This is a genomic window from Kitasatospora sp. NPDC001159, assembly GCF_053598235.1.
Window position 1 is genome coordinate 54,418 of the sequence record NZ_JBSFJV010000021.1, and the last position, 46,739, is coordinate 101,156.

Consider the following 46,739-nt stretch of genomic DNA (forward strand, 5'->3'; position numbering starts at 1 on the left):
CCCACCCCAAGGCCCGTGGCGTGTCGGCCCGTTCGATGGAGATCTTCCGGCGCTGCGGCCTGGAGGAGGAGATCCGGCGGGCCGGGCTCCCCGCCTCCCAGGTCTTCTTCTACCGCGGCCGCAGCCTGGTCGACCCGGCCTTCGTCCGTACCGGGGTGGTATCCGTCGCGGGTGAGGGTGTCGAGCGGACCCCCTCACCCGGACTGGTCTGCTCCCAGGACGCCCTGGAGGTGGTCCTGCTGCGCCGCGCCCGCGAACTCGCCCCGGACGGCGTCCGGTTCGCCACCCGGCTGGTCTCCTTCACCGAGGGTGACGCCGGCGTTCACGCCGTCCTGGAGGAGCGCGACAGTGGCGAACGGCACACCGTGCGCGCCGACTGGCTGATCGGCTGCGACGGCGCGTCGAGCACCGTCCGCGCCGCGGCCGGGATCGCCATGGACGGGCCGACCGGCCTGGGCCACTTCCTCAGCGTCCGCTTCGAGGCGCCGCTCGGCGAGGTGGTGGCCGACCGGGCCAGCGCCTCCTACTTCCTCATCGAACCGCCCCGGGGCGGCTTCCTGGCCGTCGACAACGACCGGCACTGGATCTACCAGTACCGGTACGACCCCAGGCGCGACGACGTCGAAAAACTCCGCTACGACCAAAGAGAGTTGACCCGGATGGTCCGGGCGGCGGCGGGCCTGCCGGAGCTGCCGGTCACCGTCCGCGACACCACCACCTGGCGGATGGACGCCCAACTCGCCAACACCTACCGCAGGTCCCGGGTGCTGATCGCGGGCGACGCGGCCCATGTGACGCCCCCGACCGGGGGGCACGGCATGAACACCGGCATCGGCGACGCGGACAACCTGACCTGGAAGCTCGCCGCCGTCACCGCCGGGACGGCGGGCGAGACGCTGCTGGACAGCTACGAGGCCGAACGCCGCCCGGTCGCCCGGCAGGTCATCGACCTCTCGCTGGCCAACTCCCAGGCTCGGAGCAGCTACCGGATCGACGACGAGCTGCTGCTCACCGCGGCCTACGCCTCGACCGCTGTCGTCCCCGACCCCGACGCGCCTGCGCGGCCCGCGCTCGACCTGCAGGGCGAACACCCCGAGGGCGCTCCCGGAACCCGCCTCCCGCACCTGCGGCTCGCCGACTCCTCGTCCACTCTGGACCTGGTCGGCCCCGGCTTCACCCTGCTCGCCCGCCCGTACGGTGCCGCCTGGCGGCGCCAGGCGGCGGCCGCCACGGCCGCCGGACTCCCTGTCACCCTACGAGAGCTGACCGATGATCCGGCCGGCTTGCTTGGCCTCCCGGCAGGCGGAGCCCTTCTGGTCCGCCCGGACGGCCACCTCGCCTGGCGGGCCCCGCAACCGCCGGCCGCCGACGCCGGGCTGCGCGACGTCCTGCGGACGCTCCTCTCCGCCTGATCGGCAGAGGAGCGTTGCACGGCTGTTGCGCTGGGAGTGGCGGGGCTCACAGCCGTCCGGGTTTGGTTCGTGATCGGATCCTCCGATGCATCAGTTCCAGAAGTCCCCGATGTCGACGGGCCGTCGGCCGATCGCGGCCGCCGCGCTCGTCGTGGTCGCCGCCGCGGTGCTCGCGGGCTGCGGGTCCCAAGCCGCCGAGGCCCCGGCGGCATCCGGCCCGGGCGGGCCCTGCGGGGCTCCGCCGGCCCCGGCGTCCGGCGGGGTGCCGGGCACATCCGGGCCGGCGCGGGACGGGGTGCGGATCACGGCGGTCAACTCGAAGTGTGCGGAGTACGAGGTGACCAACTCGGGCGGCGAACCTGCCGATGTCACCGTGCTGTTCAGCCGGCTCTCGGCATCCGGGGCCGCGCTGGACAGCGTGACCGGAACCGTCACCGGGCTCGCCCCAGGCACCACCGAGAAGAAGCGGATCGACCTGGACGGGCGCGGCCCGGAGCGGCCGGGCGCCGGACCGCAGCTGAAGATCGCCCAGGTCCGCAGCGTCCCCAGCGCCGAGGCCCCGCAGCCCGGCGGCCCCTGCCCGGCGTCGGGCCTGCGGGTGTACGCCGACCAGGGCGACGCCGCGATGGGCCTGCGGGTGGTCGGCCTGCTCCTGCGCAACTGCGGGACGTCCACGGTGACCGTCAACGGCTACCCGCAGCTGCAGTTGCTCGACCTGGGGCACCGGCCGGTCGACGGGGTGCGCATCCTGTCCGGCGGCGCCGAGATCGCCACCGGCACCGGCGCGGACACCCCGCCGCAGGAGATCGCCCTGCGGCCCGGGGAGGGCGCCCGCGCCACCCTGGTGTGGCGCAACACCACCGAGGCCGGCGAGCCGGTGAACGCCCCCTACGTCCGGGTCCGCGCCGTCCCGGGCGTGGAACCCGTGATGGTCACCCCGGAGCTCGACCTGGGCACCACCGGACGCCTCGGCGTCGGAGCGTGGGTCCGGGACGACAGCAGGGAGCCCGTGACCAGGCCGTCGTCGGGGTGATCGGGAGTCACAGCAGCTTGTAGGTGAACTCGTCCGCAGGCCCGGCCGGGGACGAGTAACCCTCGGACGGCACGGTGGCGTTGACGGTGGGCTTGCCGACGCCGACGGTCGGGGCGGCACACTGCGCTGACCACCGCGAAGTCGCCGAGTATCCGTCCGGGCAGCTGGCGCTGGACGGGCCGGCCTGGTCCTGGCGGCCGACCCTGCTGGCCGTCGCGGCCACCGCCCGGGCGCCGCCCGGCCGGTGGGCCGCGCTCCAGTTGTCGGCCGAGCGCTCGAAGTCGAACGGCGCCCAGTCCTGGCTGGCCAGCAGCGCCGCCAGGGCCGTGAACAGCAGCACCGCGGCGCCGGCGGTCACCGGCCACCGGCGCCGGGCGGCGCGGGTCACACCGCGGTCCGCCGGCGCCACGGGACGCAGCGGGTCCGGCCCGCCGACCGCCATCGCGTACCCGCCGGGATCGGCTCCGGCACGAGCGCGACCCCCAGGGGGAGTGATCCGGCGTCCGGCGGGTTGACGGCCGGAAGGCGCGACGGGAGGTTCATCGGGTGCTGCGCCCTTCCTCGGAGCCGGGCCCGCGCCGGCCCGACGGCTGATCGGAGGTCAGGCCAATGCTCGCGTCTCCCGCCGACTGGCCGCACTCAGCCACGCCACGGCCGCCACGATGATCACCGCGAGCACCAGGCTGACCGGCCCGGTGCCGAGGTCCAGACCGCCGCGCTCACGGCTGACGCCGGCCCAGTCGGCGAAGCAGGCGCCGAGCGGACGGGTGAGCACATAGGCCCACCAGAAGGTCAGGACCGGCGGCAGGCCGGAGAGCCGGTGGGCCAGCGCGGGTACCGCGATCAGGGCGGCGAACAGCAGCCCGGAGGGCAGGTAACCCCAGCCCAGGGTGGCCGCGGTCAGGTCGCCGACGGCCGTGCCGAGTGCGAAGGTGGCCATCACAGCGCACCAGTAGAAGACCTCCCGGCGGCCACCCGCGACGGTCTCCACCGCGAGCGTTCCCTCGGTCCGGCGCCACAGCGCGAACACCAGGGCGAGGGCCGCGGCGAACCCCACCGCCGAGGCGACGTACGGCACCCCGAGGGCGACATGCGCGACGTCGGCGGCCATGGTGCCGAACACGCTCACCATGATCACCGCCGCCCAGTACACCGCCGGGACGTAACGCCGGGCCCGAGCCTGGGCGAAGAGTGCGACGGCCAGCAGCAGCCCGGCCGAGCCGACGGCCGGCACCGGCCCGAGGACCCGGGCGAGGTAGTCGGAGGTGGTCTCGCCCATGCCGGTGGTGAGGATCTTGACGACCCAGAACACCGCCGTCACCTGCGGGACCTTGCCCAGGACGGGCCGCGCGGGCGCGCCCGGGCGGCGCTGGGCCGGCCGGGGAGTCGTCGTGGCGCCCACGTCAGCCGCCGAGGACGGTGTTGCCGGTGATCGTGCCGTTGGCACCGTCCAGGGTCACCGCGTGCCGCACGCCGTCGGGGCCGAGGACCACGGCTCGCCAGGCCCGGCCGCCGCCCTGCTCGCCGACCGGGGTCAGCGACTCCACCTTGCCGCCGGAGACCGCGGCCGAGGCCTTGGCCACGGCCTCGGCCGCGTCGGTGGCCGGCAGCGGCGCCGGTGCGCCCGCCTCGGTCCGGCTGTCCGCGCCGGTGCGGTCCTCGCGGCCCTGGTGGCCGTGTCGGCCGCCGCGCTGGTCCGGGCCGCCAGGCTGGTCCTGGCCGTCGTACCGCTCGTGCTCGCCCGCAGCCCACTTCCGGCCGTCGCCGTGGCCCTCGTGCTCGTGGTGCACCGCCACCGCGGCCGCCGCGCCGCCCAGGACGACCGCCGCCGCGCCGACCACGACCCAGCGCTTCGACCGGCCGCGCACCCAGCGCCCGGCCCGGCCCAGGCCCGTACGCGTCCTGCCCGCGCTCTTCTGCGGCTCCGCGCCTTCCATGGGCTCGCTCACAGCACCCACCCCGCTCCTCGACCAGGCCCGGGCCGTCCCCGGGCGAGACGGACAGGATGTCCGGGCCTTGCTGAAGATCAGCTGAAGACCTGAAGACCCCTTCAGCCTCCCGCCGAGGCGACCTGCGACCCTGGTGGGCATGCGCGTACTGGTGGTGGAGGACGAACGTCGGCTGGCCCTGGCCCTGCAGCACGGGTTGGCCGCCGAGGGGTTCACCGTCGACGTCGCCCACGACGGCCTGTCCGGCCTCGCCCAGGCCATGGACCACGCCTACGACGTGGTCGTGCTCGACATCATGCTGCCCGGCCTCAACGGCTACCGGGTGTGCTCGCGACTGCGCGCCTCCGGCAGCGACGTCGGCATCCTGATGCTCACCGCCAAGGACGGCGAGTGGGACGAGGCCGAGGCGCTGGACACCGGCGCCGACGACTACCTGTCCAAGCCGTTCTCCTTCGTCGTGCTGGTCGCCCGGCTGAAGGCGCTCGCCCGCCGGATCGGCAGCCGGGCGCCCCGGCGCACCGTCCTGGGTGACCTGGTGGTGGACTCCGCCGCCCGCACCTGCACCCGGGGCGGCGCGGCCATCGCCCTCACCCCGCGCGAGTTCGCCATCCTCGACCACCTCGCCCGGCGGGCCGGCGAGGCCGTCTCCAAGCGCGAGATCCTCGAAGCGGTCTGGGACAGCGGTCCGGACAGCGACCCCAACACCGTCGAGGTCCACGTCAGCGCACTGCGGCGCAAGATCGACACCCCGTACGGGCGGGCCGCCGTGCAGACCGTGCGCGGTGCCGGGTACCGACTGGCGGCCGACGGTGGCTGACCGCGCCCCGATCCGCCGGGTCCGTGCCGCCCTGCGCCGCCGCCTCGACGGACACTCCCGCCCCGACGGACATCCCCGCCTCGCGGCCCTGGTCGACCGGCTGACGCCGCGCTCGGTCCGCGCCCGCACCACCCTCGCCGCCTGCCTCAGCGTCGCCGTCGTCCTCGCCGTCGCCTCGGGTGCCGTGGTCCTGCTGCTGCGCGCCAACCTGGCCCGGATCGTCGAGGACGGCGCCCACGAGCAGGCCCAGGCCGTCGCCCGCACGGCCGAGGACGGGCGGCTCGGCAGCCAGCTCCCGCTCGACCACGGCACCGACTTCATCCAGGTGGTCGACGCGAGCGGCCGGGTGGTCGCCGCCAGCCAGAACCTGACCGGCCACCCGGCGGTCGCCCCCACCGGACACCCGAACGGCCACAGCACCTTCAACCTGCGCGCCCTGGGTGACGAACACCACCAGCGCGTCACCACGCTGACCGCCGCCACCCCCACCGGCCCGGTCACCATCCACGTCGGTGCCTCGCTGCGCACCGTCGACGCCGCCGAGGACCTCACCACCGCCGCCCTCGCCGTGCTGAGCACGGTGCTGCTGCTCACCGTCGGCGTCCTCACCTGGCGGGCGACCGGCCGCGCCCTGCGGCCGGTCGAGGCGATCCGTGCCGAGGTCGCCGCCATCGGCGACCGGGACCTCGACCGCCGGGTCCCCGAACCGCGCAGCGACGACGAGATCGCCCGGCTGGCCGGCACCATGAACGCGATGCTCGGGCGCCTCGAAGCCGCCGGGCACCGCCACCGCCGCTTCATCGCCGACGCCTCCCACGAACTGCGCAGCCCCCTGACGGTGCTGCGCACCCAGCTGGAAGTCGCCCGCGCCCACCCCGACCCCGAGGTGCGCGGCGACCTGGTGGCCGGAGCCCTGGAGGACACCGAACGCCTCCAGGCCCTCGCCGCCGATCTGCTGCTGCTCGCCCGCCTGGACGCGGCCGGCCACGACTGGCCGGGTGAACCCGTCGACCTGGTGGAGCTGGTGCACACCACGCTCGCAGCCCGAGGAGCCGAATCCCATCTCGTCACCGTCCACCTGCCCACCGCCGTCACCGTGCCCGGCAACCCGCTGTGGCTCGGACGGCTGCTCACCAACCTGCTCGACAACGCCCAGCGCCACGCCCGACACCGCGTCACCGTCCGCCTCGCCGTCGACCGGGCCTCCGGCGGGGCCGTGCTGGACGTGGCGAACGACGGGCCGGTGATCGACCCGGCCGACCGGGAGAAGATCTTCGAACGCTTCGCCCGCCTCGACGATGCCCGCAGCCGGGACGACGGCGGCACCGGTCTCGGCCTGCCGATCGCCCGCGACATCGCCGCCGTCCACGGAGGGACGCTCACCGTTTTCGACACCCCCGGGGCGACCACGTTCCGTACCCGTCTGCCTGTGCCGCCCGGGTGAAGACCACCCGCGACCGTCACCGGGAGTGATCGGCAATTTGGCCGACGTCCTCAGGCGGTCCGCGTCGGTGCGTGCCTAACGTGGCGTTCCGGGGGCCACGTTGAGCACTTCCGCGGGCCAGGACGAGCGGTCCGGCCCGCCCTCCAGGAGGCAGTACACATGAAGCTTCGGGCATGTTCGAGCGCGCTGGTGACCGCCGCGCTGACCTTCGGTCTGACCGCCGTGGCGTCCCCGGCCGGGGCAGCGGACCCAAGGCCGTTCCTGGACCGGTTGAACACCGTGTCCACCGTCGCGTCCACCGTCCCCGAGAACGGCGACATGAACCCGTACGGCACGTTCACCATCCGCGAGAGCATCGGTGATCTCCACCGGGGCAACGTCCTGATCAGCAACTTCAACAACTCGGCCAACCTGCAGGGCCTCGGTACCACGCTGGTGCAGATCACCCCGGACGGCACCCGGACCACCTTCGCCACGATCGACCCGAACCACCTGCCCGGGCCGTGCCCCGGCGGGGTCGGCCTCACCACGGCACTGACCGTCCTGCCCGGCGGCTGGGTTGTGGTCGGCAGCCTCCCCACCTCGGACGGCATGTCCGGCACCGCCCAGGCCGGCTGCCTGCTGGTGCTCGACAAGCACGGCACGGTACGCGAGACGATCGCGGGCGACGGCATCAACGGGCCGTGGGACATGACCGCCGTCAGCACCGACAAGCGGGGCGGGGGGAGCGGGCGGACCGAGCTGTTCGTGACGAACGTGCTCAACGGGACGGTCGCGGGAGGCGGCGCGGAGGTCGACGAGGGCACGGTCCTGCGGATCACCCTGTGCGCCGAGGACGACCAGCCGCCGCAGCGGGTGGCCACCACGGTGATCGGCTCCGGCTTCCCCGAGCGGACCGACCCGACGGCGCTGGTGGTCGGCCCGACCGGTGTCGGTCTCGGCCACGACGGCACGCTTTTCGTCGCCGACACGGTGCTGAGCCGGATCACCGCCATCCCGGACGCGCTGACCCGGAAGGACAGCGCGGGCATCGGCCGGGTCGTCACCGAGGGCGGCAGCCTCAACGGCCCGCTCGGGATGGCCCTCACGCCCAGGGGCGACATCCTGACGGTCAACGGCGGGGACGGCAACATCGTCGAGACCACCGAGCACGGCCAGCAGGTGGCGACCAAGCAGATCAACAACGAGGGCACCCCGCCCGGCGCCGGCGCGCTCTTCGGCCTCGCCCTGGACCTGGACCACGACGCGGTCTACTTCGTCAACAACGCGGACAACGAGCTCGACGTCCTGCACTGAGCCTGCCGGGTCCAGCGGTGCCGGGGGGCCGACGAGCGCCGCGGGCAAGCCGGTTTTTCCATCGGGGCGGCCCTCGACCGTGACGGCGTTCGAGGGCCGCCCCTACCCGTGTCAGGGCACCAGGACGCTGATGGTCTCCACCACGCAGGCGCGCTTGACGCCGCCGGACATCATGCCGCCGCGCCCACCCGCGCCACCGCCGTCCGCGGCGGACGACTCCCGGGTCTCAGCGCGCGAGGAAGGGCGCCGCCCACGGCTCGTCGTCCACACGCTGGAGGACATCCGCTCGCAGCGGCGCTGCAACTCACGGCATCCGCAGGGGGATTGGCTCAGCTCCCAGAGCACGCGCAGCGCCCAGCGGCGCCCCAGCAGGTCGAGCGCGGCCATATGCTGAACGTCAGGCTCGCCGAACTGGCCGAGGCGCGCCTCCTCACCCGCGACGGCGAGGTCTACCGCCTCACCCCGCTCGGCGAGGACCTGGTAGCGGCCCTCGGGCCGCTGGACGCCTGGAGCCGTCGCTGGGCGGCGGAACTGGACGGAGGCGAGTCGCGAGACGCCGTCGAGTAGCTCCCGTCGTGCCGGAGGGACTGTCGTGACCCTCCGCTCAGTTACCCGCCGGCCTGGACAGCGGCCGAGGTGTGGTGGTGGCATGACGGGCGGGGAAAGACCCCCACTGTCCGTACCCGCTCCCGTCGCTCCCCTTGTCCCCGTTGCCCTCCCCGAACGGACGCATGACCTTGGACTCCCTGCTGCTCTCCCGTCGCGACCTCGAATTCCTGCTGCACGACTGGCTGGACGTCACGGCCCTCACCCGCCGCCCCCGCTTCGCCGACCACGACCGGGACACCTTCGACGCCGTGCTGGAGCTCAGCGAGGCCATTGCGACGCGGCACTTCGCCACCCACAACAAGAAGAACGACGCCGAGGAGCCCCGCTTCGACGGCGAGCGGGTGCACGTCATCCCGGAGGTCAAGGAGGCCCTGCGGGTCTTCGCCGAGGCCGGACTGGTCGGCGCCGCGATGGACTACGAGGTCGGCGGCCAGCAGCTGCCCGTCGTGGTCGCCAACGCCTGCCGGGCCTGGTTCCAGGCCGCCAACATCGCCACCGCCTCCTACCCGCTGCTCACCGTCGGCAACGCCAACCTGCTCCGGGCGTACGGAACTCCGGAGCAGATCGACACCTATGTGCGCCCCATGGTCGAGGGCCGCTTCTTCGGCACCATGTGCCTGTCGGAGCCCCAGGCCGGTTCCTCGCTGGCCGACATCACCACCAAAGCGGTGCCGCAGGGCGACGGCACGTACCGGATCGCCGGCACCAAGATGTGGATCTCCGGCGGCGACCACGAGCTGAGCGAGAACATCGTCCACCTGGTGCTGGCCAAGATCCCCGGCGGTCCGGCGGGCGTCAAGGGCATCTCGCTGTTCATCGTGCCCAAGTTCCTGGTCCGGCCGGACGGCACTTCGGGGGAGCGCAACGACGTGGTGCTGGCCGGCCTCAACCACAAGATGGGCTACCGCGGCACCACCAACACCATGCTCAACTTCGGCGAGGGACGGCACACCCCGGGCGGCGCCCCGGGAGCGGTCGGCTACCTGGTCGGTGAGGCCCACCACGGGCTCGCCTACATGTTCCACATGATGAACGAGGCCCGCATCGGTGTCGGCCAGGGTGCCACGGCGCTCGGCTACACCGGCTACCTGCACGCCCTCGACTACGCCCGCACCCGCCCGCAGGGCCGTCCGCTCGCGGCCAAGGACCCGAACGCCCCGCAGGTCCCGATCATCGAGCACCCGGACGTGCGCCGGATGCTGCTGGCACAGAAGAGCTACGTGGAGGGCGCCCTCGCCCTCGGCCTGTACTGCAGCCGCCTGCTCGACGAGGAGACCACCGCCGAGCAGGACTCCGAGCGCGCCCGCGCCCACCTGCTCCTGGATGTCCTGACCCCGATCGCCAAGAGCTGGCCCTCGCAGTGGTGCCTGGCCGCCAACGACCTCGCCATCCAGGTGCACGGCGGCTACGGCTACACCCGCGAGTACAACGTCGAGCAGTTCTACCGCGACAACCGGCTCAACCCCATCCACGAAGGCACCCACGGCATTCACGGCCTCGACCTGCTCGGCCGCAAGGTCGTCATGGACGGCGGTGCGGGACTGAAGCTGCTCCTCGACACGTTCACGGCAACTGCCCTGCGGGCCAAGGAATCTGGCGGCGAGGCGGCGGAGCTGGCGGCCGCGCTGGAGCAGGCCGCAGGCCGGATCGGGCGGACCACCGCCGTGCTCTGGTCGACCGGGGACCCGGCGACCGCGCTGGCCAACGCCTCCGTCTACCTGGAGGCCGTCGGCCACGTGGTGCTGGCCTGGATCTGGCTGGAGCAGTTCCTCGCCCTGGGCGACGGTGCGGACGCCTTCCACGAGGGCAAGCGGCAGGCGGCCCGGTACTTCTTCCGGGTGGAACTCCCGCGCACTGGTCCGCAGTTCGACCTGCTCGACAGTCTGGACGGGACGGCGGGGGACTGCCAGCCCGAGTGGTTCTGATTCGCGCCCTTGCTTCCGCTCGGCCCGCCCGGTTCGTCCGGGCGGGCTGGGCCGCGTCCTTGCACGCCCGACGCGGATTCTGACACAGTCCGCCCGCCGGTCGGGTGCGGATCCCCCGAGCTTTGGTAGCACCTGCTACACATCGCTACGCTCGTGACCATGAAGCAGCTGACCGTGCGACCGGACGACACGGCGCACCGTGCCCGCGACGAGCGCGCGCGGCGGTGGCCCACGTCCTCGGCCGAGTTCGGGCCGTCCGTGGGGAGTGTCCGCGTGACCGAGACGGACACCGCGTGATCCTCCAGATCGACCGGGCCTGGCTGCTCGACATCGCCCACCAGTGCCTGCCGAACGACCCGGACGTCACCGACTACGGCACCCTCGCCGCCGCCGTCGCCCGGCACGCCGACTCCGTGATGGACGTCCCCGTGTACGAAGCCGTCCACCAGCGTGCTGCCGCCCTGATGCACCAACTGGTCCGCGTCCCGGCCCTGGAGTTCGGCAACGAGCACTTCGCCGCCGTGGTCGCCGCCTCCTACCTCAGCGCCTCCGGCGTCATCGTCACCGCGGGACCCGAACAGGGTGTGGACCTCGCGGCCCGCATCCGCGCCGGTCAGGCTGACGTCCGCGAGACGGCGGAGGCCATCAGAACCTGGTACCGCTGATGACGGGTTGTCGGAGGGGCCGCCTGGCCTGACGGCGCGCCGGGCGTCGAAGGCCGTCCAGGCGGAGGAACGGGACAGGCGCAGCAAGTGCCTGACCGCCGACCTGTGCGAGCTGAGGGACTTCCTCGCGAAGGCCGCCGCTGCCGGCGACGCGGTGTGGGTGAGGGCTGTTCGGCCGCCGGGCGCCGGGATCCGGACAACTCGGCGCCGCAGGCGTGGGAGTTCGCCGGGATCGCAGGCGGCCCGGCAACAGCGGCTTCTACGCTCGCAGTTCGCACGAACACCGTGGCGCGAGGGGGAATGCCGTGGCTCGCAGGCCGGTCAGGCGACGCCGGTCGAACGCTGCTCGCCGGGCTCGGCAGGACCGGGGCAACGCGCTGCTGACCGTGGCGGTCGTCGGGCTCGTTCTGTTCGCTCTGGTGGTGCGGTGGTTGGCCCATCATCTGCTGCTGGTCGCGGCGCTGCTGGCCGTGGGCGCGGCGGTGGGTGTCGCGGTGCTGCGCGCGAGAGTGCGGGCACGGCAGCGGGAGTTGGACGCACGGGCGGCGCAGCTGCGGCACATCGGGCCGTTCCTGACGATGAGTCCGAAGGCGTTCGAGCACGCGCTGGCGGACCTGTGCCGGCGGGACGGCTGCACGAAGGTGACGGTGGTCGGAGGGGCCGGGGATCTCGCGGCGGACGTGCTGGCGACCACCCCGACCGGGCAGCGGATCCTGATCCAGGCCAAGCGGTACGGGCCGCGGACCTTCGTCGGCTCGGACGACGTCCAGAAGGTCAACGGCACCTACCGTGACGTGCACCGCTGCGATCTGGCCGCCGTGGTGACGACCAGTTCGTTCACCAAGCCGGCCGCCGCGTTCTGCGCGCAGGTCGGCATCCGCACCGTCGACCGGCAGGCGCTCGCCCTGTGGGCGGAGGGGCGGGGCCGGCCGCCCTGGGGCTGACCCCGTAGGGCGATCCCCGCCGCACGTGGTGGGTCGCGTAGGCCATGACCAGACCGCGAGCGTGGCCGCGACGAGGAACAGGAAGCCGGTGATGAGGCTCTCCAGGTGGTTGCGCGGGGACGACCGCAGGACCAGGACGTAGAAGGGCACGACGACCCAGAGCCACGCCCCGGCCAGTGGCAGCCGCGCGGGGGTCGGGGCGGGACGCCTCGGCGAGCAGTCGGCTCCGACGCCCGCCAGCGCCCACCGACGCCCGGGAGCGGATCCCGGAACGGGCGTGAGTTGGTCTGCTGAGCCGACGTCTGGGACGCTGCTCCGACGTGGCGCGAACGGATCGTCGAGACGATGGCGGAGGCGGAGTTCGGTGCTCCGGCCGGTGACGAGGCGTTGAACGCGGTCGAGCGTGCGCTCGGCCAGCCGCTCCCTGGGGAGTTGGCCTTGCTGCTGCGGGAATGCGACGGTGCCCGGGGGCGCCACGGTCTCGATGTCGTGTGGAGCGCCGAGCGGATCGCGAACGACAACGCGGAGTTCCGCGCTGCTCGGGATTTCGCCGAGCTGTACATGCCGTTCGAACCGCTGATGTTCTTCGGCGACAACGGGGGAGGCGACCAATTCGCTTTCGTCCGGACGCCGAAGCGTGATGAGGCCTTCGTCCGGGACCACGAGACGGACAGCCGGTTCCTGGTCTGCCACGGCCTGGAGGAGTACGTCGACCGGGCCCTTCGAGCGGCCGGGGACTGGTACCGGTAGCCGGCCACGGGCCAGGTGGCCGCCGTTGATCAGCGTCCGTTGATCAGTGTCCGTACTAGTGTCGTGACCGCGCCGGGGCCGACGCCCGCCACCCACCGGGCCGTACTGCCGGGCCCCGGTGTGGTCGTGAGCTTGGGAGGACTCAAACGGATGGGGATGACGTTCGGCCTGCTGGGCCCCTTGACCGTCGCCGTGGACTCCGTGCCGCAGGCGCTGCCGAGGGCCACCGTCCTGCGGGGGCTGCTGGGGGCGCTGCTGCTGGCGGAGGGGGAGCGGCTGCCCGTCGGGCGGTTGCTGGAGCTGGTGTGGGCCGGGCAGGCGGACCGGGTCGGCCGGGGCGCGGTGCACACCGGGATGTCGCGGTTGCTGCTGGCGGCGGACGGCCGGGCCGCCGAGGCGCTGCTCCGCTTCCAGGCGCTGCGCCGGCGGCTGGCCGAGGAACGCCCGGGAGCTGCGCGACGAACGACGACGCCTCGACGAACTGGCGGCGGGGGACCTGGCCGTACGGACCGCGTTCGCGGTCGGCTACGCCCGGCTGTCGGAGCCGGCCCGCCGCACCTTCCGGCTGCTCGGCCTGCTGGAGGCGCCCGACTTCGCCCCCTGGGCCGCGGCGGCGCTGGCCGGCATCCCGGTGCGGGAGGCCGAGCGGCAGCTGGAGGAGCTGATCGACGCCCAGCTCCTGCACGAGGGCGGCACGGAGCCGCACCTGCGCTACCGCTTCCACGACCTCGTCCGGCTGTACGCGCGCGAGCACGCTAAGGCCGTGGACGACCCGACCGTACGGGCCGACGCGCTCGAACAGGCCTTCGGCGCCTGGCTCTGGCTGGCCGAGCGGGCCGCCGACCAGGTGCCCGGACCGTGCTTCGCGCTGATCCACGGCGCCGCGCCGCGCCACCCGCTGCCGTCCGCCGTCGCGGCCGAGCTGCTGGACGACCCGACGGCCTGGTACGACGCCGAGCAGCCGGCCCTGAACGCGAGCGCCCGGCAGGCCGCCGCGCTGGGCATGGTGCAGGCGGCCTGGGACCTGGCCGCCTGCCAGGAGAAGTACTGCGACGTCCGCGGCCTGTACGACGACTGGGGCACCACCAACCGCACCGTCCTCCAGGTCTGCCGGGCGGACGGCGACGTCCGGGGCACGGCCGTCCTCACCCGGGGTCTCATCGAGGTGACGACCTGGACGACCCCGGACGACGGCACGCAGGCGATGGTCGCCCTGTACGACCGCGCGCGGCAGCTGCAGGGCCTGTTCGAGCAGGTCGCCGAGCCGCGCGGGATCGCCGACGCCCTCGTCCTGACCGCCTGGAGCCTGGTGGTCCAGGGCCGCGAGCGGGAGGCCCTGGACACCCCCACCGCGCCCTGGACCTCGCCACCCTCCACGACCACCCGGGCGGCCTGGCCCGGGCGCACCAGATCATCGCCATCGTGTACGGCGAGACCGACCTCGACCGCACGATCGAACACCTGACCGAGACCCTGCGGCTGGCGCGGCTGATCAGCAACACCCGCTTCGAAGAGCACCCGAAGGGGCGCGCCCCGAACTGCATGGCGATCGCGCTCCGGGCGGGAGTCGAGCCGGGGTCGGGGCGGTGTCGGTGGGGCGGGGCCGGGCCGGACCGCGGCGGTTCAGCGCACCAGGGGCAGGAACATCGTGTCGACGACCAGGACGTGGTCCGGCACGGGGGCGTAGGTCACCAGGATCTCGTGGCGCCGCAGGTCGAACGGCAGGGCCTTGATGCGTTCGGTGAGGCGCTCGGAGGTGATCTCGCCGCGGGCGGCCGGCTACCTGCTGGCGCCGTTCCGCTGTGCCTGCTCCTGCCCGGCCGGCAGTCGGACCGGTCGGACCGGTCGGACCGGTAGGCGGGCGGTGGGGGCGGGCTGGTCATCCCCGCGCGTCACCGCTGACGTGACGTCAGTATCCGCGCGGGGCTGAAGAGTCGGATCCCTGGAGCCCCACGGGCCGGACGGCCCGCCGGCGGGGCCGCCGTCGTGCAGGATGTGTCTGACTGGCGGAGAAACGGTGCAGTGGACACATCTTGAACATATCGGTTGCGCACATGGCTGGGCAGGGCCCTTGGCGCCCGGCCCGTTGACCACGACGGGCGTAGTGACGCGCGTAGTCGAGATCGACGGGCCGGTCCGCCGGTGGTCAGTCGGTCGATCGAGTTCGACTGGTGAACGGATGCCTTCAGAAAGATAACGAAAAGGCCCAGTCTGGCCTCGCAATGGATTTACTTCTTGACTCCATCTGGCATATGCGGGTTGACTCCGTCCCACTCCGCCGCACCGTCGCGGCGACGTCAGGGAGGCACCCCCACATGAACGCAACGATGCGTCGCGCCGTCATCGCCACCGCAGCCGTCTCGATGGCCCTGTCCATGGCCGCGTGCGGCAAGGCCGGCGGTGACAAGAAGGACTCCGCCAGCTCCGGCGACAACAAGTCCATCGGTCTGCTGCTGCCCGAGAACGCGTCCTCGACCCGCTACGAGTCCTTCGACCGCCCGTTCATCGAGGCCAAGGTCAAGGCCCTGTGCGCGGACTGCAAGGTGCTGTACAACAACGCCGAGGGCAGCGCCGCCAAGCAGAAGCAGCAGTTCGACACCCTGATCGCCCAGGGCGTGAAGGTCATCGTCCTGGACGCCTTCGACGCCACCTCCACCCAGGCCTGGGTCAAGGAGGCCGCCGCCAAGGGCGTCAAGGTCGTCGCCTACGACCGTCTGGCCACCGGCCCGGTCGCCGCCTACGTCTCCTTCGACAACGAGAAGGTCGGCGAGCTCCAGGGCCAGGCCCTGGTCGACGCCCTCGGGGACAAGGCCGCCGACGCCAACATCGTCATGATCAACGGCGACGACGCGGACCCGAACGCCGGCCAGTTCAAGGCCGGTGCCCACAAGGTCCTCGACAGCAAGGTCAAGAAGGTCGTCTACGAGCAGTCGGGCGAGTGGAAGCCCACCGTGGCCGGCCAGAAGATCGGCGCCGCGATCACCCAGTTCGGCAAGGACGGCTTCCAGGCCGTCTACTCCGCCAACGACGGCATGGCCGGCGCCATCATCACCCAGCTCCAGGGCGCGGGCATCAAGGTCCCGGTCGGCGGCCAGGACGCCGGCCTCGACGCCGTCCAGCGCATCGTCAACGGCGACCAGGCCTACACCATCTACAAGGCCTACAAGCCGCTCGCCGACAACGCCGCCGAGCTGGCCGTCGACCTCCTGCAGGGCAAGGACGTCAAGTCCGTCGCCAGCGCCAGCGTGGACAGCGCCACCGACAAGGGCATCCCCGCCAAGCTGCTCGACCCCAAGGTCGTCACCAAGGCCAACATCCAGGACACCGTCATCGCCGACGGCCTCTACAAGGCCTCCGACATCTGCACCGCGGACTACGCCGCCGCCTGCGCCACCGCCGGCCTGAAGTAACACGCGGCCGGCCCGGAGCAACACGTGGCCGGCCTGAAGTAGCACGCGCGGGCGGAGCTCCCCACCTCCCCGGGGAGCACCGCCCACACCGTGCGGCGGGCCCGGCCCGCCCCAGCACCCCTTTTCGACGCTCACCCGCCCGCCCCGCACGGCGCGCGGGCCAGCCCGGTCGCCGACCCACCATCACGGCGCGCACGGGAAGAAGGAGATGGTTCACGTGACAGGCGCACCCGTACTGGCGTTGCGCGGGGTCTCTAAGCGCTTCGGCGCCGTCCAGGCACTGACCGACGTGCACCTGGAGGTACACGCCGGCGAGGTGGTGGCCCTGGTGGGCGACAACGGCGCCGGAAAGTCCACGCTGGTGAAGACCATCGCCGGCGTCCACCCCATCGACGAGGGAACGATCGAGTGGGAGGGCAATGCGGTCTCCATCGGCCGTCCCAACGACGCCCAGGCCCTCGGCGTCGCCACCGTCTACCAGGACCTCGCGCTCTGCGACAACCTCGACGTGGTCGGCAACCTCTTCCTCGGCCGTGAGCTCAAGAGCTTCGGCACGCTCGACGAGGTCGCCATGGAGAAGCGCGCCCGCGAACTGCTCGACACCCTCTCCATCCGCATCCCGAGCGTGCGCATCCCCATCGCCGCCCTCTCCGGCGGCCAGCGCCAGGTGGTCGCCATCGCCCGCGCCCTCGTCGGCGACCCCAAGATCGTCATCCTGGACGAGCCCACCGCCGCGCTCGGCGTCGAGCAGACCGCCCAGGTCCTCGACCTCGTCGAGCGCCTCCGCGAACGCGGCCTCGGCGTCATCCTGATCAGCCACAACATGGCCGACGTCAAGGCCGTCGCCGACACGGTCGCCGTCCTGCGCCTGGGCCGCAACAACGGCGTCTTCGAGGTGGCCGGCACCTCGCACGAGGAGATCATCTCCGCCATCACCGGCGCCACCGAGAACGCCGTCACCCGGCGCCAGGCCCGACTCGCGGAGGAAGCGAAGTGACCACCGAACAGACCACCCCGGCCCAGCCCACCCCGGCCACGCCCGCGGTCGACCCCCGCCTGCTCGTCCGCGAGGCCGGCTTCGCCGGCTACCTCGGCGAGTTCAAGCGGAAGATGAAGAACGGCGATCTCGGCTCCGTGCCCGTCGTCCTCGGTCTGATCCTCATCGGCGCCATCTTCCAGAGCGTCACCGGGGACTTCCTCAACGCCGACAACCTCACTAACATCACCAAGTGGATCGCGGGCCCCGGCCTGATCGCCGTCGGCATCGTCTTCGTGCTCCTCCTCGGTGAGATCGACCTCTCCCTCGGCTCCGTCGCCGGCGTCTCCGCCGCGATCGCGGCCGTCCTGTCCGTGCGCTCCGGCTACAACGAGTGGGTCGCCTGCCTGATCGCCGTCGGCGCCGCCGTCGCCATCGGCGCCCTGCACGGCTTCTTCTTCGCCAAGATCGGCGTACCGGCCTTCGTCGTCACCCTCGCCGGCCTGCTCGCCTGGAGCGGTCTGCAGCAGTACGTCCTCGGCGACAAGGGCACCGTCAACGTCGTCAACGACGGCGTCCTGGCCAACCTGGACACCTACTTCCTCGGCGACGGCGACATCGCCTACACCTGGGGCCTCGCCGTCCTCGGCATCGCGCTCTTCGCCGCCGGGCAGATCCTCGACGCCCGTCGCCGGACCGCCGCCGGCCTCACCGCTCGGCCCATGGGCGAGATTGCGCTGCGCACCGGCGTCCTCGCCGTCATCGCGCTGACCGCCGCCTACATGCTCAACCAGGACCGCGGCCTGCCGCTGCCCCTGCTGGTCTTCCTGGCCGTCGTCGTCATCACCGACTTCGTCCTGCGCCGCACCAGCTACGGCCGGCAGATCTTCGCCGTCGGCGGTGGCGTGGAGGCCGCCCGCCGCGCGGGCATCAACGTCGCCTGGGTCCGGATCTCGGTCTTCATGATCTCCGCCGGCATGGCCGCCCTCGGCGGTCTGTTCATCGCCTCCCAGCAGGGTTCCGCCGACAAGCTCCTCGGCGGCGGCAACGTCCTGATGAACTCCATCGCCGCGGCCGTCATCGGCGGCACCAGCCTCTTCGGCGGGCGCGGCAAGACCTGGTCCGCCCTGCTGGGCATCCTGGTCATCCAGTCGATCATCACTGGCCTCGACCTGGTCCACGTCAACCAGGCCATCCAGTACATGATCACCGGTGCCGTCCTGCTCGCCGCCGTCGTCCTGGACTCCGTCTCCCGCCGCACCCGCAAGAGTGCAGCGCGCTGACCCGACGCCACACCAGCCGGCCCGGTACCCGACCCCTCGGGTGCCGGGCCGGACTTGTCCGCGGGGGATCCGCGCTCGACCTCGTAGCGGTCCCTGGCGTCGAAGAGCGTTCCGGTGCCTTCGGCGGACCGGGCGCCGACGTTCAGCCGGTAGTCGCCGCGGCGGACCGATTCCACCCGGCCGCGACCTGCGCGGATGATGTCGGCACCCGCGGGGTGGGGACGTAGGCGGGCCGGGTGAGCCGATGCGTCACCGTAGCCCGTCCTGCCTCCGCAGACAGCCGGGCTCGGGCCGCCGGATGGCTTCCCGTTGACATTTGTCATTCGGGGCCAGTGACAGTGCATCACTACCGGCGCGGGTCGTCCGGCGCGAGGCTGGCGACCATGGGGACGACACAGGTGGTGATGACGGCGGAAGGGCTGCGGTACCGGTACGGCGAGACCCTCGCTCTGGATGGTGTGGACCTGCGGATCGACCCCGGGGAGTGCGTCGCGCTGCTCGGGCCGAACGGCGCCGGGAAGTCGACGCTGGTGGCACTCACGGTCGGGCTGCTCGCTCCGCAGCAGGGGTCGGTGCGGGTGCTGGGCGGTGATCCGCGTCGCGCGGCGACCCGGCGGCGGCTCGGGGTGGCACAGCAGACGCTCGGCTTTCCGAACACGCTGACCGTCAACGAGCTGGTGACCGGCGCCGCCGTCCGCGGCGGGCTGCGGGCCTCGGCCGCCGCTCCGGTGCTGGCGGAGCTCGGACTGGCCGAGCTGCGGCGCAGGCGGGTGCCCAAGCTGTCCGGCGGTCAGAAGCAACGGGTGCAGCTGGCGATGGCACTGGTCACCGACCCGGCCCTGCTGGTGCTCGACGAGCCGACCGTGGGCCTGGACACCTCGGCCAGGCGGCACTTCTGGCAGATCCTGGCGCGGCGCCGGGCGCAGGGCACCGCGGTGCTGGTGACCACGCACCTGATCGAGGAGTCGGCCGCGGTCGCGGACCGCGTGGTGGTGCTCGACCGGGGCCGGATCCTGGCCGACGCGCCGCCGGAGGAACTGGTGGGCCGGCTGCCGGACCGCACCGTGACCGTCCGGACCAGCCTCGGCCGAGGTGAACTGGGCCGGCTGCCGGGAGTGCTGTCGGTCACGCCCGAGCAGGACCTGGTGAAGATCCAGACGCGATCGCCCGAGGACCTGCTGCGCGTGCTGCTCGATCGGGATCCGGAGCTGTCGCAGTTGCGGGTGCAGGACGCGGGCCTGGAGGAAGCCGTGCTCGCGCTGACCGACCACGAGGTGGTGGCGTGAACGCGATGACGGCACGGACCTTCTGGATCGAGTTGCGGGACGAACTGCGGGCGATCGTACGGGAACCGACCTCGCTGTTCTTCAGCATCCTCATGCCGGTCGGGTTCTTCGTCATGTTCACCCTGCTGTACGGGCACGATGCCACGCAGGGTCTCTCGGCCGGTACCGCCATGGTGGCCACGTTCGGCACCTACGGGGTGATCACGGTGGCTGCGCTGCAGCCCGGCATCGGGGTCGCGCAGGACCGGGACCTGGGCTGGCTGCGCATGAAGCGGGTGTCCGCGGTGCCGATCGGGATCAGCCTCGCCGCGAAGGCGACGGCCGCACTCCTCTACGGGGTGGGGGTGCTGGCGCTGATGGGGGTGTCGGCTGCGGCGCTCGGCACGCTGCACGCCTCGCCCTGGGCGTTGCTGCGGCTGGCGGTGGTGCTGCTCCTGGGCACCGTGCCGTTCACGTTGCTCAGCGTGGCGGTGGGATTGCGGTTCCGCACCGGGGCGACGATCGCGCTGCTCAACGCGGTGCTGTTTCCGCTGGCGATGCTGTCCGGCCTGTGGATCCCGATCCGGTTCCTGCCCGCCGCGATGAGGACCATCGCGAAGTTCCTGCCCACGTACCACCTCGCACAGCTCGGGCTCGCTCAACTGGCTGACGGCACCGTCGTGATCCACGTGCTCGTCCTGGTGGTCACCACGGTCGTGGCGGGCGCTGTGGCCACGATGTCGTATCGTCGTGCGCGGATATGACTACCAGTGACGCCTCCGCTCCCGGGTCCCTGGCCTCCAGGCTACGGACCTGGGACTGGGTCTACCTCGGCTATCTGCTGTTCGTGCCCGCGCAGCCGTACTTCTCGCCCCGTCCGGCGTGGTGGGAGTGGCCGCTGGCGATCGCGCTGTGCGCCGCCACGGCCGCGCTGTACGCGGCGAAGCTGCTGCGGGGTCCGGCCGCACGTCACGTCTGGACGGCGATCGTGCCGATGGCTGTGATCGGCACGCTGGCCACCCCGTTCAACACCAACGCGAGCGTGCTCTTCGTCTACGCGGCAGCCGTCGTGGGCGACACCCTGTCCTGGCGCGAGGCACGGCTGTGGTTCGCGGCCCTGACCGTGCTGGACGCCGCCGCCGCCGCGGTGTCGCGGGTGCCGATGCCCTACCGGCTGTGGGGTTTCGTGTCGGCGTCCGTGCTGATCTGGGTGATCGGCCTGCTCGAACTGAGACAGCGCGACCGGCGGCAGGAGTGGGAGAACCAGCGGCTGCGCACCTCCCAGATCGAGCTGCTGGCGACCCTCGCCGAGCGTGAGCGGATCGCGCGTGACCTCCACGACCTGCTCGGGCACTCGCTGACCGCCGTGGTGATGCGCGCACAGCTGACCAAGGAGCTGGTGCCCGTCGATCCGGAACGGGCACGGGCCGAGGCCGAGGAGATCGAACGCAATGCCCGCGAAGCGCTGGCCGCGGTGCGCAGCACGGTCACCGGCTGGCGGCGGACCACGGTGCGCAGCGAACTGGAGGCGGCGCGGCGGGCGTTGGCCGGGACCGGGGTCAGCCTCGGTGTGGACTACGACGACGGGCTGCTGCTGGTCGAGGCGGTCGAGCACGAACTGGGGCTGGCGCTGCGCGAGGCGGTGACCAACGTGGCCCGCCATGCGCGGGCCTCGCACTGCCGGATCGGACTGGACGCGGACGGGAAGAAGGTGACGTTGGTGATCGCGGACGACGGGATCGGCGGCTCGGCCCCGGAGGGCACCGGGCTGACCGGGCTGCGGGAGCGGATCGCGAAGCTCGGCGGCGCGGTGCAGCGCAGCGGCTCGGCCGGAACGACGCTGACCATCACCGTTCCGCTAGAGGCGGTGGCCCGGTGATCCGGGTGGTGCTGGCCGAGGACCAGGGCATGGTGCTGGGCGCCTTCGCCTCCCTGCTGGACCTGCAGCCCGACATCACGGTCGTGGCGACCGCGACCAACGGCGACGACGCGCTGGCCGCCGTACGCGAGCACCGCCCCGACGTGCTGGTGACCGACATCGAGATGCCCGGTCGCACCGGCCTCGAACTGGCCGCGGAGCTGAACCGGATGGGTGACCCGACCCGGGTGCTGATCGTGACCACCTTCGCCCGCAGCGGCTACCTGCGCCGCGCGGTCGACGCCGGGGTGGCCGGCTACGTGCTCAAGGACGCGCCGATCGGGGAGCTCGCGGCCGCCCTGCGCCGCGTGCACGCGGGGGAGCGCGTGGTCGCGCCAGAGCTCGCGGTGGCCGCGTGGGACGCGGCCGATCCGCTGACCGACCGGGAGCGCGAACTGCTGCGCGCGGTCGCGGACGGGGCGAGCAACGGGGAGATCGCGGCGCGGCTGTTCCTGGCCGAGGGCACCGTACGCAACTACCTGTCCACCGCGATGGCCAAGTTGGGCGCGCGCAACCGCACGGAGGCGGCCAGGACGGCGATGTCGCGCGGCTGGTTGTAGCGGAGAACGCCGCGCCGGGTCCGCCCCGGCTCAGTCGAGGACCAGCGGCCCTGGGGTCGGTCCGCCGGACAGGGCGAACAGCAGGTCGTGCAGCGGTCGGCCGGTGCCGTGCCAGATGGAGAGCGCGTAGACGCTGATCGGGTAGTGGATCCAGCGCGGCGGCGCCCACACCGTCCCTCGCACGGTGGCGCCCCGGCCGCCGGCGTCCAGGCCGGAGGGCACGTCCCCGGCCTCCACCAGCAGCTCCCAGGCCTTGCGCGGCACGGCGAACTCCGCCTCGTCCAGCTCGGCGCGCAGGCTCGCCCGCAGGATCGTCGTCGCCGCGAGGTCCAGCGTCAGCGCGCCGTCGACCAGCATGCGGTCGATCTCGTGCCCGGAAGCGGCCAGCCGGTCGCACAGCCAGTCGATCGCGGCCGTGAGCAGGTCCTTCGTGGCGCGTTCGGTTCCGACGGCGCGGCACAGCAGCGCCTGGAAGTGCACCTCCTCGGGCACCACGATCCGGTCGCCGATCACCGTCCGCAGCAGTGCCATGTCCAGATCGGCCGGCTCCCGGTGGGCGACGGCGACATTGCGGGCGACGGCGCGCAGGAACGGGTCGGCGCAGTCCTCCAGCAGGAACGACCACAGCTGCTCGCACAGTTCGACCATGCGCACGCCGGTCGTGGCGTGGACGACGCGCAGCGCGCAGCGCAGCAGGATCTTCTGGAACAGCGTCATGGAGACACGGAACGCCATGCCGCGCACCCACTCCTGGGCCGTCATGTCGTCGTGCGCGACGACGACCTCGGCGACGAGTTCGGGATTGGTGACGTCGGCCGGCATCCGTCGCGTCGTCAGCTTGTGCTTGTCCTGGAAGGACTCCCGCGAGTACTCGGTGTTGTTGAGCAGCAGCAGCGGATAGATCACCGGCGAGCCGCCCGCGGTCAGCACTTCCTCCACCCCGGCCAGGTAGGAGTCGTAGGTCTCTCCCGGCAGGCCCCAGATCAGGTCGGTGTAGGTGGGCACGTCCAGCGCGCGGAACCGGGACAGCAGCCGGCGGTAGTGGTCGGTGCGGATGTTGGCGCGGTTGGCGATCTTCAACACGTCGGGGTCGAAGGACTGCGCGGACAGCGTGATCGCGCCGGTGAGTTCGGCGGCATGGAGCATGCCGGCGATCTCCACGATGCGGTCGTTGCCGTTCTTGGCCCAGTTGGTGCTGATGACCAGCCGCTTGTCGTAGCGTCGGGTGAGCTCCACGATGTGTTCGGCGATCTGCCGGTCCCGGGCGACGATGCCGAAGTTGGCGTCCGCGATGAACAGGGTGGCGTCCGTCGGCATCAGCCGGATGAGCCGGTCCAGTTCGCCGAAGATCCGGCCCAGTTCGAACTGGCGCACCTTGGCGTTGGTGGCGCCGCCCCAGTAGCAGAAGGCGCACTTGTAGGGGCAGCCGCGGTTGGTCTCGTAGACGATCATCGACGAGCCGGCGATCTCCTCGTCGGAGTAGACCGGGGTCAGAATCGGCGAGACGACCTGCTCGAGATCGGTGATCCGGTCCGCGTCCGCGGTGGTGACGACGGCGCCGTCGGACCAGTAGCTGATGCCGGGGATGGCGGCGAGGTCGCCCCCGGCCAGGAAGCAGCGGATCAGGTCGCGGAAGCGCAGCTCGCCCTCGCCGTGCACCAGTACGTCCACCCAGGGCGCCTCGGCGAACAGCGGGTCCTGCTGGTGGCTGACGTCGTTCCCGCCGAGGACGACGCGGCAGTCGGGCCAACGCTCCTTCACCCGGCGGGCCAGCTCCAGGGACTGGGCGCGGTTCCAGAAGAACACCGTCAGCGCGACGGCGAACGGCTCGTCCCAGGAATCCAGCAACTCGGTCATCGCCCGCTCGCCGCCGCTCTGCTCGCGCACGCTGATCCGGAACTCGCAGGCGTCGTCGAGCACCGGGTCGGCGATCGAAGTCGCCTTCAAATACCCGAGGGTGACGCTGTACCGGACGCCGTGCATCGCGGTGAACTCAACGAGTTGGACGGTCTTCTTCTTCGCGGCCGCCCCGGCCGGCCAGGTGAAGGTCATGGCTACCAATCCGTGCAGTCGGCAACGGATACACACGTTCGCAGCGCCGGGTGGCGCAGTCAATAACGCGCGATTTGTATCGTAAGTATCCCGGAGGATACCGGCCCCGACCTGAAATCTTTTCCTGTGCGCCCGGTCTGGATGTTGGATATTGACGACTTCGGTGGCTCGATGTAGCGTCAGCCCGGAAAACCCCCGGATCCGCGCCAACTGGCCCCGGACCGTGTGGATGACCACCGCAGACGTCGATCTCGCGGATATCCCTGAATATCTCCGGATATTGGTTCAAGGAGTGGTGCCGGTGCGCTTCGGGCTTTCCTTCCTTCCTGACTGCACACCCGAGACGAAACTTCCGCAGACCTATTTCAGCGACGCGCTGGAATTATCGGTCCGAGCGGAGCTCGGTGGCCTGGATTCCATCAAGATGACCGAGCACTATCTCCACTACTACGGCGGGTACTGCCCGAGCCCGCTGGGCTTCCTCTCCGCGGTGGCCGCCCGGACGAGTTCGGTCAGGCTGATGACCGGCTGCGTCCTGCCGGTGTTCCACCACCCGATCCAGCTGGCCGCGGAGGCCGCGCAGGTGGACGCGATCAGCGGCGGCCGGCTGGACGTGGGATTCGCCCGGGCCTATCTGCCCGACGAGTTCGACGCATTGGGCCTGGCCATGGAGGAGAGCACCGACCGGTTCCGGGAGACCATTCGGGCGGTGCTGCGCATCTGGACCGAGGAGAAGGTGAGCGAGGACACCCCGTTCTTCTCCTATTCCGACGTGACCGGTCTGCCGCGGCCCACCCAGCAGCCGCACCCGCCGGTCTGGGGTGCGGCGGTGCGCACGCCGGAGAGCTTCACCTGGCTGGGCACGGAGGGGCTGGGGCTGCTGATCACCCCGCTGATCTCGCCGCACGAGTTCCGCGACCACCTGACCCTCTACCGCGACGCGTTCCACGCCGCGCACGCCGGCGCCGGGCTCCGCCCCCGGGTCGCCGCCAGCCTGCCGCTGGTGGTCGCCGACACCGACGCGCGCGCGGAGCAGATCGCCGAGACCTACCTGCGGCGCTACCTGGACGTGTGGGCCTTGGCCGTGAACGCCTGGGACCGCAGGGAGTCCACGGCCTACCGCGGCTACTCCGGGTTCGGCTGGATGCTGCGCGGCCTCAAGCCGGCCAAGCTCTTCACCGAAGGCGGCGCGATCGTCGGGTCCCCGGCCACGGTCATCGACCGGATCCGCGCCTTCAACGACCACATCGGCGGCGTCGACCAGATCCTGTGGCAGATCGACTTCGGTGCGATGCCGCTCGCCGAGGCTGGGCAGACCCTGGAGCTCTTCTGCACCAAGGTGCTGCCCGAAGTGAAATCACTGTGACGACCCGTCACACGGACCGTGAAAGGGGGTGTGAAGACATGGAGGGATTCGAGGACCTGGTGCTGGACGACAGCGCCTTCGAGCTCGTCGACCTGGGTGAGGTGGTGCCCGCGTCGGTGACGGCCGGCTACGGCCTGACCGAGCTGTCCGCTTCCGGCGGCCAGAGCAGCTGTTGCTGCTGCTGCCCGTGCTGCTCCTGCACCTGATCCAGGTGCCGGTGTTCCCGTCGCGTGCTCGACATCGAGAGGGAAGGGGGGTGTGAAGACATGGAGGGATTCGAGGACCTGGTGCTGGACGACGGCGCCTTCGAGCTCGTCGACCTGGGTGAGGTGGTGCCCGCGTCGGTGACGGCCGGCTACGGCCTGACCGAGCTGTCCGCTTCCGGCGGCGCGAGCAGCTGTTGCTGCTGCTGCCCGTGCTGCTCCTGCACCTGATCCGGGTGCTGCTCTTTCCGGCACTTGTGCTCTAGCCGGTGCGTGTTCGTGAACGGGGACCGGGTGGCTCTCGGTCCTCCTCCTGACCTGACATCAGTTCTGCCTGAAGAAGCGGTGGCCATGGAAGTCAATGTCGAGCGGATCCGGCCGCGCCTGCGTGGGGACGTCTACGTCATGCGCGTGCCCGAGGGTGCCTACATCCGCAGCAACCTGGGCGGGTCGATGCTCAAGGGCGCGTCGACCTACGAGTGGATCCAGCGGATCGCACCGCTGCTGGACGGCACGAGGACCCTCGGCGAGCTGTGCGCGGCCGTCCCGGAGCAGAGCCGCGCCGCGCTGGCCAAGCTGACACTGCTGCTGCTGGGCAAGGGCTACGTCAAGAACGTCCTGGACGACCGCCCGCACACCCTCACCGCCGACCTGGCCAGGACCTACGCCGCCAACATCGCCTTCGTCGAGTACTTCGTGGACTCGCCGGAACTGCGCTTCGAGCGCTACCGCGACGCCGCCGTCGTGCTGGCCGGCGCGGGCCCGCTGCTGCAGGCACTGGCCAACTCGCAGCTGCGCTCCGGCGTGCGCACCCTTTCGCTCGCACCGTTCGCCGAGTCTCCGTTCGACCGCGACCGCGTCGCCGAGCATCTCGCCGCGGCCCGGGCGCTCGACCCGGACCAGCAGGTGGCCTACCTCGAGGCCGCCGCGGACGACCGGCTCGTGGCCAGCGCCGCCATGCTGCTGCACGTCGCCGACCGGCCCATGATCGAGCGCGCCCTGCGACTGCCGAGGGCCGCCCGTGCCGCGGGCGCCGCGTTCGCGCAGGCGGTCGCGGTCGGTGACGAGGCGTGGATCGGCCCGGTGATCGGCAAGGACGGCGACCCCACGGCCTGGGAGTCGGCCTGGCGGCGGCTGCGCGCGCTCGCGCCGGACCTCGCGGGCGCGGATCTGCGCGACCACCCGGAGCTCGCGCCGAGCGAGTTCCTGCGTGGCCCGACCGTCGCCCTGGTCGCCAACCAGCTCTGCTTCGCGGCGTTCCGCCACCTGACCGGCATCGACCAGGGCCAGGCGGCCGACCACCTGGTCCGGTTCGACCTGGAGACGTTGGAAACCGCGACCCACGCCTTCCTGCCGCACCCGCTGGCCCTTCCCGCCGTTCCCGACGACCCGTCCCGACTGGCCGTCCTGTCCGCCGCCCCGCCCGTCGACGACGAGGAGCTGGGCCGGCGCGCGGTGGACTGCGTCGACGCCCGGACCGGTGTGTTCGCGGAGATCACCGAGCGCGACTACGAACAACTGCCGCTGTTCGTCAGTGAGGTGGTGGTCTCCGACCCGGTCGGCCTGGCCGGTGGCCCGTTCCCGGTGCACGGCTGCGGCGAGAGCGTCGTCGAATCGCGCCAACGGGCCGTGCGGCGCGCGTTCGAGCGGTATGCGGCCGTGATGACCGACTCCCGTAAGGGCGACCGCCTGCACGGCGTGGACGTGCTGACCGGTGAGCGGGTCGAGGTCGAGGGCGCGGCGGTCTTCCCGGCGCGGAGCGCGGCGTCCGGGGGCGACTGGTCCGAGGCCGTGCGCGCCGCGGTGGTCGCGGCGGCCGGAGCGGGCGTCGGCGCGGCGCTCGCGACCGCGACCGCGCCGCTGCCCCGGCTGGACCTGGACGGTGCCGAGCTGACCGCTCGCGGCGCGCGCTACCGCAAGCTGCTGGACATCGTCGACCAGCCGTTCGAGGTCTACGACCTGTCCGGACTGCTCGGCCTACCCACCTTCGCGTTCACCACCCAGGAGGCCACCGTCGCCTGCGCCAGCGGGCTGGAGGCCGGCGCCGCGCTGGAGCAGGGGCTGGAGCTGACCCTGCTCGCCTACCAGTCCCAGGCCGCGAAGCAGCCCGCCTACGCGCCGGAGCCCGTGCCCGACCTGCCCGCGGAACTGCGCGGGGAGCCGCTTCCGGAGCACGAGCGGAGCGGGGCGTGGCCGGGCCCGGTGACCCTGGACGAGGTCGTGGCGCGGCTGACGCGCGAGGGCGGCCGAGTGGTGGCGGTGCCGCTGGACCACGATCCCGGCGTCGCCCGGCTGTGTCCGTTCGTGGCACAGGCCGTGGTCGTCCATGGCTGACCGGCCCCAAGTGCTGCTCGAACCCCATCAGGTGATCGTCGGACCGTGGCCGCCGGGCTGCCCGGAGTGCCTGCGCACCCGGCGCACCGCGGCGTCCGGCGACGACCGCACCGCCGAGCCTGCCACCGGGACGCCGAGCCGAGAGCTGCCGACGTTCCTCGCGGACACCGTCGACGGGCTGAGCGAGGCCGGGCCGCAGGAACAGCGCTACTGGATCGTCGACGCGGCCACGCTCGCGCTGTCCCGGCACGGGTTCCTGGCCGACCCGCACTGCCCGACCTGCTCGACCGTCACCCCCGACACCGAGCAGGGCGCGCGGATCACCCGGCAGACGCGGCCCAAGCTCTCCCCGGGGTCGAGCCGGGTTCGCCCGCTGGACCGGGCCGGGCTGGAGGCGGTCTACCTGGACGGACAGAGCGGCCTGATCCCCTCCGTCACCTCCTACACGCAGCACGCGTTCCCGTTCACCGAAGCCGTACTGGCCGTGCCCGGCGCCTCCACCGAGGCCTCCGGCTACGGCCGCACCCGCGACTTCGCGTCCGCGCGGGCCGTCGCGGTCGCCGAGTCGCTGGAACGACTCGCGGCCTACGCGCCGGCCAAGCGCACCGGCGTCAGGGCCAGCTGGGCGGAGGTGGCCGCCGACGCGGTCGACCCTCGCACACTCGGGCTGTATCCCGCCGACCGGTACCGCGCGCCGGGCTTCCCCTACCGGGAGTTCACCGAGGACGCGGTGGCGAACTGGGTGTGGGGCTGGTCATTCGGCCGGGCCCGTCCGGTGCTGGTCCCGGAGAGCTTCGTCTACTACCGGCTGCCGAGGAACGGCGGCGAGGCCTCCTTCGCCTGTGAGATCTCCAGCGGCTGCGCGCTGGGGGGCTGCTACGAGGAGGCGGTGCTGCACGGCGTCCTCGAAGTCGCCGAGCGCGACGCGTTCCTGACGGCCTGGTACGGCTGCACCCCGCTGCCCGAGCTCGACCCGGCCACCGCGCCCGACCGCCGGATCCCGCTGGTGGCCGAGCGGATCGAGCGGCAGGGCTACCGGGTGCGGGTCTTCGACAGTACTCGGGAGCACGGGGTCCCCTCGTTCTGGACCTTCGCCGAGGACGCCACCGGCGACGGGCGGCCGAGAGCCGTCTCGACCGGCGGCAGCGGGCTGCAACCGGCCGAGGCGATCCTGGCCGCGCTGCACGAGCTCAGCCAGACCGTCGAGTACGTGGCCCTGCTGGCGCTGGACCCCGGGTGGCGCGACCGCGCCCGGCATCTGGCCGGGCATCCGGACGAGGTCGTCTCGATGGCCGACCACCTGCTCTGCGCGGCCGATCCGGACAGCTTCGACCGGTACGCGTTCCTGCTGGACGACCCACCGGTCTCGACCTGGCAGCAAGGGCTCGAACGCTGGCGGTGGCCGCGCAACGCCGAGATCGGCGCGGACCTGGACGAGGCCGTGCGGCGCTTCGCGGCCGCCGGCATGGACGTCGTCGCCGTCGACACCACCTCAACGGAACAGGCATCGGGAGGCTTCACATGCGTCAAGGTGATAGCACCGGGCTCGGTGCCGATGACCTTCGGCCACACGGCCCGGCGGGTGACCGGACTGCCCCGGCTGGGGCAGGTGCGCAATCCGCATCCGCACCCGTTCCCGTGACGGGGCGCGAGGACGGCGTCGGCCGGGAGTTCTGGCGGATCAGCCTGGAGGACCTGGCCGAGGCGATGGAGACCCGGCAGTCGGAGTACGACAACCCGGACGAGCCGCTGAAGTTCAAGATCTACCGGGGCCTGCCGCGCCGCCCGCTGACCACCAGGCTGCCCGCCGAACTGAGCCCCGTGGACGCCTTCGACGAGCTGGCCCTGTCCACGCTGCTCCACTACGGCTACGGCATCTCCCGGCAGGAGTTCGACACCAACGGGACCTGGCCCTACCACCGGATGGTCGCCTCGGCACGCTGCCTGTTCGGCGTCCAGCTGTACGTGTGCCTGGCCGACGGCGCCTACCACTACGACGCCCCGCACCACGCGCTGGTACGGCTGCGCGAGGGCGACCACCGGGGGTTGCTCACCCGGGCGACGGGAACCGGCGGCCCGGTGCCGCAGGCCGTGTTCGTGCTCTCCGGGCTCTTCTCCAAGGCCGCCCACATCTACCGGGACTACGCCTACCGCCTGTGCACCCAGGAAGCCGGTCTGGTCGCAGGGAACCTCGACCTGGTCGCCCGGGCCATGGGCCTGCGGGCACATGTGCACCACCAATTCCTGGACGAGCCGGTCGACAAGCTGCTCGGGCTCGACGGCGACGAGGAACCGGCCCTGCTGGTGCTGCCGTTCCACCTCGCCGAGGCCGGTACCGGCGCTGGTCCGACGGGCAGGCCGGTCGCGGAGACGGCCGCGGCGCTGGCCGCGACCATCGAGGCGATCGAGCCGCCGGTGGTCCCGAGCGGTCTGCGCGTCCCCCAGGCCTGCCCCGTGCTGACCGAGGTCAACCGCGCATCCCTGCGCACCGACACCACGGGTTTCGCGACGGCCGTACCGGTCGCGCCGACCGTCTCCGACGCCGAGCCGCGGCCGTTGCCCACGACCGAGGTCCCCGAGCCGGGCCTGGCCGCGGTGCTGCGCGCGCGTGACTCTGGGCCGGGCATCTTCCGGCCGGTCGCCTCACGGGTCGACGGAGTCGAGCTGTGGGCGCGACTGGCCCGGATCCGCACCGGGGTCGTCAGCGACGCCGTCCCGGCCGGAGCACCGGCCCCGCTGGAGATCTACCTGACCGTCGGCGATCTCACCGGCATCCCGGCCGGGGCCTACCGGCTCGCCCCGGAGACCGGCGCGCTGCACCCGGTCGCCCGAGTGGAGACCCGCGGCGACGCCACCGCCGCCGCAGACGCCGGCCTGGACGCCGTCACCGCGATCGAGCGCGTCACCATCCCCGGACCGGTCTTCACACACATGAACGCCATCGTGCACCTGGTCGGCGACCGCGACTGGGCCTTCGACACCTTCGGCGACCGCGGCTACCGCGTGATCAACCAGGAAGCCGGGCTGCTCGCCCACCGCGTCTGCGTGGCCGCGGCCGCGCAGGGCCTGTCCGGCCGCATCGTCAACGCCTACCACGCCGAGGGGGTCCGCGCGGCCCTCGGCCTGACCGAGCAGCGCCACACCCCGGTCTTCCAGATCCTGCTGGCCAGGACCGGGCCGGGCGGACGCCTGATCGTGCCCGTCGAGCCGGAGGCGGTGGAGTGATGGAGAGCCTGCGAGAAGCCGGCCTGGGAGCACCGCGGTACGGGCTCGGCCCGGCCGCCGTGGTCCGGCTCGCCGGAAGCCCGGCCGTCGCACTGGAGGGCCTGCGCTGCGTACGGAGCTGGGGGACCGCCCGGGAACTGGTGCGCCTGCGCACCGAGATCTCCGAGGCGGCCGGCGAGCTGTCGGAGCTGCTGCACGCGGCGATCGGCGCCCTCGGCGACGGCGAGGCGAAGGCCGGGCTGGTCGCGGTGCGCCGGGCCGTGCACCGCGGCCGCCGCGTCGATCCCGCTCGACTGGCCGACGTGCCCGCCGACCTCACCGCCCCGCTACGGCAGTGGTCCGCGAAGCTCACCGAACGTGATCGGCTGCAGGCGGAGCTGCCGCAGCAGCTGGAACAGGACTGGGCGGCGAGCTGCCAGGCGCTGCGTGACGCGGGCCGACTGCCGGCCTTCCAACTGGGGCTGGTGCACGCCAATCCGGACATGTTCCTGGCCCTGCACAAGTGGCTGGCCACCGGACGCGCGCCACAGCGCCAGAGCATCCTGCGGCTGGCCCAGTACCTGGCCCGCTCCGCCGCCAAGACCAGCCCCTACTCCACCTTCACCACCAGCGGACTGGCCGCCTGGGGCCGGTCCGACGACATCGTCGAGCTGTCCGGACGGCTGGCGGAGGGTCGGTTCGCCGCGCCGACCGGCACCGAGGTCAGCATCGGCTCGCTGCACCGGATCGCCCGCGCCGTCAGCGAACGCCCGGAGGTCGTCGGCGGCTGCCGGATCCGGATCAACCCGAGCGCCACGGTCGTCGACGACACGCTGGTCTTCCTCGGCCGCCGTCCGGTCGAGCACGTGCACAGCCTGGCGCTCACGCCGACGCTGCGCCGGGTGCTCGAAGCGCCCACGCACGAGACCACCCTGGACGACCTGCGCGGCGCACTGCTCGCACAGGCGGCCGACGGACACCAGGTCGACGTGTTCCTGCGCCGCCTGGTCACCCTGGGCGTGCTGGAGCTGGTCCCGCCGCTCGCCGACCAGATCCCGGACCCGGTCGCCGAACTGCGCGCCTGGCTGCACCAGTTGCGGCAGCCCGGTCTGCAGAAGCTGGACTGGACCCTGCACGGAGTGCAGGAGGCGTTGTCGAGCTACCCGACCATCGCCTCCCCCGGAGCCCGGGTCGCCGTGCGTGACGCCGTGGTCCGCGGCCTGGACACGGCCCTGCGCGAGGCGGGCGACCACGCCCACCTGCACAACCCCAAGCTGGCGAAGGAGTTCGCCCGGTACAGCTTCTACGAGAACGCGGTCCACCCGGGCACCGCCGCCGTGCTGGACCTGGAGCGGTGGCAGCCCCTGCTGGACGACCTGGACGCCGTGCGCACCCTTCTCGGCCTGATCGGCCCGGACCTGCCCACCAAGCTGACCCTGAGCCGGCTGTTCCAGAGCCGGTATCCGGCCGGGGCCGAGGTCCCGCTGCTGGTGTTCTACCGCGACGTGCTGGCTCAGCAGCAGACCGGCGCCCCCGCGGCCTGCGACCAGGACGGCGCGGACGGGGACGACACCGGGGACGCGCTGCGCGAGCTGCAGCGGCTGCGCGCCGCCGGCAAGCGGCTGCTGGGCGAGCGGGTGCCCGACCCGGACGGGGTGGTCCGCGTCGACCCGGAGGAGGTGCGCACGCTGGCCAAGGAGTGGCCGAGCTGGGTACGCACCCCCACCTCCGTCGCGGCCTACTGCCAGCTCGCCGACGCCGCGCAGGGCCCGGAGCTGGTGGTCAACACCATCAGCTGCGGTTTCGGCCGCGGCCGGAACCGGGTGCGGCAGATCCTGGACGGGCTCGACCTGCGCGCCGGTGCACCGGCCGAACAGGGGCTGGCCGCCAGCCGTGGCGACGTGCTCTTCGCCGAGTTCGAGGCCGTGGCCAGGTCCGCGGTCAACGTCAGGAAGCCGGGGGTGCGGCTGGTCGTCGACTACCCCGGCGTGCGCAGCGTGCGCGACCCGGACGACCTGCTGCCCGTCAACGACCTGTCGGTACGGCTCGGCGGCGACGGGCTGCTCCAGCTGGTGTCACGGCGGCTGGGCAAACAGATCTGCCCCGTCCACCCGGGCCTCGGCGACCGGCTGCTGCCGCCCACCGCGCGGTTCATGGTCGAGGCCTTCGGCGAGTCCAACACCTGGTTCGGCGCCCACACCGAACTGCGAATGACCTCGGACCCGCGCGCCGACAGCGGGGTGCGCCACCTGCCGCGGCTGATGGTGGGCAAGGTGGTGCTGCGCCGCGCGATGTGGATGACCCGTGCGGACCGGCTGCCGCGGCGCGCCGAGGCCGCCACCGACGCGGCGTGGATGCTGCGCACCGCCGCGTGGCTGGCCGAACACGGCATCCCCGAGCGGTGCTTCGTGACCGTGCTCGACCCTGCCGTCCTGGCCCAGGGCGGCGGCCGGGGCACGGGCAACGACGCCAAACCCACCTACGTGGACTTCGCGAGCACGCTGCTGCTGCTCGGGTTGGAACGCCGGCTCGCCGAGCCGAACGCGATCGTGCAGATCAGCGAGATGCTGCCGGACCCCGGCCGGATCCGCGGCGAGCGCGTCGCCGAGTACATCGTGGAACTCAACGAGCCCGGAGTCACCTATGTCTGACACGTCTCACACGTCTGCCACGTCCGCCATGGCCGACATGCCGGAGATGCCCGAGACGGCCGCACGCACCTGGGTCAGCGCCCACCTCTTCTACCACGGTGACCAGGACGCCGTGGTCGTCGGCGCCGTCCGGCCCGTCGTCGAACGGCTGCGCCTGGCCGGGCAGGCCGAGGGCTTCTTCTTCCTGCGCTACTGGGAGGGCGGCCCGCACGTCCGGCTGCGGGTGCTCACCAGCCCCGAGCAGGCGGCGCAGGTGCGGTCCGTGATCGAGGAGACGGCCGCGGAGTTCTACCGCGCCTCGCCGTCGGAGTCCTCGATGACCCCCCAGGAGTACGCCGACTCCGCGCCGGGCCTGGCCGCGCTGGAGCGGATGGCCGACTACGACACGGTGCTCCACCCGGACAACTCGGTCGCCTTCGTCGACTACGTGCCGGAGACCGAGGTGTTCGGCACCGGCCGCTCGCTGGAGGCGGTCGAGCGGCAGCTGATGGCGGCCAGCGCGCTGGCGGTGGAGCTGATCGCCCGCGGTCGCAAGCCGGGGCAGCGGGCCATGGACGCCTTCGCCATGTTGGCCGCCAACCGCACCCTGTTCACCGGTATCCTGCCCGAACTCGCCTACCAGGCCCGGTTCATGGTCGAGAGCGGCGGTCAGGCGGCGCAGCTGATCGGCACGCCGGAGTTCGAGCGGTACTTCGAGGCCAACAAGGCCCAGCTGCGCTCCACCCTGGAGGCGGTGTGGGCGGCCACGCGGGGCGTGGCGCTGCCCGACGGATCGGTGGCGAACGGCTGGCTGGCGAGCACCAGGGAGCTGAACGACACCCTGGTCCAACTGGAGCTGCTGGGCCGGCTGGACGCCTATCCGAGCTTCGAGGCGCCCGCCGAGGTGCTGGACCACATCAACCACCTGGTGCCGCAGCTGATCGTGGAGCGGTGCGCGCACCTGATGTGCAACCGGCTCGGCATCAGCCTGGCCCAGGAGTCCCACCTGCGGCTGCTGCTGACCCGGACCGCGTTCGACCTGTGTGCGGTGTGACCCATGAGCGACCAGGTCATGCGTTACCAGGAGGACGTGCACACGCCGACCGAGGTGGCCGACCCGCAGGCGTTCCCGCCCCGGGTGGTCAAGAGCTACCCGGGCGCGCCGCGGCATCCGCTGCCCTGGCCGCCGGAGCGCGCCGGGCACCGGCTCGGCCGGCTGCTCGCCGACCTCGGCGGCATCACCCGCGCGCAGTGGCTGACGCCGCTGGACATGCTGCCCTTCACCGACAGCTTCGAGGCCATCCCCGACGACGACCCGTTGCAGTGGCTGGTGACCAGGCGTCCGACACCGTCGGGCGGCGCCCGCTACAGCGCCGAGTGGTACGTGATCGCGGGTCCCGACTCCGAGGTGCCGACCGGCGTCCACTACTACGATCCGGCCCGCCACGACCTGGTGCGTCTGCGCGCGGGCGACTACCGCGCCCAGGTCGCCTCCCGGCCGGCCGCGACGGTGCTCGTGCAGACCAACGTGTTCTGGCGGCTGGCCGCGAAGTACGGCGAGATGCACTACCGGCTCGCCTGTCTGGAGGCCGGCATCCAGGTGGCGCAGGCGCTGGCGGTCGCGGGCGAGCAGGAGGCCACGGCCCGGCTCTGCTTCCCGGACGCCGACCTCACCGAACTGCTGGGCCTCGACCCCCGTGAGGAGGGAGTGCACGCGCTCGTCGAACTGCTCCCACCGACGCCGCCCGCCGTACGCGGCCCGTCGCTCGCGGCCTTCCCGCGCGCCCACGGCGCGCACGCCGCCGTGCTCGCTCAGAGCCGTCCCGGCCCTGAGCCCCTGCCGACCTCCCCTGCGGGGGACGGCAAGCGGATCAGCCTGCCGCTGGCCGCACCCGACCTGCGGGCCGGCACCCTGACCCGGCACGCGGCCATGCGCGGCTTCAACGGCGACCCGATGTCGCCCGGCGCGCTGGCCACCGTCCTCACCGCCTACGGACAGCAGGCGCGCTGGGACCTGCCGGCCAATCTGGTCGAGTTCTACTGCGTCGTCGCCGACGTGACCGGCGTCCCGTCCGGGGCCTACCGCTACCTCCCCGACGAGCACCAGCTGGAGCTGGTCGCCGAGGGCGACCCCCGGCAGCGGCTGCGCGAGGCCGCGCTGGCCGCACTGACCCAACAGGGCGCGCGAACCGCGAACCTGTGGCTGCTGCCGGTCGGCGACGCGGAGGCTGCCGAGGCGCGGTTCGGCGCCCGCTGGTACCGGGTGCAACAGGCCGCCGCCGGCGCCGCGCTGCACCGGGCCTGCCTGGCCGCCGCTTCGATCGACGTGGCGAGCCGGATCCAGAACGACGTGCTCACGCACTTGTTGGACCAGTGGTTCGGTCTGGAGGGGCGCAAGCGGAGCCTGCTGATGGCCCAGCTGGGCACCGAGCACCCGGCCGGGCTGCGCCCTGAGTTCCGGCTGACGTGGTGAGGGAGAGTGCGCGCATGAGTGAGCGGAGCGAGCTCATCATCGAAAGGTGCGCGTTTAGCGAAGAGACCGCCGAGCGCAGCGAGGTGGGCGCATGAGTGAGACGGTACTCGGCGACGGCCTGCTGGCCGACGCCATCGCCAGGCGTCCGCCGTCCCTTCTGGTGGTGGCGCACGACGGGTGGGACACCGGCGACTGGGCCGCCGCGCACGACCGGGGCGAGCCCTGGCTGCCGGTGTGGACCGAGCTCGACCGGGTCGTGATCGGCCCGGTCGTGCGGCCCGGCGAGCCCGGCTGCGCGTGGTGCGTGCAGACCTGGCGGTCCGCCGCGCCCCGCCGCGACCAGTGGACCGCCGAACTGCGCAAGGACGAGCGGATCGCGCAGCGGCCCTCGCTCTGGCTGTCCTCCTTCGCCGCCGAGACCGTGCGCGAGCTGCTGCACACCGGCGCGGCCGCGGACTGCTGCTGGTACCTGGGCCTGCGGGACCTCTCCCTCGCCCGGCACTCGTTCCTGCCCGACCCGCTGTGCCGGGTCTGCGCGGCGCCGCCGGAGGACAGCGCCGCCCTGGCCACGATCGCCCTGCGGCCGCGGCCCAAGCCGCGGCGCGGGGCCACCAGGGTTCGCGACCTCTCCGAGTCCGAGCTGACCGGCCGGTACGTGGACGCCGAGACCGGCGTGGTCGCCCCGCCGAACGGCATGCGGGACGCACGGTTCCCGCTGGCCGAGGCGGTCCTGGCCGAGTACGGCTACCGCGGTGAGGCGGGCTGGGGGCGCGGCCGCGACTACTCCTCCTGCCGGGTCACCGCGGTCGCCGAGGCCCTGGAACGTCTGGGCGGCCAGTGGCCCTGGGGCAAGCGCACCACGGTGCGCGGCAGCTACGCCGAACTCGCGGACGACGCCCTCGACCCGCGCACGCTCGGCCTGTTCCCGCCGGAGCGCCACCCGGACCCGGACGGCCGCTACCAGCCGTTCACCGAGGACGCGGTGGTGTCCTGGGTGTGGGGATACTCGTTCGGCCTCGCCCGGCCGGTGCTCGTCCCGGAGAGCCACGCCTACTACCGGACGACCTGGCAGCCGGGGGCCGAGGCGGACAAGCCCTTCACCTTCGAGATCTCCAACGGCTGCGCGCTCGGCGGTTGCCTGGAGGAGGCGATCCTGCACGGCATCCTGGAGGTCGTCGAGCGCGACGCCTTCCTGATGACCTGGTACGCCAGGATGCCGGTGCCCGAGGTCGACCTGGCCCGCGCGCCCGACCCGCGCATCGGGCTGGTCGTCGAACGCCTGGAGCGGACCGGCTACCAGGTGCGGGTCTTCGACACGACCCTGGCCGAGGCGATCCCGGCGTTCTGGGTGCTGGCACAGGACACCAGCGGCGACCCCGCGCGGCCCCAGGTCGTCTGTACCAGCGGATCGGCCCTGGACCCGGCCGCCGCCGTGCTCAGCGCCCTCGGCGAGCTCGCGCCCATCGTCGAGCAGGAGCTGCGCCGCTACCCCGCCGAGGCCGAGCGGGCCCGGCGGATGACGGCCGATCCCGAGCTGGTGCGCGTGATGACCGACCATTCGCTGTGCAGCGCGACCCCGGAGGCCTTCGACCGCTTCTCCTTCCTGCTCTCCGGCCCCGACCGCACCGTCGGCTGGGACCGCCTGGGCCGCGGCCCCTGGCCGCACCACGCCGACCTGCGGGACGACCTGACCGAGGCCGTCGGCCGGATGCTGGCGGGCGGCATGGACGTGGTGGTCGTCGACCAGACCGCGTCGCTGCACCAGGCCGCCGGCCTGCACTGCGTGAAGGTCATCGCGCCCGGCGCGCTGCCGATGACCTTCGGTCACCGCAACCGGCGGACCACCGGCCTGCCCCGGCTGCGAGAGGTGCCGTACCGGCTCGGCCACGCGCCGTACCCGCTCACCGACGCCGACATCAACCCCCACCCCCACCCGTTCCCATGAGCAGCCATCACCCCACCACCGTTGCCCCCACCTTCGGGGTCCGGGTCGCGGGCCTGCCGGCGACCGTGACCGAGCGGCTGGTCGACAAGCGGCTGCGCCACGCGCTGCTGGCGACGGCGCACACGGCCACCGAACTGACGGCCCGCGCGGCCGCGCTGTCCGACCGCTGCCACGCGGTGATCGGAGCGCTCCCGGACCCGGCCGCCAAGCCGAAGCTGGTCGCACTGCGGCGCCGCGTGCACCAGCTGCGGGACACCTCGCGGCTGCTGGCCGATCCGCTGGTCGCCGCCGCCCTCGGCGAAGAACTGGCCGCCGATGTCGCCGAGTTCGGGCACAGCGTGGGCCGGTACCGGGCCGAGCGCGCGGAGCTGCCGGCGCTGCTGGCCGAGGCGGAGCGGGCCGTGACCGCCGACCTGCGGGAGATCGGCAACCACCCCCGCTTCGACCAGGGCCTCGCCCATGCCAGCCCCACCCTGCGCGAGGTGCTGCGGCGCAGGCCGGGCCGAGGGGAGCTGATCCGGCTGGCCGTCTACGTCGCCCGGGCCGCCGTCAAGACCAGCCCGTTCAGCACCTTCACCGCGAGCGGCCTGGGCCGCTTCGTCCCGGACGGTCCGGCGCTGCGCTGGACCGCGACCGCGTCGGCCCGGTCGGTCGTCGAGCTCGACCTCGCGGCGCTGGTCCCGCTGGCCGCAGAACGGGCCGGGGCGTCCAGGACACGGGTCGCCGTCAACCCGAGCGCACGGGTGGTGTCGGGCGCCGTCCAGTTCCTCGGCCCGGCGCCGCGGGAGGAACTGCTCAGCCTGCCGCTGACCGCGTCGCTGCGGCACTGCCTGCGGGCCGCCGCGGCCCGGCCGACCCTCGCCGAGCTGACCGCCGGACTTCCCGCACCGCCGGAACAGGCCGCCGGGTATCTGCGCTCGCTGCTGGCAGCCGGACTGCTGCTGGCCCGGTCCGATCTCGACGAGCACGGCCCAGACCCGCTCGGCCAGTTGACGCGGTGCGCGCCCGAGCTGGCGCCGGTCCGGGAGACGCTGCGCGCCTACGCGCACGCCGACGGATCCGGGCGGGCCGCGCTCGGGGCGACGCTGTCCGAACGCCTCGCGCCGCTCGGCGTCACCGGAAGGCTGCGGGACGTGGTGACCGAGCAGTCGGTCATCCCCGGCGTGGTGGTCGAGGCGGGTCTGCCGTCGTGGCAGGCGGCCCTCGACGATCTGGCCCTCGCCTGCCGGCTGCTGGCCGTCTTCGACCACACGCTGCCGTTCAAGCTGGCGGTCGCCTCGTTCGTCAGGGAGCGGTTCGGAGCGCGGACGCCGGTGCCGTTCGACCGGTTCTACGCCGAGCTGGTCCGGGGCGGCCGTGAGGCGATGCGCCTGCACCCGGCCGCCGTCGCCTTCGCCGCGACCGGGCTGACCGGGACCCTGGCCGCCAGCCCGATCGCGGAGGTGCGCCGACTGGTCGGCCTGATCGGCGAGGTCCGGCGTTCGCTGCCGGACCGGCGGCGGATCGCACGGGTGCTGGACGCGCTCCCGGCCTGGGTGCGCCCGGTGGGGTCGGTCGCGGTCTACGCCCAGTACGACGGCGGGCAGTTGGTCGTCAACGCGGTCAATTCCGGCTTCGGCCGCGGCCGGTCCCAGCTGCGCCGGTTGCTGAGCGCCGTCGGCGAGGATCCGCTCCCCGTCGCGGCGGTGCATCCGGGCGGGGCCAGGTACGCCGAGTTCGCGCAGACCCTGGCCACCTCGCTCAACCAGCGCGAGTTCGCCCTGCCGGAGCGCCTCGACTACCCGCCGCCCGCCCGGCTGACCGTCGGCGTGGGAGCAGACGGTCTGCCGGTCCTGCTCGACGACGGAACGGCCGTCCGCCCCGTCCACGGCGGGCTCTCCTACGAGCGACAGCTCCCCCCGGTGATGGCCCTGCTGGTGGAGGCGTTCGGCGAGAACCCGATCCTGCTCCGGCCCGACCAGCCGTTGCAGCACGACGCGGCCGCGGGGACCGGGACGGGCCGGGTCCTGCACGCGCCGCGGCTCGACGTCGGGCGCGTGGTGCTCAGACGGGCCGCCTGGGTGGCCCAGCCGGGGACCCTACCGCGCCGCGCGGCCGGCCAGTCCGACGCGGACTTCCTGTTCCTGCTGGCAGCCTGGCTGACCGAACACGGCATCCCACCCCGGTTCTTCGTCTCCGTGCTGCGACTGGGCGACGGCTCGGCGGGCTCACTCGCCCGCGACCGGGCCCGAAAGCCGATGCTGGTCGACATCGGCTCGCCGCCGCTGGTGCTGGCCTTCGAGAAGCTGGCCGCCGATCCGGCCGCAGCGGCGGTCCTCTCCGAGGTCGTGCCGGAGCCGGAGACGGCGCTCACCGACCACGAGGGCCTGCCACGGGTGACCGAATTCCTGATCGAGCTGAACTGTCAAGGAGATGGGCGATGACGGAGTCCTCCTGGCGAAGCGTGAACGTCTACCATCACGACGGCGACCGGACCGATCTGCTGCTCGACGCGGTGCGCCCGTTCCTTCGCGCCGTGGCCCCCGCGACCTCCCGGGTCTGGTTCCAGCCGCACTGGCGGCGCGGGCCGCACGTCCGCATCCCGATCCAGGCGAGCGCCGAGACCTTCGACACCGTGGTCGCTCCGGCCATGGCGGACATCCTCGGCGCGTATCTGCGGGCGCACCCGTCCACGGCGGTGCTCGACGAGCAGGCCGCGCTGGAGCAGCATCGGCGGCTCGCCCGGTACGAGCGCGAGCAGGGGCCGTTGACCCCGTGGGCGGCCAACAACTCCGTCGAGGTCGAGCCCTTCGACCGGCGCCTCTCCGTCCTCGGTGGGCAGGCCGCGGCTGACCTGCTCGCCGACTACTACGTGGACACCAACGACACCGTCTTCGCCGTCCTGGACCGGGTCCGCGGCGGCGGTTCGAGGATGGCGCTCGCGGTCGACCTGTTCATCGCGGCGGCGCACCGGTTCCTGCCGCCGGTGACCTACGGCTACCTCTCCTACCGCGGGCACGCCGACGCCTTCCTGGCCAAGCACCCCGACGGTCTGCGCGAGCGGTTCGACCGGGTCTACGAGACCAATGCGGAGCGCTTCAGGCAACGGGTCGTCACCATCACCGCGACGGCCGACCACCACGAGGTGCTGCCGTTCGGCAGCCTGCTCGACACCCTGCTGCGCTACCGCAACCAGGCCAACGAGCTGATCCGGGCGGGGGAGCTGGCGCTCGACACCGACGCGAACGGCCAACCGGAGGAGTGGGGTTCGAGCTGGAGCGCCTGGTCCGACCGCAGCCCGTTCCACCGAACGCTCGGCGGCCACCGGGGGGCGGCCGACCAACTCGGCGGCTGGAACACCTTCCAGCAGTACCGGGTCGTCCTCAACTGGCTGTATCTGAACATGTACCGGATCGGCATCGGCGAGCTGGAGCGCAACCTGGTCTGCCACGTGGTCTCCCGGGCCGTCGAGGACGTGAACGGGGTGACGGCGATGGACAGGATCCAGGACCTGATCGGCTTCGTCGACAGCGGCGGTCGTCTGTAGCCGGACCGCGGGAGAGGGGAGCACGAGATGAACCACGCCGTCACCGTCACCGACCTGGTCAAGCGCTACCATCCGCAGGCGCCGCCCGCCGTCGACGGTCTGAGCTTCACCGTCGCGAAGGGTGAGGTCTTCGGCCTGCTCGGCCCGAACGGGGCGGGAAAGTCCACCACCGTCGGCGTGCTGACGACGCGGATCCTGCCGACCTCGGGCCGATGCCTGGTCCTCGGCACGGATGTGGTGGCCCGCCCCGCCGCGGCGAAACGCCTGCTGGCCGTGGTGCCGCAGCGGCAGAACCTCGACCGCTCACTGGACGTGCGACAGAACCTGCTCTTCCACGCCCGCTACCACGGCGTCCGTCGCGAGCAACGGTTGCGCCGCGCGGCGGAGTTGCTCGAACTGATGGGGCTCACCGACCAGGCCGGCCAGCGGGTCGAGCGGCTCTCCGGCGGCCAGGCCCAGCGGGTCGTGATCGCGCGGGCGCTCATGCACGCTCCCGAGGTGCTGTTCCTGGACGAGCCCTCGACCGGGCTGGACCCGCAGTCGCGGCTCTTCCTGCACGAGCGCATCCGCGAACTGCGCGACCGCGGCGTCACCGTGGTGCTCACGACGCACGACATGGACGAGGCCGAGAGCCTGTCCGACCGCGTCGGCATCGTCGACCACGGTCGGCTGCTGGCGCTGGACACGCCGCGCGCGCTCACCGCGGCGCTCCCCGGCGGCGCCACGATCACCGCGCAGGCCCGCGTCACGCAGGAGTCGGCCGACACGATCGCCGCCGCGCTGGCGGAGCTGCCCGGCGCCGACGCCGTCGAACACGACGCGTCGTCCGGCTGCTTCCGGGTACGCACGGAGAAGGACCCGGCCACGCTGCTGCCGGATGTGCTGCGCACCGTCGTGGACCGGGGGGAGGGGGCCGACCTGGTCGACCTGTCGGTCGCCAGACCGAGCCTGCGGGACGTCTTCATCAGTCTGACCGGAAGGGAACTGCGGTGACCACGTCGGCGGAGACCGCAGAGCAGGACGCGCGCCCTGATGCCGCCGAGGGGCGGCCGCGGTACGATCTCGGGTCGGTGCTGCGGACCTTCCTCGCGGTTCTGTGGCGCGACGTGTTCACCACGACCCGGCGGCCGACCGCCTTCCTGGTGCAGGTGATCGTCCAACCGCTGCTGCTGTTCTTCGTCTTCGGCAAGGTGCTGGACGAAGCCGGCTACACCAGGGGCGACTTCGGCGCGACGCTGCTTCCCGGTGTGATGGCGCTCAATGCGCTGCTGGTCTCCCTGCAGAACACCGCGATGCCGCTGATCATGGACTTCTCCTGGTCCGGTGAGATCGAGGACCGGCTGCTCGCGCCGCTGCCGGGACCTCTGGTGGCCGTGGCCAAGCTGGTCTTCGGGACGCTCTGCGGTCTGTTCGCCGGGCTGGTCATGGCCCCGACCGGCTTCCTCGTACTCGGCACCTCCGGTTGGGCGCTGACGGCCTGGCCGAGTGTGCTGCTCGTCCTCGCACTGGGCTCGGCGACCGGTGCCGGCATCGGGCTGGTCCTGGGCACGGTGATCGCCCCGGACCGCATCAGTGTCACCTTCGCGCTGGTTCTGGCCCCGGTGACGTTCACCGGATCCGTCCAGTACCCGTGGTCGTCACTCGGCCACGTCGGATGGTTCCAGGTGATCTCCGCGCTCAATCCGCTGACCTACGTCAGCGAGGGCCTTCGAGCCGCGACGCTGCCAGATCACGCGTCCATCGCCCTGTGGACCGATGTCCTGGTGCTGCTCTTCGCGCTGCTGGTCGCCGCGGCGATCGGCATCAGGGGGTTCACGTCCCGCGCGATCGGCTGAGGGGCCTCGGAACACAGCAATGTTGTTCAATATGACCATATATAACTGAATACCAGCCTGATGTGGCATGCTCATGTTTCCGGCGCACTTCCTGCTGTGTGCCGCGCATGTGAGGGGGAGCATCATGGCCACTTCCGAGGCCGGCGCCGCCGTCGACGGCGCCCGTCGACCCAATGACGACCCGAGCCGCCCGATCCTCGAGCAGATCGCCGACAAGTGGTCGATGACCGTACTGACGGTCCTCAGCGAGCCCAAGCGGTTCAACGAAATCAAGCGTCAGCTGGAGGGGGTGACCCAGCGGGTGCTGACCCAGACTCTGCGCCGCTTGGAGCGCAACGGGATGATCAGGCGCCGGGTGCTGCCGACCTCGCCGGTCGGGGTCGAGTACTCGCTGACCCAGCTCGGCGAATCCCTGCGGGAGCCGTTCAGCCGGCTGCACACCTGGGCTATCGACAACACGGACGAGATCCGAGCGCACCAGAGGGAATACGACCGGCGGATGCTCGACTTCGGAACTCCCCTGTCCCCGGCGGCCGCCTCGGCTTCCCCGGGCGGATCCCCCAAAGGGCATCCGTCAAGGCTGTGACCGCCGCGTGCTGCAGGGGGCGTCGATGCCGTACGTGCCCGTGCGTGGCCGGTTGGCTCACTCCGACTCGTGGCGGCCGGCCCCGCAGGGGTCGTGGGCTCGTCAGCTGGCGGCGCCCGGAAGTTGATGGTGGGGAGCAGGGAGGAGAACGTTGCCGCCGACCGTGCGTGGCCGGGCGGGCTGCGGTGCTGGAGCCTGCGCGGCGGCGAGCAGCCGATGGCCGAGCTGCGTGCAGCTGTGTCGCACCGCTCGGCCGGCCCGCACCGTGCTGACCAGCCCGGTCCGCCGCAGCGTCCGGGCGTGCTCGGAGGCACTGGCCACCGAGATGCCCAGTTCACGGGCGAGCTGACTGGAGGTCGGCTCGCGTAGCGTCAGCCGGAGGATCGCGGAGCGGGTCCGCCCGAGCAGGGCTGCCGCCGGTTCGTCCGGGTCCGCCCCGGGTGTCGGCGACTCCTCGGCGAGGTAGGGCAGCGGGGTGAGCGCGGGTAGAGCAGCAGCGACCTGTCCGGAAGCGGGCCGCACAGCGGCTCCCCGGTCCACTGCGCGGACGGCATTAGCAGGACACCACCGCCCTCCGGACGGACTTCCACCTGCTTGGCGACCGCGATCTCCAGCGTGCTGCCGCGCCATCGGCTGCCCGGATACAGGCCGGCCAGCATTCCGCGCAGCCCCTGTTCGCGCTGGACTTGCCAGCGCCAGGCGAGGTCGGTGTCGAAGCTGGTGCGCAGCCGCGGCCAGGCCGCCTCGATCAGCGCCGCGTGGGAAGCGCGCAGGCTGTTGTGGGTCGTCCCGCGGACCTCGCACATCTCCGCCGAGATCCACCACGGCAACCCGTACCACGCCGTCGGCGACTACCCGTTCAGTGGCGGCGCGGTGCTGCTGGCGCACCCGGACCGCCAGGTCGAGGTGCTGGTCCAGCACCAGGTGGAGAACCTCTGCGAGACCCTCGCCTGACCGTCCACCGGGGTTCGCCCGCCACGGGCGTGCGGGCGGACCCCCGTGCATCAATCAAATGGGTTGGGCGGGCACATCGGAGGCTGCTACTGTCTGCGCAGCCGTGAGACAACGCGAGGAGGTGACACCCATGAAGGCTGTATCCGTGTGGGTGCTCCCCCTTTCCGTCACGGCGGGCGATTGACCTTGGTGTCGCCCGGGAGCGCCTCGAAGAAGGCACTTCCGAAAGGCAACACCATGAACGTTTCGCATTCCATTCCCAGCACCGGCGTTGTGGTCACGCGGGTGTCGGACACCGAGTGGCAGGCCGTGGACGGCGACCAGGTGGTCGGCCGCGGCGACGCTTCGCTCCGGCCAGACGGCCGACTCTTCGTCAGCATCGACGCGTGGCACGGTGAGGTCTTCGACCGCATCGCCGAAGCGATGCCGGCGGACCTGCCGGCGCCGCTGTACGCGGTGGCCGACGAAACCGACCGCGACTCGATCTCCGCCTGGCAGCGGGCCGGCTTCACGACCGTGCGCCGCGAGTGGGGCTACGTCGTGCCCACCGACCCGCAGGTCACCGGGCTCGGCCCGGTGCGGCCCCCGGCGGGCGTGACCATCGTGCCCTTCGGCCAGGCGGAGGAGGCGCCGCTGCGCGCCCTGGACCAGGTCCTGCACGCCGAGATCGAGGCCGGTCCCGGCTGGCAGGCGATGCCGGCCCAGGTGCTGCCCCGCCCGGCGGGGACCACCGTGGTCGACCCGTCGAAGTACGCGGTGGCCCGACAGGCCGACCGGTACGTCGGGTTGCTCCGGCTGGCACCGGTGACCCGGCAGCCGCGGATCGGCCTGATCGCCGTCCGGGCCGACCTGCAGCGCCACGGCATCGCCCGCGCGCTGCTGGCCGACACGCTGGACGCGCTGCACCGCCGCGGGACGGCCTCGGTCTGGGCCGAGGTCACGGAGTCCAACGCGGCCGCCACCGCTCTCTTCGAGGGCATCGGCGCCCGGCGCGCGGGCAGCACCCTGGAACTCGTCCGTCGCTGACGCCCCGCCGGGCGTTCGCGGCTTCCCAGCCGACCACAGCGTCAAGTGAACCAAGGAACGAAGAGGTGAGAGCCATGACCAAAACCGCCAATGGCATAGAAGTTGAAGGCATCGTCGTCGAGTGCCTGCGCAACGCCAACTTCAAGGTGGAACTCCCGAACGGGCACATCGTGCTCGCCCACATCAGCGGGAAGGTCCGGAAGAACCACATCAAGATCCTCCCGCAGGACCGGGTGCTCGTGGAGCTCAGCCCGTACGACCTCAGCCGCGGCCGGATCCGCTTCCGCTACCGGTCGTAGCGGATGCGCAGCCGGTCGCGGCGGGACCAAGATCTGAAGAGCACACTTCT

At 72.5% G+C, this 46,739-nt stretch carries 43 protein-coding genes and 1 pseudogene (1 of these 44 running past the window's edge); 37 read left to right on the forward strand and 7 right to left on the reverse strand.

Annotated features, from left to right (window positions below; genetic code table 11):
* Nucleotides 1–1,412, forward strand: partial view of an FAD-dependent monooxygenase gene (locus ACWC9T_RS13900; RefSeq protein WP_449821257.1) — the 3' portion only. It extends 127 nt beyond the left edge of the window; 1,412 of the gene's 1,539 nt are visible here — the last part of the coding sequence; its start codon lies beyond the left edge, outside the window; its stop codon occupies nt 1,410–1,412.
* An 85-nt stretch (nt 1,413–1,497) separates the two neighbouring features.
* Nucleotides 1,498–2,445, forward strand: coding sequence for a DUF4232 domain-containing protein (locus tag ACWC9T_RS13905; RefSeq protein ID WP_449821258.1), 948 nt, complete (start codon nt 1,498–1,500; stop codon nt 2,443–2,445).
* A 7-nt stretch (nt 2,446–2,452) separates the two neighbouring features.
* On the opposite strand, the gene ACWC9T_RS13910 is transcribed toward ACWC9T_RS13905, so the two are convergent.
* The 3 genes from ACWC9T_RS13910 to ACWC9T_RS13920 all read right to left on the reverse strand — a co-directional run bounded on the left by ACWC9T_RS13910 (nt 2,453) and on the right by ACWC9T_RS13920 (nt 4,394).
* On the reverse strand, nt 2,453–2,833 hold the full coding sequence (locus tag ACWC9T_RS13910; protein WP_449821259.1) for a hypothetical protein: 381 nt from the start codon (nt 2,831–2,833) through the stop codon (nt 2,453–2,455).
* A 213-nt stretch (nt 2,834–3,046) separates the two neighbouring features.
* Nucleotides 3,047–3,847, reverse strand: a complete 801-nt coding sequence (locus tag ACWC9T_RS13915) for a COG4705 family protein (RefSeq protein WP_449821260.1) — start codon at nt 3,845–3,847, stop codon at nt 3,047–3,049.
* A 1-nt stretch (nt 3,848) separates the two neighbouring features.
* Nucleotides 3,849–4,394: a hypothetical protein gene (locus ACWC9T_RS13920; protein WP_449821261.1), complete on the reverse strand. Its 546-nt coding sequence runs from the start codon at nt 4,392–4,394 to the stop codon at nt 3,849–3,851.
* 139 nt (nt 4,395–4,533) lie between these two features.
* On the opposite strand from ACWC9T_RS13920, the gene ACWC9T_RS13925 reads away from it, so the two are divergent.
* The 3 genes from ACWC9T_RS13925 to ACWC9T_RS13935 all read left to right on the forward strand — a co-directional run bounded on the left by ACWC9T_RS13925 (nt 4,534) and on the right by ACWC9T_RS13935 (nt 7,951).
* Nucleotides 4,534–5,211: a response regulator transcription factor gene (locus ACWC9T_RS13925; RefSeq protein ID WP_449821262.1), complete on the forward strand. Its 678-nt coding sequence runs from the start codon at nt 4,534–4,536 to the stop codon at nt 5,209–5,211.
* Nucleotides 5,204–6,655, forward strand: coding sequence for an ATP-binding protein (locus ACWC9T_RS13930; protein ID WP_449821263.1), 1,452 nt, complete (start codon nt 5,204–5,206; stop codon nt 6,653–6,655). The genes ACWC9T_RS13925 and ACWC9T_RS13930 overlap by 8 nt, the downstream gene beginning before the upstream one ends.
* A 159-nt stretch (nt 6,656–6,814) precedes the next feature.
* On the forward strand, nt 6,815–7,951 hold the full coding sequence (locus ACWC9T_RS13935) for a hypothetical protein (protein WP_449821264.1): 1,137 nt from the start codon (nt 6,815–6,817) through the stop codon (nt 7,949–7,951).
* Between the two features lie 111 nt (nt 7,952–8,062).
* Here ACWC9T_RS13935 and ACWC9T_RS13940 read toward each other — a convergent pair whose 3' ends face one another.
* Nucleotides 8,063–8,338 carry a hypothetical protein gene (locus tag ACWC9T_RS13940; RefSeq protein WP_449821265.1) on the reverse strand — a complete coding sequence of 92 codons (276 nt, stop codon included), beginning with the start codon at nt 8,336–8,338 and terminating at the stop codon, nt 8,063–8,065.
* On the opposite strand from ACWC9T_RS13940, the gene ACWC9T_RS13945 reads away from it, so the two are divergent.
* From ACWC9T_RS13945 to ACWC9T_RS13975, 7 genes are all read left to right on the forward strand, one after another.
* Nucleotides 8,339–8,518: a winged helix-turn-helix transcriptional regulator gene (locus ACWC9T_RS13945; protein ID WP_449821266.1), complete on the forward strand. Its 180-nt coding sequence runs from the start codon at nt 8,339–8,341 to the stop codon at nt 8,516–8,518.
* Nucleotides 8,519–8,682: 164 nt separating this feature from the next.
* Nucleotides 8,683–10,485: an acyl-CoA dehydrogenase gene (locus tag ACWC9T_RS13950; RefSeq protein ID WP_449821267.1), complete on the forward strand. Its 1,803-nt coding sequence runs from the start codon at nt 8,683–8,685 to the stop codon at nt 10,483–10,485.
* Between the two features lie 159 nt (nt 10,486–10,644).
* On the forward strand, nt 10,645–10,782 hold the full coding sequence (locus tag ACWC9T_RS13955; RefSeq protein ID WP_449821268.1) for a hypothetical protein: 138 nt from the start codon (nt 10,645–10,647) through the stop codon (nt 10,780–10,782).
* A complete protein-coding gene (locus ACWC9T_RS13960; protein WP_449821269.1) occupies nt 10,779–11,150 on the forward strand; it encodes a fic family toxin-antitoxin system, toxin component in 372 nt (123 codons plus the stop codon). Before ACWC9T_RS13955 ends, ACWC9T_RS13960 begins: the two co-directional genes overlap by 4 nt.
* A 422-nt stretch (nt 11,151–11,572) precedes the next feature.
* Complete coding sequence (locus ACWC9T_RS13965) at nt 11,573–12,094, forward strand: restriction endonuclease (protein WP_449821303.1); 522 nt, start codon at nt 11,573–11,575, stop codon at nt 12,092–12,094.
* A 345-nt stretch (nt 12,095–12,439) separates the two neighbouring features.
* The gene (locus tag ACWC9T_RS13970; RefSeq protein WP_449821270.1) at nt 12,440–12,844 is read left to right on the forward strand and encodes an SMI1/KNR4 family protein; all 405 of its coding nucleotides are present in this window, start codon (nt 12,440–12,442) and stop codon (nt 12,842–12,844) included.
* A gap of 631 nt (nt 12,845–13,475) precedes the next feature.
* A complete protein-coding gene (locus ACWC9T_RS13975; protein ID WP_449821271.1) occupies nt 13,476–14,309 on the forward strand; it encodes a hypothetical protein in 834 nt (277 codons plus the stop codon).
* Between the two features lie 158 nt (nt 14,310–14,467).
* On the opposite strand, the pseudogene ACWC9T_RS13980 reads toward ACWC9T_RS13975, so the two are convergent.
* A pseudogene (locus tag ACWC9T_RS13980) lies at nt 14,468–14,614 on the reverse strand (TetR family transcriptional regulator); the annotation flags it as partial.
* Nucleotides 14,615–15,159: 545 nt separating this feature from the next.
* Here ACWC9T_RS13980 and ACWC9T_RS13985 point away from each other — a divergent pair.
* The 7 genes from ACWC9T_RS13985 (at nt 15,160) to ACWC9T_RS14015 (ending at nt 22,256) form a co-directional block, all read left to right on the forward strand.
* Nucleotides 15,160–16,254 (forward strand): sugar ABC transporter substrate-binding protein, encoded by a 1,095-nt coding sequence (locus ACWC9T_RS13985; RefSeq protein WP_449821272.1) that lies wholly within the window; start codon nt 15,160–15,162, stop codon nt 16,252–16,254.
* A 208-nt stretch (nt 16,255–16,462) separates the two neighbouring features.
* Nucleotides 16,463–17,251: an ATP-binding cassette domain-containing protein gene (locus tag ACWC9T_RS13990; RefSeq protein ID WP_449821273.1), complete on the forward strand. Its 789-nt coding sequence runs from the start codon at nt 16,463–16,465 to the stop codon at nt 17,249–17,251.
* Nucleotides 17,248–18,513, forward strand: a complete 1,266-nt coding sequence (locus tag ACWC9T_RS13995) for a sugar ABC transporter permease (protein ID WP_449821274.1) — start codon at nt 17,248–17,250, stop codon at nt 18,511–18,513. The genes ACWC9T_RS13990 and ACWC9T_RS13995 overlap by 4 nt, the downstream gene beginning before the upstream one ends.
* Nucleotides 18,514–18,896: 383 nt before the next feature.
* Nucleotides 18,897–19,799, forward strand: coding sequence for an ABC transporter ATP-binding protein (locus ACWC9T_RS14000; protein WP_449821275.1), 903 nt, complete (start codon nt 18,897–18,899; stop codon nt 19,797–19,799).
* Between the two features lie 5 nt (nt 19,800–19,804).
* The gene (locus ACWC9T_RS14005) at nt 19,805–20,542 is read left to right on the forward strand and encodes an ABC transporter permease (RefSeq protein WP_449821304.1); all 738 of its coding nucleotides are present in this window, start codon (nt 19,805–19,807) and stop codon (nt 20,540–20,542) included.
* The gene (locus ACWC9T_RS14010; protein WP_449821276.1) at nt 20,539–21,657 is read left to right on the forward strand and encodes a sensor histidine kinase; all 1,119 of its coding nucleotides are present in this window, start codon (nt 20,539–20,541) and stop codon (nt 21,655–21,657) included. Before ACWC9T_RS14005 ends, ACWC9T_RS14010 begins: the two co-directional genes overlap by 4 nt.
* Complete coding sequence (locus ACWC9T_RS14015) at nt 21,654–22,256, forward strand: response regulator (RefSeq protein ID WP_449821277.1); 603 nt, start codon at nt 21,654–21,656, stop codon at nt 22,254–22,256. Before ACWC9T_RS14010 ends, ACWC9T_RS14015 begins: the two co-directional genes overlap by 4 nt.
* A 30-nt stretch (nt 22,257–22,286) precedes the next feature.
* Here the strand turns inward: ACWC9T_RS14015 and ACWC9T_RS14020 are convergent, their stop codons facing one another.
* Nucleotides 22,287–24,308 (reverse strand): radical SAM protein, encoded by a 2,022-nt coding sequence (locus ACWC9T_RS14020; RefSeq protein ID WP_449821278.1) that lies wholly within the window; start codon nt 24,306–24,308, stop codon nt 22,287–22,289.
* Nucleotides 24,309–24,537: 229 nt separating this feature from the next.
* Between ACWC9T_RS14020 and ACWC9T_RS14025 the strand changes: the two genes are divergently transcribed.
* From ACWC9T_RS14025 to ACWC9T_RS14095, 15 genes are all read left to right on the forward strand, one after another.
* Nucleotides 24,538–25,674, forward strand: a complete 1,137-nt coding sequence (locus tag ACWC9T_RS14025) for an LLM class flavin-dependent oxidoreductase (protein ID WP_449821279.1) — start codon at nt 24,538–24,540, stop codon at nt 25,672–25,674.
* Between the two features lie 38 nt (nt 25,675–25,712).
* Nucleotides 25,713–25,880 (forward strand): thiomuracin/GE37468 family thiazolyl RiPP peptide, encoded by a 168-nt coding sequence (locus ACWC9T_RS14030; RefSeq protein WP_449821280.1) that lies wholly within the window; start codon nt 25,713–25,715, stop codon nt 25,878–25,880.
* Nucleotides 25,881–25,940: 60 nt separating this feature from the next.
* Nucleotides 25,941–26,108, forward strand: a complete 168-nt coding sequence (locus ACWC9T_RS14035) for a thiomuracin/GE37468 family thiazolyl RiPP peptide (protein ID WP_153464076.1) — start codon at nt 25,941–25,943, stop codon at nt 26,106–26,108.
* A gap of 120 nt (nt 26,109–26,228) precedes the next feature.
* Complete coding sequence (locus ACWC9T_RS14040) at nt 26,229–28,211, forward strand: hypothetical protein (protein ID WP_449821281.1); 1,983 nt, start codon at nt 26,229–26,231, stop codon at nt 28,209–28,211.
* Nucleotides 28,204–29,853, forward strand: a complete 1,650-nt coding sequence (locus ACWC9T_RS14045) for a TOMM precursor leader peptide-binding protein (RefSeq protein WP_449821282.1) — start codon at nt 28,204–28,206, stop codon at nt 29,851–29,853. Before ACWC9T_RS14040 ends, ACWC9T_RS14045 begins: the two co-directional genes overlap by 8 nt.
* A complete protein-coding gene (locus tag ACWC9T_RS14050) occupies nt 29,850–31,436 on the forward strand; it encodes a SagB family peptide dehydrogenase (protein ID WP_449821283.1) in 1,587 nt (528 codons plus the stop codon). Before ACWC9T_RS14045 ends, ACWC9T_RS14050 begins: the two co-directional genes overlap by 4 nt.
* The gene (locus tag ACWC9T_RS14055) at nt 31,436–34,066 is read left to right on the forward strand and encodes a lantibiotic dehydratase (protein WP_449821284.1); all 2,631 of its coding nucleotides are present in this window, start codon (nt 31,436–31,438) and stop codon (nt 34,064–34,066) included. The genes ACWC9T_RS14050 and ACWC9T_RS14055 overlap by 1 nt, the downstream gene beginning before the upstream one ends.
* Nucleotides 34,059–35,099: a lantibiotic dehydratase C-terminal domain-containing protein gene (locus ACWC9T_RS14060; RefSeq protein WP_449821285.1), complete on the forward strand. Its 1,041-nt coding sequence runs from the start codon at nt 34,059–34,061 to the stop codon at nt 35,097–35,099. The genes ACWC9T_RS14055 and ACWC9T_RS14060 overlap by 8 nt, the downstream gene beginning before the upstream one ends.
* 3 nt (nt 35,100–35,102) lie before the next feature.
* Nucleotides 35,103–36,518: a nitroreductase family protein gene (locus ACWC9T_RS14065; protein ID WP_449821286.1), complete on the forward strand. Its 1,416-nt coding sequence runs from the start codon at nt 35,103–35,105 to the stop codon at nt 36,516–36,518.
* A gap of 91 nt (nt 36,519–36,609) precedes the next feature.
* Nucleotides 36,610–38,463 carry a TOMM precursor leader peptide-binding protein gene (locus ACWC9T_RS14070; protein ID WP_449821287.1) on the forward strand — a complete coding sequence of 618 codons (1,854 nt, stop codon included), beginning with the start codon at nt 36,610–36,612 and terminating at the stop codon, nt 38,461–38,463.
* Nucleotides 38,460–40,886 carry a lantibiotic dehydratase gene (locus tag ACWC9T_RS14075; RefSeq protein ID WP_449821288.1) on the forward strand — a complete coding sequence of 809 codons (2,427 nt, stop codon included), beginning with the start codon at nt 38,460–38,462 and terminating at the stop codon, nt 40,884–40,886. The genes ACWC9T_RS14070 and ACWC9T_RS14075 overlap by 4 nt, the downstream gene beginning before the upstream one ends.
* Entirely contained in the window at nt 40,883–41,989 is a 1,107-nt protein-coding gene (locus ACWC9T_RS14080; protein WP_449821289.1) for a thiopeptide maturation pyridine synthase, read from the forward strand. Before ACWC9T_RS14075 ends, ACWC9T_RS14080 begins: the two co-directional genes overlap by 4 nt.
* A gap of 27 nt (nt 41,990–42,016) precedes the next feature.
* Entirely contained in the window at nt 42,017–42,982 is a 966-nt protein-coding gene (locus ACWC9T_RS14085; protein ID WP_449821290.1) for an ABC transporter ATP-binding protein, read from the forward strand.
* A complete protein-coding gene (locus ACWC9T_RS14090; protein WP_449821291.1) occupies nt 42,979–43,824 on the forward strand; it encodes an ABC transporter permease in 846 nt (281 codons plus the stop codon). Before ACWC9T_RS14085 ends, ACWC9T_RS14090 begins: the two co-directional genes overlap by 4 nt.
* Before the next feature lie 124 nt (nt 43,825–43,948).
* Complete coding sequence (locus ACWC9T_RS14095; RefSeq protein WP_449821292.1) at nt 43,949–44,410, forward strand: winged helix-turn-helix transcriptional regulator; 462 nt, start codon at nt 43,949–43,951, stop codon at nt 44,408–44,410.
* Between the two features lie 102 nt (nt 44,411–44,512).
* Here ACWC9T_RS14095 and ACWC9T_RS14100 read toward each other — a convergent pair whose 3' ends face one another.
* Nucleotides 44,513–44,932: a winged helix-turn-helix domain-containing protein gene (locus tag ACWC9T_RS14100; RefSeq protein WP_449821293.1), complete on the reverse strand. Its 420-nt coding sequence runs from the start codon at nt 44,930–44,932 to the stop codon at nt 44,513–44,515.
* Between the two features lie 186 nt (nt 44,933–45,118).
* Between ACWC9T_RS14100 and ACWC9T_RS14105 the strand changes: the two genes are divergently transcribed.
* From ACWC9T_RS14105 to infA, 3 genes are all read left to right on the forward strand, one after another.
* Nucleotides 45,119–45,364, forward strand: a complete 246-nt coding sequence (locus ACWC9T_RS14105) for a hypothetical protein (protein WP_449821294.1) — start codon at nt 45,119–45,121, stop codon at nt 45,362–45,364.
* A gap of 237 nt (nt 45,365–45,601) precedes the next feature.
* A complete protein-coding gene (locus ACWC9T_RS14110) occupies nt 45,602–46,390 on the forward strand; it encodes a GNAT family N-acetyltransferase (protein WP_449821295.1) in 789 nt (262 codons plus the stop codon).
* Nucleotides 46,391–46,464: 74 nt separating this feature from the next.
* Nucleotides 46,465–46,689, forward strand: a complete 225-nt coding sequence (gene infA, locus ACWC9T_RS14115; RefSeq protein WP_449821296.1) for a translation initiation factor IF-1 — start codon at nt 46,465–46,467, stop codon at nt 46,687–46,689.
* Nucleotides 46,690–46,739 lie beyond the last annotated feature (50 nt).

Bases quoted from the DNA above. Each gene is read 5' to 3' on its own strand.
- ACWC9T_RS13905 (WP_449821258.1), top strand. From the start codon at position 1,498: ATGCATCAGTTCCAGAAGTCCCCGATGTCGACGGGCCGTCGGCCGATC.
- ACWC9T_RS13925 (WP_449821262.1), top strand. From the start codon at position 4,534: ATGCGCGTACTGGTGGTGGAGGACGAACGTCGGCTGGCCCTGGCCCTG.
- ACWC9T_RS13935 (WP_449821264.1), top strand. From the start codon at position 6,815: ATGAAGCTTCGGGCATGTTCGAGCGCGCTGGTGACCGCCGCGCTGACC.
- ACWC9T_RS13940 (WP_449821265.1), bottom strand. From the start codon at position 8,338: ATGGCCGCGCTCGACCTGCTGGGGCGCCGCTGGGCGCTGCGCGTGCTC.
- ACWC9T_RS13945 (WP_449821266.1), top strand. From the start codon at position 8,339: ATGCTGAACGTCAGGCTCGCCGAACTGGCCGAGGCGCGCCTCCTCACC.
- ACWC9T_RS13950 (WP_449821267.1), top strand. From the start codon at position 8,683: ATGACCTTGGACTCCCTGCTGCTCTCCCGTCGCGACCTCGAATTCCTG.
- ACWC9T_RS13955 (WP_449821268.1), top strand. From the start codon at position 10,645: ATGAAGCAGCTGACCGTGCGACCGGACGACACGGCGCACCGTGCCCGC.
- ACWC9T_RS13970 (WP_449821270.1), top strand. From the start codon at position 12,440: ATGGCGGAGGCGGAGTTCGGTGCTCCGGCCGGTGACGAGGCGTTGAAC.
- ACWC9T_RS13985 (WP_449821272.1), top strand. From the start codon at position 15,160: ATGAACGCAACGATGCGTCGCGCCGTCATCGCCACCGCAGCCGTCTCG.
- ACWC9T_RS13990 (WP_449821273.1), top strand. From the start codon at position 16,463: ATGGTTCACGTGACAGGCGCACCCGTACTGGCGTTGCGCGGGGTCTCT.
- ACWC9T_RS14000 (WP_449821275.1), top strand. From the start codon at position 18,897: ATGGGGACGACACAGGTGGTGATGACGGCGGAAGGGCTGCGGTACCGG.
- ACWC9T_RS14005 (WP_449821304.1), top strand. From the start codon at position 19,805: ATGACGGCACGGACCTTCTGGATCGAGTTGCGGGACGAACTGCGGGCG.
- ACWC9T_RS14010 (WP_449821276.1), top strand. From the start codon at position 20,539: ATGACTACCAGTGACGCCTCCGCTCCCGGGTCCCTGGCCTCCAGGCTA.
- ACWC9T_RS14020 (WP_449821278.1), bottom strand. From the start codon at position 24,308: ATGACCTTCACCTGGCCGGCCGGGGCGGCCGCGAAGAAGAAGACCGTC.
- ACWC9T_RS14025 (WP_449821279.1), top strand. From the start codon at position 24,538: ATGACCACCGCAGACGTCGATCTCGCGGATATCCCTGAATATCTCCGG.
- ACWC9T_RS14030 (WP_449821280.1), top strand. From the start codon at position 25,713: ATGGAGGGATTCGAGGACCTGGTGCTGGACGACAGCGCCTTCGAGCTC.
- ACWC9T_RS14035 (WP_153464076.1), top strand. From the start codon at position 25,941: ATGGAGGGATTCGAGGACCTGGTGCTGGACGACGGCGCCTTCGAGCTC.
- ACWC9T_RS14040 (WP_449821281.1), top strand. From the start codon at position 26,229: ATGGAAGTCAATGTCGAGCGGATCCGGCCGCGCCTGCGTGGGGACGTC.
- ACWC9T_RS14045 (WP_449821282.1), top strand. From the start codon at position 28,204: ATGGCTGACCGGCCCCAAGTGCTGCTCGAACCCCATCAGGTGATCGTC.
- ACWC9T_RS14055 (WP_449821284.1), top strand. From the start codon at position 31,436: ATGGAGAGCCTGCGAGAAGCCGGCCTGGGAGCACCGCGGTACGGGCTC.
- ACWC9T_RS14060 (WP_449821285.1), top strand. From the start codon at position 34,059: ATGTCTGACACGTCTCACACGTCTGCCACGTCCGCCATGGCCGACATG.
- ACWC9T_RS14065 (WP_449821286.1), top strand. From the start codon at position 35,103: ATGAGCGACCAGGTCATGCGTTACCAGGAGGACGTGCACACGCCGACC.
- ACWC9T_RS14070 (WP_449821287.1), top strand. From the start codon at position 36,610: ATGAGTGAGACGGTACTCGGCGACGGCCTGCTGGCCGACGCCATCGCC.
- ACWC9T_RS14075 (WP_449821288.1), top strand. From the start codon at position 38,460: ATGAGCAGCCATCACCCCACCACCGTTGCCCCCACCTTCGGGGTCCGG.
- ACWC9T_RS14080 (WP_449821289.1), top strand. From the start codon at position 40,883: ATGACGGAGTCCTCCTGGCGAAGCGTGAACGTCTACCATCACGACGGC.
- ACWC9T_RS14085 (WP_449821290.1), top strand. From the start codon at position 42,017: ATGAACCACGCCGTCACCGTCACCGACCTGGTCAAGCGCTACCATCCG.
- ACWC9T_RS14095 (WP_449821292.1), top strand. From the start codon at position 43,949: ATGGCCACTTCCGAGGCCGGCGCCGCCGTCGACGGCGCCCGTCGACCC.
- ACWC9T_RS14110 (WP_449821295.1), top strand. From the start codon at position 45,602: ATGAACGTTTCGCATTCCATTCCCAGCACCGGCGTTGTGGTCACGCGG.
- infA (WP_449821296.1), top strand. From the start codon at position 46,465: ATGACCAAAACCGCCAATGGCATAGAAGTTGAAGGCATCGTCGTCGAG.